General features: G+C 40.4%; 48 protein-coding genes, 1 tRNA gene and 1 pseudogene (2 of these 50 cut by a window edge). 5 read left to right on the top strand and 45 right to left on the bottom strand.

From position 1 onward, the window contains the following. The 10 genes from ACTQ1L_RS07645 to ACTQ1L_RS07600 form a co-directional block, all read right to left on the bottom strand. Positions 1-201 carry the start of a homoserine dehydrogenase gene (locus ACTQ1L_RS07645; protein ID WP_441366372.1) on the bottom strand. The gene continues 990 nt to the left of window position 1, outside the view, so only the first 201 of its 1,191 coding nucleotides appear in the window; it begins with the start codon at positions 199-201; its stop codon lies beyond the left edge, outside the window. A 7-nt stretch (positions 202-208) separates the two neighbouring features. Continuing rightward, positions 209-652 (bottom strand): ACT domain-containing protein, encoded by a 444-nt coding sequence (locus tag ACTQ1L_RS07640; RefSeq protein WP_441366370.1) that lies wholly within the window; start codon positions 650-652, stop codon positions 209-211. Positions 653-770: 118 nt separating this feature from the next. After that, positions 771-1,884 (bottom strand): peptide chain release factor 2 gene (gene prfB / locus ACTQ1L_RS07635; RefSeq protein WP_308657256.1). Its coding sequence is split into 2 segments (ribosomal slippage): positions 771-1,808 and positions 1,810-1,884, totalling 1,113 coding nucleotides; the frame shifts between segments, so codons are not numbered across the junction. 505 nt (positions 1,885-2,389) lie between these two features. Continuing rightward, positions 2,390-2,881 carry a VanZ family protein gene (locus ACTQ1L_RS07630; protein WP_441366368.1) on the bottom strand — a complete coding sequence of 164 codons (492 nt, stop codon included), beginning with the start codon at positions 2,879-2,881 and terminating at the stop codon, positions 2,390-2,392. Then, positions 2,865-4,292, bottom strand: a complete 1,428-nt coding sequence (locus ACTQ1L_RS07625; protein WP_441366366.1) for a S41 family peptidase — start codon at positions 4,290-4,292, stop codon at positions 2,865-2,867. The genes ACTQ1L_RS07630 and ACTQ1L_RS07625 overlap by 17 nt, the downstream gene beginning before the upstream one ends. A 79-nt stretch (positions 4,293-4,371) precedes the next feature. After that, positions 4,372-5,280, bottom strand: coding sequence for a permease-like cell division protein FtsX (gene ftsX / locus ACTQ1L_RS07620; protein WP_321111395.1), 909 nt, complete (start codon positions 5,278-5,280; stop codon positions 4,372-4,374). Beyond that, positions 5,270-5,953, bottom strand: a complete 684-nt coding sequence (gene ftsE / locus ACTQ1L_RS07615) for a cell division ATP-binding protein FtsE (RefSeq protein ID WP_441366365.1) — start codon at positions 5,951-5,953, stop codon at positions 5,270-5,272. The genes ftsX and ftsE overlap by 11 nt, the downstream gene beginning before the upstream one ends. Before the next feature lie 10 nt (positions 5,954-5,963). After that, positions 5,964-7,049: a PucR family transcriptional regulator gene (locus tag ACTQ1L_RS07610; RefSeq protein ID WP_441366364.1), complete on the bottom strand. Its 1,086-nt coding sequence runs from the start codon at positions 7,047-7,049 to the stop codon at positions 5,964-5,966. Positions 7,050-7,222: 173 nt separating this feature from the next. After that, complete coding sequence (locus tag ACTQ1L_RS07605) at positions 7,223-7,897, bottom strand: WecB/TagA/CpsF family glycosyltransferase (protein ID WP_441366363.1); 675 nt, start codon at positions 7,895-7,897, stop codon at positions 7,223-7,225. A 413-nt stretch (positions 7,898-8,310) separates the two neighbouring features. Then, positions 8,311-9,555, bottom strand: coding sequence for a C40 family peptidase (locus ACTQ1L_RS07600; RefSeq protein WP_441366362.1), 1,245 nt, complete (start codon positions 9,553-9,555; stop codon positions 8,311-8,313). Between the two features lie 194 nt (positions 9,556-9,749). Here ACTQ1L_RS07600 and ACTQ1L_RS07595 point away from each other — a divergent pair, with 194 nt between their 5' ends. Beyond that, positions 9,750-9,944: a YjfB family protein gene (locus ACTQ1L_RS07595; RefSeq protein WP_307769393.1), complete on the top strand. Its 195-nt coding sequence runs from the start codon at positions 9,750-9,752 to the stop codon at positions 9,942-9,944. A 161-nt stretch (positions 9,945-10,105) separates the two neighbouring features. On the opposite strand, the gene ACTQ1L_RS07590 is transcribed toward ACTQ1L_RS07595, so the two are convergent. From ACTQ1L_RS07590 to ACTQ1L_RS07565, 6 genes are all read right to left on the bottom strand, one after another. Continuing rightward, a complete protein-coding gene (locus tag ACTQ1L_RS07590; RefSeq protein WP_321111382.1) occupies positions 10,106-10,480 on the bottom strand; it encodes a RidA family protein in 375 nt (124 codons plus the stop codon). A 39-nt stretch (positions 10,481-10,519) separates the two neighbouring features. After that, entirely contained in the window at positions 10,520-11,356 is an 837-nt protein-coding gene (locus ACTQ1L_RS07585) for a CvfB family protein (RefSeq protein ID WP_441366361.1), read from the bottom strand. A 62-nt stretch (positions 11,357-11,418) separates the two neighbouring features. Continuing rightward, entirely contained in the window at positions 11,419-12,147 is a 729-nt protein-coding gene (locus ACTQ1L_RS07580; RefSeq protein WP_441366360.1) for an acyl-[acyl-carrier-protein] thioesterase, read from the bottom strand. A gap of 11 nt (positions 12,148-12,158) precedes the next feature. After that, the gene (locus ACTQ1L_RS07575; RefSeq protein WP_321111377.1) at positions 12,159-12,338 is read right to left on the bottom strand and encodes a hypothetical protein; all 180 of its coding nucleotides are present in this window, start codon (positions 12,336-12,338) and stop codon (positions 12,159-12,161) included. Positions 12,339-12,528: 190 nt separating this feature from the next. Then, positions 12,529-12,600: transfer RNA gene (locus ACTQ1L_RS07570), tRNA-Gln, on the bottom strand. 113 nt (positions 12,601-12,713) lie between these two features. Beyond that, positions 12,714-13,379: a YigZ family protein gene (locus tag ACTQ1L_RS07565; RefSeq protein ID WP_441366359.1), complete on the bottom strand. Its 666-nt coding sequence runs from the start codon at positions 13,377-13,379 to the stop codon at positions 12,714-12,716. 390 nt (positions 13,380-13,769) lie between these two features. On the opposite strand from ACTQ1L_RS07565, the gene ACTQ1L_RS07560 reads away from it, so the two are divergent. Further along, positions 13,770-16,529: a transglycosylase domain-containing protein gene (locus ACTQ1L_RS07560; RefSeq protein WP_441366358.1), complete on the top strand. Its 2,760-nt coding sequence runs from the start codon at positions 13,770-13,772 to the stop codon at positions 16,527-16,529. A gap of 137 nt (positions 16,530-16,666) precedes the next feature. Here the strand turns inward: ACTQ1L_RS07560 and ACTQ1L_RS07555 are convergent, their stop codons facing one another. Then, positions 16,667-18,424 (bottom strand): ammonium transporter, encoded by a 1,758-nt coding sequence (locus ACTQ1L_RS07555; RefSeq protein WP_441366356.1) that lies wholly within the window; start codon positions 18,422-18,424, stop codon positions 16,667-16,669. A gap of 201 nt (positions 18,425-18,625) precedes the next feature. Beyond that, positions 18,626-20,749 (bottom strand): glutamine synthetase III family protein, encoded by a 2,124-nt coding sequence (locus tag ACTQ1L_RS07550; protein WP_321111360.1) that lies wholly within the window; start codon positions 20,747-20,749, stop codon positions 18,626-18,628. Positions 20,750-21,077: 328 nt separating this feature from the next. Here ACTQ1L_RS07550 and ACTQ1L_RS07545 point away from each other — a divergent pair, with 328 nt between their 5' ends. Beyond that, positions 21,078-21,935, top strand: coding sequence for a tyrosine-type recombinase/integrase (locus ACTQ1L_RS07545; protein ID WP_441366354.1), 858 nt, complete (start codon positions 21,078-21,080; stop codon positions 21,933-21,935). Between the two features lie 11 nt (positions 21,936-21,946). Here the strand turns inward: ACTQ1L_RS07545 and ACTQ1L_RS07540 are convergent, their stop codons facing one another. Beyond that, entirely contained in the window at positions 21,947-23,647 is a 1,701-nt protein-coding gene (locus tag ACTQ1L_RS07540; protein ID WP_441366352.1) for an AAA family ATPase, read from the bottom strand. A gap of 83 nt (positions 23,648-23,730) precedes the next feature. Further along, positions 23,731-25,098 carry a phosphoglucosamine mutase gene (glmM, locus tag ACTQ1L_RS07535; protein ID WP_441366351.1) on the bottom strand — a complete coding sequence of 456 codons (1,368 nt, stop codon included), beginning with the start codon at positions 25,096-25,098 and terminating at the stop codon, positions 23,731-23,733. 271 nt (positions 25,099-25,369) lie between these two features. Here glmM and istA point away from each other — a divergent pair. Together istA and istB are read left to right on the top strand one after the other, a co-directional pair. Continuing rightward, positions 25,370-26,909, top strand: a pseudogene (istA, locus tag ACTQ1L_RS07530) (IS21 family transposase). A 6-nt stretch (positions 26,910-26,915) separates the two neighbouring features. Next, the gene (gene istB / locus ACTQ1L_RS07525; protein ID WP_321110154.1) at positions 26,916-27,692 is read left to right on the top strand and encodes an IS21-like element helper ATPase IstB; all 777 of its coding nucleotides are present in this window, start codon (positions 26,916-26,918) and stop codon (positions 27,690-27,692) included. Positions 27,693-27,856: 164 nt separating this feature from the next. Here the strand turns inward: istB and wecB are convergent, their stop codons facing one another. The 25 genes from wecB to ACTQ1L_RS07400 form a co-directional block, all read right to left on the bottom strand. After that, positions 27,857-28,978 (bottom strand): non-hydrolyzing UDP-N-acetylglucosamine 2-epimerase, encoded by a 1,122-nt coding sequence (gene wecB / locus ACTQ1L_RS07520; protein WP_441366349.1) that lies wholly within the window; start codon positions 28,976-28,978, stop codon positions 27,857-27,859. Positions 28,979-28,987: 9 nt separating this feature from the next. Then, positions 28,988-29,821 (bottom strand): glycosyltransferase family 2 protein, encoded by an 834-nt coding sequence (locus tag ACTQ1L_RS07515; RefSeq protein WP_441366347.1) that lies wholly within the window; start codon positions 29,819-29,821, stop codon positions 28,988-28,990. A gap of 7 nt (positions 29,822-29,828) precedes the next feature. Then, positions 29,829-31,376, bottom strand: a complete 1,548-nt coding sequence (locus tag ACTQ1L_RS07510) for a lipopolysaccharide biosynthesis protein (protein ID WP_441366345.1) — start codon at positions 31,374-31,376, stop codon at positions 29,829-29,831. Next, on the bottom strand, positions 31,373-32,257 hold the full coding sequence (locus tag ACTQ1L_RS07505) for a beta-1,6-N-acetylglucosaminyltransferase (RefSeq protein ID WP_441366343.1): 885 nt from the start codon (positions 32,255-32,257) through the stop codon (positions 31,373-31,375). The genes ACTQ1L_RS07510 and ACTQ1L_RS07505 overlap by 4 nt, the downstream gene beginning before the upstream one ends. A gap of 2 nt (positions 32,258-32,259) precedes the next feature. Then, on the bottom strand, positions 32,260-33,369 hold the full coding sequence (locus ACTQ1L_RS07500; protein WP_441366342.1) for a polysaccharide pyruvyl transferase family protein: 1,110 nt from the start codon (positions 33,367-33,369) through the stop codon (positions 32,260-32,262). Between the two features lies 1 nt (position 33,370). Next, positions 33,371-34,501 (bottom strand): hypothetical protein, encoded by a 1,131-nt coding sequence (locus ACTQ1L_RS07495; RefSeq protein WP_441366340.1) that lies wholly within the window; start codon positions 34,499-34,501, stop codon positions 33,371-33,373. A 172-nt stretch (positions 34,502-34,673) separates the two neighbouring features. Beyond that, positions 34,674-35,222, bottom strand: a complete 549-nt coding sequence (locus ACTQ1L_RS07490; protein ID WP_441366338.1) for an acyltransferase — start codon at positions 35,220-35,222, stop codon at positions 34,674-34,676. A gap of 29 nt (positions 35,223-35,251) precedes the next feature. Beyond that, on the bottom strand, positions 35,252-36,430 hold the full coding sequence (locus ACTQ1L_RS07485; protein ID WP_441366337.1) for a glycosyltransferase: 1,179 nt from the start codon (positions 36,428-36,430) through the stop codon (positions 35,252-35,254). Between the two features lie 13 nt (positions 36,431-36,443). Next, complete coding sequence (locus ACTQ1L_RS07480) at positions 36,444-37,466, bottom strand: capsular polysaccharide synthesis protein (protein WP_441366335.1); 1,023 nt, start codon at positions 37,464-37,466, stop codon at positions 36,444-36,446. 4 nt (positions 37,467-37,470) lie between these two features. Further along, positions 37,471-38,577, bottom strand: coding sequence for a glycosyltransferase family 1 protein (locus ACTQ1L_RS07475; RefSeq protein ID WP_441366334.1), 1,107 nt, complete (start codon positions 38,575-38,577; stop codon positions 37,471-37,473). Positions 38,578-38,587: 10 nt separating this feature from the next. Beyond that, a complete protein-coding gene (locus ACTQ1L_RS07470) occupies positions 38,588-39,724 on the bottom strand; it encodes a glycosyltransferase family 4 protein (RefSeq protein WP_441366333.1) in 1,137 nt (378 codons plus the stop codon). Further along, positions 39,708-41,156: a sugar transferase gene (locus ACTQ1L_RS07465; protein WP_441366331.1), complete on the bottom strand. Its 1,449-nt coding sequence runs from the start codon at positions 41,154-41,156 to the stop codon at positions 39,708-39,710. The genes ACTQ1L_RS07470 and ACTQ1L_RS07465 overlap by 17 nt, the downstream gene beginning before the upstream one ends. 28 nt (positions 41,157-41,184) lie before the next feature. Next, positions 41,185-43,314 (bottom strand): Helicase associated domain protein, encoded by a 2,130-nt coding sequence (locus tag ACTQ1L_RS07460; RefSeq protein ID WP_441366329.1) that lies wholly within the window; start codon positions 43,312-43,314, stop codon positions 41,185-41,187. A gap of 368 nt (positions 43,315-43,682) precedes the next feature. Next, complete coding sequence (locus ACTQ1L_RS07455; RefSeq protein ID WP_173840514.1) at positions 43,683-43,844, bottom strand: hypothetical protein; 162 nt, start codon at positions 43,842-43,844, stop codon at positions 43,683-43,685. A 508-nt stretch (positions 43,845-44,352) separates the two neighbouring features. Then, positions 44,353-45,219 (bottom strand): class II fructose-1,6-bisphosphate aldolase, encoded by an 867-nt coding sequence (gene fba / locus ACTQ1L_RS07450; RefSeq protein ID WP_321110620.1) that lies wholly within the window; start codon positions 45,217-45,219, stop codon positions 44,353-44,355. 131 nt (positions 45,220-45,350) lie between these two features. Then, positions 45,351-46,235: a diacylglycerol/lipid kinase family protein gene (locus ACTQ1L_RS07445; RefSeq protein ID WP_441366327.1), complete on the bottom strand. Its 885-nt coding sequence runs from the start codon at positions 46,233-46,235 to the stop codon at positions 45,351-45,353. Next, positions 46,236-47,105, bottom strand: coding sequence for a DNA-binding protein WhiA (gene whiA / locus ACTQ1L_RS07440; RefSeq protein ID WP_117993769.1), 870 nt, complete (start codon positions 47,103-47,105; stop codon positions 46,236-46,238). A 1-nt stretch (position 47,106) separates the two neighbouring features. After that, on the bottom strand, positions 47,107-47,982 hold the full coding sequence (gene rapZ, locus ACTQ1L_RS07435; protein ID WP_441366326.1) for an RNase adapter RapZ: 876 nt from the start codon (positions 47,980-47,982) through the stop codon (positions 47,107-47,109). Further along, entirely contained in the window at positions 47,982-48,941 is a 960-nt protein-coding gene (murB, locus tag ACTQ1L_RS07430; RefSeq protein WP_441366324.1) for a UDP-N-acetylmuramate dehydrogenase, read from the bottom strand. Before murB ends, rapZ begins: the two co-directional genes overlap by 1 nt. 16 nt (positions 48,942-48,957) lie before the next feature. Beyond that, on the bottom strand, positions 48,958-50,367 hold the full coding sequence (locus tag ACTQ1L_RS07425; RefSeq protein ID WP_441366322.1) for an aminopeptidase: 1,410 nt from the start codon (positions 50,365-50,367) through the stop codon (positions 48,958-48,960). A 6-nt stretch (positions 50,368-50,373) separates the two neighbouring features. Continuing rightward, positions 50,374-51,315, bottom strand: a complete 942-nt coding sequence (hprK, locus tag ACTQ1L_RS07420; RefSeq protein ID WP_441366321.1) for an HPr(Ser) kinase/phosphatase — start codon at positions 51,313-51,315, stop codon at positions 50,374-50,376. Between the two features lie 58 nt (positions 51,316-51,373). Beyond that, positions 51,374-53,248, bottom strand: a complete 1,875-nt coding sequence (gene uvrC, locus ACTQ1L_RS07415) for an excinuclease ABC subunit UvrC (RefSeq protein ID WP_441366319.1) — start codon at positions 53,246-53,248, stop codon at positions 51,374-51,376. A gap of 242 nt (positions 53,249-53,490) precedes the next feature. Next, positions 53,491-55,602: an ATP-dependent zinc metalloprotease FtsH gene (gene ftsH, locus ACTQ1L_RS07410; RefSeq protein ID WP_441366318.1), complete on the bottom strand. Its 2,112-nt coding sequence runs from the start codon at positions 55,600-55,602 to the stop codon at positions 53,491-53,493. A 246-nt stretch (positions 55,603-55,848) separates the two neighbouring features. After that, on the bottom strand, positions 55,849-57,453 hold the full coding sequence (locus ACTQ1L_RS07405) for a CTP synthase (RefSeq protein WP_321110608.1): 1,605 nt from the start codon (positions 57,451-57,453) through the stop codon (positions 55,849-55,851). Between the two features lie 135 nt (positions 57,454-57,588). Further along, a protein-coding gene (locus tag ACTQ1L_RS07400) for a DUF6472 family protein (RefSeq protein WP_012741592.1) crosses the window boundary here: on the bottom strand, positions 57,589-57,671 show its final stretch. It continues 94 nt past the right edge of the window; 83 of the gene's 177 nt are visible here — the last part of the coding sequence; its start codon lies off the right edge, out of view; it ends in the stop codon at positions 57,589-57,591.

Below are 57,671 nucleotides of genomic sequence, written 5' to 3'. Positions count from 1 at the left end.
GATCTCAGGGTCCTCTGCGATAATCTTATAATCATGTACTATCTTGTTCTCGATAGGTGTACCCGGGAACTCTCTTAAATCAAGCACATACTTGACCTCGATTGGCTCTCCTGCTCTCTTTGCGATTTTTTCCTTGTTGATTTCTAATACTTCTACGACACCTGATCCAATTGTGCCGTAACCCATAACTGCAATCTTCATCTTTTTGTTACTCCCTGGCTAAAATTTTTACGTAATGTATGCCCTTTAAGGACTCAATCTGCTTTGCCATATCATCCACATCATCCGACTCCGGAAATACATCCACAGATAACGTGAGTGACGCAATGCCATTTACCGGTACACTTTGGTGTATGGTAAGAATATTTGCTTTCGCATCGGCTACCGACTTAAGCACAACAGAAAGTATGCCCTGCTCGTCATCCATCTGAATGACAAGGTTCACTGTCTTTCCTTTGCGCCCCTCATAAAAAGGAAAAATATCATCCTTATATTTGTAAAAGGAGCTTCTGCTTATGCCAACAGCATCTGTTGCCTCCTGCACAGATTCAATCTTGCCCGAATCCAGCAGTCTCTTTGCCTCAACTACTTTAAGCAGCACCTCCGGTACAGCCTTTGCCCGTAAAACGAAGTAGTTTGATTTCTCCGCCATTTAGTTACCTCCAAAATGGCCGGTGTGTTTGTCACACACCGACATTTGTCCTTGACTCAAAGATTTTAACACAAAGATCGTAGTATTGCAACCTATTAGTTGATGTTCATTAAAAGACTTAGTCTGCCCCTGTAGCCATCCATTTCAGATAGCCGTTGATGAATATGTCTATACTGCCGTCAAGCACTGCATCCGCATTGCCAGTCTCCACACCTGTCCGGTGATCCTTGACCATAGTATACGGCTGAAGCACATATGAGCGAATCTGGCTTCCCCAGCCAATTTCCTTGACCTCGCCCCTGATACCTGCCTCCTTTGCAGCATTTTCTTCCTGCTTCAAAAGATACAGCTTTGCCTTTAACATCTGCATGGCTTTGTCCTTGTTCATATGCTGTGAACGCTCATTCTGACACTGTACCACAATTCCTGATGGAAAATGTGTGATACGGATAGCTGATGATGTTTTATTGATATGCTGTCCACCTGCTCCACTTGAACGGTAGGTATCAATTCTGATATCCTCATCCTTTACTTCAATGTCAAGATCCTCCTCTATATCCGGCATAACATCACAGGATACAAATGAGGTCTGTCTTTTTCCTGCTGCATTAAACGGTGAAATACGTACAAGCCTGTGTACGCCCTTTTCCGACTTCAGATATCCATATGCATTCTCTCCGTTTACCTGAAAAGTAATGGACTTGATACCTGCCTCATCGCCATCAAGTGAATCGAGCACCTCAAGGGTAAAGCCCTTTTTATCAGCCCATTTCGAATACATACGAAACAGCATGGCTGCCCAGTCACACGACTCCGTTCCACCGGCGCCTGCATTGAGCCTCAAAATAGCATTGCATTTATCATATTCACCCGACAAAAGAGTCTTCATTCTGATACCGTCATATGTACTCTCAAAATCATCAAGCATCTGCTGTATCTCAGGTATGAGTGACTCATCGTTCTCCTCATAGCCCATCTCAATCATCGTCTCTATATCTTCGTACTGTTCCTTGAGCTTTGCGTATGTAGCTACATCATCCTTCATACTCTTAAGCTCTTTCATCTTGCTCTGTGACTTCTCCGGGTCATCCCAGAAGTCAGGAGCCTCCATTTCTCGCTCTAATTCCTGGATTTTTTCTTCTTTATTAGCCAGGTCAAAGTGAATCCCTCACTTCCTGTAGTGGGGCTTTGTAGCCTTGGAGCGTGGACTTGAAATTATCCAACTCTACCACAGAATCACCTCTTTCTTTGCATTTTTTGTTGGCCGCTTTTAGTTTTACCGTATGCACCGCAGCCATCTTTTGGATGACGCTTCCCGCATTCATGCTGTGGGGTGCGGCCAGCACACAGTATATTCCTCTGAAAAATATGAAGTCAGCCACGGGATTTTTTTCGGATAGTGATTTTTTATCTTCACTTTGTTTCATTCATATAATTAATGGAACCCCGTGGCAGTTCATATTTTTCTTCGGAACATGCTATGTGCCGGCCGTAAACCTGGGTTTACGGGGCGGGAAGCTGGTTGTGACAGGAATTAAATATATATATTAAGTCAGCCATGCATCCTCTAACCAGCGTCATTATTTTTATTATACAGATTAAACTAAGAAACTGCAACTAAATTTGGCACTTATAATCATGCTTGCCATCACGCTTGTTATCATGACTGTTACTGTTCACACCTAACAGTGTGACCGACAACGATTACAGCCCACTTCTCTTCGTGTCTTCATGTTTTCATATTTTCGGTTTTGCAGTGCCTGCTGTATGCCTCTTACGCGCTACATGTGTAACAAGCGCAATAAATAGCAGCATAATTATACCGCCTGTGGTATCAATCAGTACGTCCGTGAATCTGCCGGCCCGGCCGGGCACGAACAGCTGATGGATTTCATCTGTGCAGGCATATAGGAATGTCATGGTTATCGGAATCAAAAATCTTCTTCTGCCATGCAAGAACGAAAATGTCACAAATCCAAGCAATGTGAGAATGGCATACTCACTCATGTGGGCACATTTTCTCACCGGATAATCTATAAGCTCTGCCTTATCGAGCAGCTCCTTCTCATCCCAGTGGCTTGCGGTAATGGTATTGATCACTGAAACTATGCGATAGCTGACACTGCCGCTGAGCTCAGATGACTCGGTGTCATGCTCCGCTGAAAACATGAATATGACAACCATCCAGCACAGCATTAGAAAAAATGCAATCTTATTTAAGCTTTTCATTCATTACCTCAATCGCTTTCTGAAGCTGCACATCATACTGCATGTCATAGTCTGCATTTGTGTCTCCTGTGTATTCATAATCAACCTCTACGTCAGGCTCGATACCCTTTTTGTGGATATTGTGGCCGTTTGGTGTGTAGTACTTCGATGTGGTAATCTTTACAGCATCGCCATCGGAAAGATTGTAGATAGTCTGTACAATTCCCTTTCCAAATGTCTTTTTGCCTACAAGTGTGGCATCAATATAACCATCCTCATTATAATCCTTCATGGCTCCCGCAAAAATTTCAGACGCACTTGCGCTGTTTTCATCGACTAACACTACGATAGGACAGTCAATCTGTTTACCATCGTCATCGCCAAAGGTCTTGACATTTCCGTTTTTATCCTTTGTATACACGACGGTTCCTGCCGGAAGCGTGCCAACCGATTCAGCCGGAAGCAGTCTGTCAACCATTTCTGTCACTGCGGTAAGTAGTCCTCCCGGATTAGCACGCAAATCCACTATAAGGCCCTTCATACCCTGATTTGTAAGTCCGTTAAGTGCATCCTCAAACTGACTTGCCGTGTTTGTCTGAAACTCGCTGACCTGGATATATCCCACTCCATTGTCAAGCAGCTTGCTGTCCACTGATGGCAGCTCAACATTTTTACGCTCCACCTCAACAGTAAATGGGTCAGTCTCCTCGCCACGCCTGATTTTAAGCGTAACTTTCGTGCCCTCCTTACCTCTGATTTTGGTAACAAGCTTTGTCAGATCCTCGGATATTGCCTCGACACCGTCAACAGATACTATCTCATCATCCTTTTTAAGCCCCGCTTCCTCCGAAGGTGTTCCGCTGTATACCTTTGAAACGGTCACCTGCTTTGTATCCGGATCCTGCTTTAACGCAGCTCCGATTCCATAATACGTGCCTGTCGTACTAATCTGCAGCTCCTTATATTCATCCGCAGTATAATAAACCGAATAAGGGTCATTTAATCCCTCCATCACACCATGCAGCAGACCGTTCTCCAAATCGTCCTTATCGTAATCCTTATAGTAGCACTCGTCTATGTAGTTCGCAAGCTCATCGATTTTCTGCACCGTCTTGTCGTCAAGCACATTCGCACTCTTTGCAACGGTATGCACGCTCCTGCCTGTAATCATTGTGTATGCAAAGAGCACTATAAACCCAAGCACAAGAGTCGTTGCAATACCGGTTGCAATTCCCACAACGAAGCCTTTTTTAACCGCCATTCTATGAGGCTTTTTACCACTCATATCTGAATTATTATCACATCCCAAGTCGTTGCAACCAACGCCTGCATAATTTTCCGTGTAATTTTCTCTTAAATCATCAGCTCCACCATCAGGTGCATTTACTCTCTGCACATAAGGATTGGCATCCCTGTTGTTTGAATTGTCCATTTCAGTCCTGTCCTCTCTATACTATATTTGAACTTAAAACAGCCTGTCTCCGATCGGAGCCAGACTGTCATAATTATTATTATACTCTTAAATGTTTCCGAATTGTGAATCGGCTTCCCAGGAAACCAATTCCAACACCTAATATAAGTGCTATCGGTACAAGTGTAGAGAAAATCTCCTTTGTCGGAATAAATGTCATCATATTTCCTATAAAACTGAACTTACTAGCAATATATGTACAAATCTTTCCATACATGACATTAAGCAGGCCAAGCGGAATAGCCGAGCCAATAAGTCCGATAAGAATACCCTCTACCACAAACGGAGACCTGACAAGAAAATCGGTTGCTCCGATAAGCTTCATGATGGCTATCTCCTCTCGCCTGACCGCAATACCTGTAGTCACTGTATTGCTTATAAGGAATATCGCAACACACAAAAGAATCAGAATGATACCTCCTGATACATAACTGATAAGCTTATTTAAATCAGTCAGTGTATTGGCCACATCCTGCGACTGGTTTACCTTTCTGACTCCCTCAAGTCCCTTGATATAGTTCACAAGAGTCTGCTGCATAGAGACATCGCTCAAATAAACCTGCAGATTTGCAGAATTGCTAAGAGGGTTGTCATCACCAAATGAAGCTGCTGCATCATCATAGCCCTCAAAGTATTCCTTCTGATAATTACTCCAGGCATCTTCTGCTGACTGATAATCCACCTTGCTGACCTCAGCTCTCTTCTCAATCTGAGCCTTGTCCGCATTGATTACATCCTCCGTGGTGCCTTCATTAAAGAATACTGTTACAGCAACTCCCTTTTCTGCAGTTTTGACCATGCTTGAAAAGTTAGTCACAACAATATAAAATAGTCCAAACATAAAAATACATGCTGCCATGGTAGCTATAGATGCCAGCGAGAACATTTTATTTCTAAAAATATTTTTAAAGCCCTGTTTAATTGAATAAGCTAATGTATTAATCCTCATCACTATCACCATCCTTGCTGTCTGCCACAACAAGTCCCTTCTTTATAGTGATGACACGCTTTTTCATAACCTTAACAATCTCAAGATTATGTGTGACAACGATAACAGTTGTGCCCTTCTCATTAATTTCCTCAAGCAGCTTCATAATCTCCCACGCATTATTGTTGTCGAGATTACCCGTAGGCTCATCTGCAAGAAGGAAATTCGGCTCATTTACCAAAGCCCTTGCAATCGCAACCCTCTGCTGCTCTCCTCCTGAAAGCTCCTTTGGTTTTGACTTATACTTTGCAGCCAGTCCAACCATTGAAAGCATTTTAGGGACCTTTTTCTTAATGGTGACTGTAGAAGCACCTATAACCTTAAGCGCAAAAGCCACATTCTCATAAACATTTCTATCCTTTAATAATCTAAAGTCCTGAAATACAACTCCGATATTTCTTCTGTATTTCGGAATCTGTCTACGCCTTATATGTGCCAGATTCCTTCCGTCAACAGTAATTGTTCCGTCTGTGGGTTCAAGCTCCTTCAAAAGCAGCTTAATCAGAGTGGATTTACCGGATCCACTGTCTCCGCATACAAAAACAAACTCTCCGTCATCAATCTCCAGATTGACATCGTTGAGAGCAGGTACACCTGCAGAATATGCCTTGCTGACATGTTCAAGTTTAATCATTACTTTCTCCTTAATAGTCCATTGATTCCATATACTTCATGTATTTGACTACCATAAGGGCAATCTTAAATGTGATGGCATCCTCAAACACTCTAAGGTCAAGCCCTGTGCTTTTCTGAAGCTTGTCCAATCTATATACAAGTGTGTTTCTGTGTATGTATAGCTGTCTTGAAGTCTCAGACACATTAAGGCTATTCTCAAAGAATTTATTTATAGTGGATAAAATCTCTTCATCAAAATCATCCGGTGATTTGCCATCAAAAATCTCTTTGATAAACATCTTACAAAGAGGAATCGGAAGCTGATATATCAGTCGTCCTATTCCAAGCTGTGAATATGCAATGATATTCCTCTCCTCAAAGAAGATTTTGCCAACATCGAGAGCCATTCTGGCCTCTTTGTATGATCGCGATACCTCTTTTAATTCATTAATAACAGTACCATATGCAATATGAACCCCGTCTGCTTCAGCCCTAAACAGATTTAATATGACCTCGGCTGTCTTTCTGAGATCATCATAAGTCTCATTTTCTGCCAGTTCCTTCACTACAATTATATTCTTTTCATCAACGGCTGTGACAAAATCCTTTGATTTGCCGCCAAAAAGACTTCTGATCTTTTCAAGCTCATTGCCGTCCTTCTCTCTGTTTGTCTCAACAATAAACACCACACGTCTCACTTCAATATCAATATGAAGCTTCTTTGCGCGGTTATATATATCAACCAAAAGAAGATTATCAAGCAAAAGATTTTTGATAAAGTTGTCCTTATCAAATCTTTCCTTGTATGCCACCAGAAGATTCTGGATCTGGAAGCTTGCAATCTTTCCTATCATATATACATCTTCGCTGTCACCATATGCCAATAAAACATATTCCAGCTGGTGATCATCAAAAACCTTAAAAAACTGACATCCGTTTATAACCTGACTGTCTGCCGGTGAAGTAACAAACGCCTGTGCCGGCTCTATGAACGCCTCCGCATTAGGAAAAGTCGCGGCAAGAATCTTACCCTCAACATCTATCACACAAAGATCCGTTCTGGTAATTCCTTTAAGGCCATCAATTGTATTCTGAAGTATCTGATTGGAAATCATAGTCGTTCTCCTTCTCCCCTTTTTGGTAACTGTGCATTACCCTCACAGCTACTTTTTACTAATTGCATAAATACTTTCTATTATTTTAATACATTCGCACAAAAAAATAAAGAGGAAATGTACAATTTTTACACATTTTCTCTTATTTTTTCTTTCAATGTTATACGAATTAACTATACATCACGTTTTTCATAGCTGTCAATAATGCGTGTCAGTCGTCTCACATCAAGCATTTTTCTTATTTTTCCAATAATTCCGGTTCTTTTTGCCAAAAACTTGCCACTTCCAATTCCATACCACAGAATGGTGGATATTTTATCTTTATTCCTAAAAAAGAACTTTTCCTGTACAGGTGACGGTAAAAAAGAAAGTACAACCTCAGGAGTTGCAATATTTATCTCGTTGACAACCCCCTCGTCAGTCCCATTGGTCTCGTCAAAAACACCCTTTCCAACAATCTCAAGCCGGTCAAACAGCGCCTTAAGAAATTCTTCTGCCTCATCAACAGCAGCCTGAGAATCCCCAAGTACAAAAACTGTTTTGTGATTTCTATCAAGCCTCTTGAAAAGCTCATAGAAAAAATCATGCTCCTCTATCTCATGCCTTCGCTGAAGAGTATCCGCCGAAGCAGCCTTAAGGATCCCCTCATCGGCAATCACCGTATAATCAAACAGCTCCAAAGCCTGCTTCACTTCCTCGTCAGATGCAACCAGCTCAAGTGTCTTCATATTCACTTCCTCAATAGTAGTAAAGCTCTTCTCCGCAATACATCTGTCTATCCGTATGAGCATTTCACGAGTTGTATAATTATCAAGTTGTATTCCTGCTATATCTATTTTCTTAACCATACCAAAAGTATAACAAAGACACTTCGTTTAATCAACACCTTTAAAAGTTATCCGACAATTCCACACATATTCACATTTGTTTTTCACAATTAAAATGTCAATATTTTTTATGATTTTTTTCTTTTTTCGTGTAACTTTATCACAACTTTACAAAACAATTGTTCTTTTTTTCACATTAAATAATGTTTAAAAATGTGGATAATGTTTATAAGTCCGTGCATAACTCATTTTTAAGGCACTTTAAAACCTGCTAATGTGGATAGTTATCAACATTTATCCCCAATTCAGGTTTGAGGCTGCTAACAGGCACCATATTTTTGTGCATGTTGCTAAATCATCAAAAATTCATTCATGAAAAAAACTCCCATCTCTGTGAGATGGGAGCTGTAATTGACCATATTTAATTCTTCCGACTAGAAAATTCTTCTTACTGTAATGATAGACTTGTAATTAGCCGGTGATGTATATTTGATACCATCTGATGGATTACTTGCATGTACAATAGTGTTTCCACCACAGTAAATAGCAACATGTCCACTATAGCAAATGATATCGCCAGGCTGCATATCGCTTGTGCTTACGCCATAGCCTACGCTTCTCATAGCTGATGAGCTGTGTGGAAGACTTATTCCAAACTTTGCATATACTGACATTACAAAACCTGAACAATCTGTTCCGTTTGTAAGGCTTGATCCACCATAAACATAAGGATTGCCAACGAACTGTGATGCATAATTTACAACAGCCTGTCCGTTCGAACCGCTTGGTGCACTGTAGCTCTTCTCAGATGAGCTATTGCTTGATGAACTGCTTGATGAGCTCTCTGAAGACTTAGCGGCTTTCTTTGCTGCCTTAGCTGCGGCCTTGGCTTCCTCAGCCTTTTTAGCCTCTTCTGCCTTCTTTGCTGCCTCTGCAGCCGCCTGACGCTCAGCCTCTTCCTTGGCAAGTCTTGCTGCTTCCTCTTCCTTTGACTCAGCATATGTGAACTCAGTGTTGAGTGTCACATAATCTGATGATACATAACCTGTACCATCTGCGGTAGATACTCCTACCCATCCTTCTGTAGCCTCATCTACAACTGTAAGGTCATCCTCTCCTGAAACAAGTCCAAGAACCGCTGAATCTGTTGAAGTTGAAGTTCTAACCTTTAATGTTTCTGTATTAACCTTTGCCACGCGACGTCCTACGCTCTGAACAAGTGCATCATCACCGACAACCACATATTCACTTTTCACATATCCTGTAACAGATCCTGACTGAATCTTGTACCAGCCATTGTCTGTTGTCTCAAGGACTGTACCAACTCCATTGTTATAGAGCTTTCCAAGTACATCACTGTTCTCATCTGCGTTTGCACGGATATTGACACTGTCATTAACCTGTGCAACTGCTGTATCAGCATATGCTGACTTAACAGGCTCAGCCTCTGTTGCCGCAACATCTGTTGCAGTCTCTGATGTCTGATCTCCTTTTAACATGATGTCTGTTAACATTGATGTAACACCGGCTGTAAGAGTGTTGGATGAACCAACGATATCTGATGTATAACTAGCTACTCCTGCAGTAGGTCCAGCCGCATATACTGCGTATGGCACTGATGAGAGAGCCATAAAGCCTGTAAGTACTCCGGCTGTGAGTTTCACATAATTTACTTTCATTTTACCCTCCGCTGTGTGAACCTGTAACAATTATTACGAATTTGTTACAAATATTACTTTGTCATTATAACAAAGCAACATATATATGTCAACATTTTCTTATTGTTTTCTTAAGAAAATCGTGATATTATAACAGTACATAGGACATTAGTTCCATAAAACACTTATGTAACATTTTCACAGGAGGGATTACTATGCAGTCAAGTACAGTAAATTCCGCATTATCAGCAGTCTCTCAATCTGTTTCCGGCACTTACGTGCAGGATGTCAGCATCAAGATGCTCGACAATGCAATCGACCTTAACAACACAATGGCACAGGGTACTATAAAGATGATGGAAAATTCTGTTACACCTTATCTCGGTGGCAATATCGACATATCAGTATAATATATCAATATGCCCATCATCACAGCACATATATGTAACTGCTATTACTGTTGTGCGGTTCACAAAAGCAGGAGCCGTCATGAAACATTTCATGACGGCTCCTGCTTTATTTATACCGCTTGAGCGCTACTTCACACAGCTAAATGTAAATAACGCAGCTATTATTTTGTGGCAATAGCCTCAACCTCAAGCATTACATCCTTTGGAAGTCTTGCAACCTCAACACAGCTTCTTGCAGGGTATGCTCCGTTAAAAAATGTGGCATATACCTCATTGATTGCACCAAAATCATTCATTTCCTTGATGAAAACTGTAGTCTTTACCACATTATCCATGCTTGTTCCAGCTGCTTCAAGCAGATGTGACAGGTTAGTAAACGCCTGCTTTGCCTGTGCCTGTGAACCCTCAGGAATTTCACCTGTCTCCGGCACTACCGGAATCACTCCAGAAGTATATACTATACCATTTACCTCGATAGCCTGTGAGTATGGTCCGATTGCTGCCGGTGCCTTGTCTGTACTGATAACGTTTTTCATGTCATTTTCCTTCTTTCCTGTTAATAAATTATTAAAAGACTATTTCTTCAGCCGGATTTTACCGTCTGTGAGATCAATCTTTCTTTCTTTATATAAATGTCCGACGGCACGCTTAAATGCGTTTTTGCTGAGTCCTGTTTCTCTCTTAATTACCTCCGGGCTTGCCTTCTCTGAAAACGGAAGCACACCTGCGTATGAATCAAGCAGCTCGAGAATCTTTTCAGAGTCGGAATCCATCTGGATATATGCCTTTTCCCTCATTGTCAGATCCAGCTTGCCATCCGCCTTGACATCAGTAACCTTTGCCTCTATCACATCTCCAAGCTTCAGATAAGCGGCATTCTCAAAAACCGGTATCTTTGCTGAGTATTTGTCATCAACAGCGATAAATGTACCGAAATTGTCGCTGAAATCATACACACGACCCGAAACCATATCATCCTTTTTGTATGGTGAATCTGTGCTCAGCTTATGGTAAATGCCCTTTGTGGTAGCACAGAGTCTCTGGCTTTTGTCTATGTATAATGTGACAAGTATCTCATCACCGGCGCTCACCTTTCTGACCATCTCCTTATATGGAAGGAATAAGTCCTTTTCGAGTCCCCAGTCAAGGAAAGCTCCGATTTTGGTCACTTCCTTGACCGTAAGCACTGCAAGCCCTCCGATTGTCAGCTTCGGCTCATTCGTCGTGGCAATAAGCCTGTCCTTCGAATCCTTGTATACAAAAACTCTCAGCTCATCCCCGGGCTTTGCACCCTCCGGGATTTGTTTCGCAGGGAGCAGAACTCTCTCCTCTGAACTCATGGATGGGGATAAATATATGCCAAAATCCACCTTTTTTGCATATATAAGCTCCTGATATTCTCCTAATTTCATGTTTTTCCGTCCTTTCTGTATTGATTTTTTCGCTCTAAATATCACTAAATATAACGAAATTATTACTTTTTATCCGGCACCGGCTTTCTCAAAAACTTCACCACCGCATATGGTCTTTTATCCTCATCCGCCAGCACCACCGTCACCTGCTCATCGGCAGCTTTGACAAACGATATAATAGTATCTCCAAGCTTTGCCTCTTTCCTGTACTCCACACGAAGCTCTGATATTTCAAAGCCGGCAGGTAACTGCTGCTGTGCCAGCATAATGTATTTTTCATTATTCATATGCTGATTGCTGTCTATAAAAAACTGTGGAACTACTATCTCACCATTTTGCTTCATATCATCAGGAATTTGAATCTTACGCTTAGCGCAATCCATCTCAAGCTGTGGCTCAAGTCCATATGTATCCGCAAACTCCTGCGGCACCTTTACCGGTCTTCCGGTCTGCGTATTTACAAGCACCCACACGGAGTTAGCGTAAGCAAGTAAATTGCCGTCTGCATCCTCCATTTTAAAATTCCTATATCCATAAAAAGCCTTCATGCCGTATGCCCATGTGGATATCCTCACCTGCTCATTGAGTAAAGGCAGCTTGTTTATGCATATCTGCCAGGATGAAAGCACCCACGCTATATGATTGTCTGCCAAAAACCTGATTCCCACATCATGAGACTGCGAATGAAATACACTGCAGTCCTGAAAATAGTTTGTAAGTCCGGTAAGACTCAGCCTGCACGCTGCATCCACCTCGCTGTAACGTATTCTGCTGTCAAATGAATAAGCCATAACATATTCCTCTAGTCAATAAAATTAAAATAGCTTCTGATGTATCTAAATGCCTCATCTACCCCATTGGACATCCAAAGATTTGAGCTTTTGTTTATGATATCCTGATATTCCTGTATAGTAATTGGTGTCTTTTTTTTAGAGCCAAGCTCTTCTATTAAATTGAGTATTCTTATAAAATTCTTGTCCATGTCACACCATCCTTTCTATACCTATGTAGACCATATACGTTTTTATTTTATATCAAATCTCGTTATTTCACAACTTATATTTTATTTTTGCGTGACTATCCAAAACCGATGTTACTGTTCTCAAGATGATTCAAACAGCTATCTTTATAATGCAAAAAGAGAACTTCTCATGAAGTTCTCTTTAATCTAGCTGGCCCACAAGGATTCGAACCTTGAAATGACGGAGTCAGAGTCCGTTGCCTTACCATTTGGCGATGGGCCAATATGTTGTCTCAACAAATGATATTATACACATATGACCACATGGTGTCAAGCATTTTTTTAATTATTTCAACACCATTTTTTTAATTATTTCAACACCTATTCAGAACCTGTTTATTCTTCGAACAACAATACCTCACCATCATGTTCAGCAAATGTCACCTCATCGCCCCATTCCTGCTTTGCTGTGCCATTGGTCTGCTCTGTTATTATTTTTTCGATACGCTCCCTGTCAGCTTCCGGGATAACGGCTTTTACGAGTACATCTGCAGCATACTCAGTATCTATCACTGTGATTTTTTCCCGGGCAAACAGATACTGAAGCTTACCTATTCCGGTATAGTCTGTCCGGATAAGCAGAATGCTGCCGTCCTGTTTCTCTATTATATCACTGGCCAAAAGCCCCTGTTTAGTGGCCTGCTGGTACGCACGCACCAGTCCACCTGTACCAAGCAGCACTCCGCCAAAATACCGGGTCACAACAACTGCTGCATCGTGGATGTCTTCCTTAAGGAGAACATCGAGCATAGGACGTCCTGCTGTGCCTGCCGGCTCGCCATCATCCGAGCATCGTGTCAGCTCCTGTCTCTTACCTATCACAAATGCGCTGCAGTTGTGTCTGGCATCCCAGTATTTCTTTTTTGTTTCATTGATAAAGCTTACGGCCTCTTCCTCAGATTTAACCGGCTTCACCGTTGCTATGAATCTTGATTTTTTCTCTATTATTTCACCCTGGCCTCCCCTGTATACATAAAGGCGGCCATCACTGTTCTTAGACATATGCAATTCCTACTGTATCTTGATACTGTGTAATCTGTTTGTTTTACCGGATTGTAACTATTCATAACCACCCCACGCACATTCGCAAAACCGCACGATACTCGTGCTTTCTCGCTGCTACGCAGCTAATTTTGCTCATATGTGTGGGGGGGGGTGGCTCTATTCGAGCCACCTTGAGAACAAGAAAACCTGCTGCTTACATGCAAGCATGACGCATCAGCTTTTCTTGTCCTCAATGTTTCTGAATAGTTACTGAATTTTATTATATACTACCAAAGTAAATATGTAAATTGCATTTGGCATATAAGTTTGGTATAATTATTTTAAGTGTGTCTTATACACTTCAACAAATAAGATTTCAAATCTTTATAATGATAAGGAGGCCTATATATGAATTACGGCAAAAATGCTACAATGCTCCACCTCCGGAAATACGACTCAAAAAAGACAAAGCTATTAAATAAAACAAAAATTATTGTCCTCAAAGTATTTCTGATTGTTGTCATTGTCGCAGGCGCAGCCGGCATAAGCTCGGGTATCGGCATCATGAACGGAATTATCAGCTCCGCGCCTGATATTTCAAAGATTGACGTCACTCCCACCGGCTACTCTACCACCGTTTTGGCAGCAAATGGGGAAGAAACCGCCACTCTTGTAGGTCAGGGGGCAAACAGACAGTATGTTACTATTGATGAGATTCCATTGGACTTGCAGCATGCATTTGTTGCCATTGAGGACGAACGGTTCTACAAGCATAATGGCATCGACCTGCATGGTATCGGAAGGGCATTTCTTTCAGGATTGTCCAAAGGCAGCTTCACTGAGGGCGCCAGTACCATAACCCAGCAGCTCATCAAAAACAACGTGCTGACAAGCTGGACAAGCGAGACATCTTTTGTCGAAAAGCTACAGCGTAAGATTCAGGAACAGTATCTTGCGCTTGAGCTTGAGAAGAAGGTCAATGACAAGAACTGGATTCTTGAGAACTACATGAATTCGGTTAATCTGGGAGCTAACACTCTCGGTGTTGAGGCCGCATCAAAGAGATATTTTAACAAGGATGTTTCTGAGCTTACATTGTCTGAATCGGCTGTAATTGCCGGAATCACGCAGAATCCTTCCGGCTACAATCCTATTACGCACCCTGACAAAAATGCCAAAAGGCGTGAAAAGGTGCTGAATAACATGAAGGACCAGGGATACATCTCTAAAGCCGAGTATGATGAGGCCATGGCAGATAATGTCTACACAAGGATTGCCGAGTACAACACAAACAGCTCCGGTTCTGTCAACTCTTACTTTATTGATGCTCTCATTGAAAACGTGCATGATGACCTTAAGGAGGCCGGCTACACCGATACAGAAGCCTACAAGCTCATTTATCAGGGTGGACTGACCATCAAATCGACACAGGACCTTGCTATGCAGACCATATGTGATGAGGAGGCAAATAATCCGTCCAACTATCCATCCGATGCAAAGTATTCGTTCCAGCTTTCCTTCGAGGTCAAAAAGTCAGACGGTTCATTCAAGACCTACACGAACCAGACCATGCTCTCTTTTTATAAGAAGAAAACCAACAATGATGATTTCAGCATCAACTACTCAAGCCCTGATGAATGTAATGCAGCTATTGCACAGTACGAGCAGGATGTACTTGAGGCGGGCGATTCCATTGTGGAGGGCTCAGAAGCTGTCAATATCACACTGGAGCCACAGGTTGCCATGACAGTCATAGACCAGAGCACCGGCGAGGTAAAGGCTCTGGTAGGAGGACGAGGTGACAAATCCGGCAACAGGACATGGAACAGGGCTACAGATACATGTAGACAGCCCGGCTCTACATTCAAGATAATCGGCTGCTATGCTGCCGCTCTTGATGCAGGTGGCAAAACCCTTGCATCCGTGCAGGATGATGCACCATTTACTGTAGGTTCAAAAACCTTCAACAACTATGACAAATCCTTCGGAGGTTTTACCTCCATCCGATGGGCAATAACAAAGTCCATCAATATTGTAACAGTCAAAACCTTACAGGATATCGGGGTTGAGCTCGGTTACAAATATGCAGAGGATTTCGGTATTTCAACTCTCACCGATTCCGACAAAAACCTGTCACTGGCGCTAGGCGGTCTAACAAAGGGTGTCACAAACCTTGAGCTCACAGGTGCATATGCTACTATAGCCAACGGCGGAGTATATTTAGAGCCAAAGTTCTACACTCAGGTTCTTGACCACGATGGCAATGTATTACTTGACAAAACTGATACACAGGACTCACGTACTGTAATCAAAGATACTACAGCATGGCTTCTTACAGATGCCATGAAGGATGTTCTGACAAACGGAACCGGAAAGCTGGCGCGCTTTGACAGCCAGATAGCCCAGGCAGGTAAATCCGGTACCACAACAAGCAACCGCGACTGCCTGTGGGCAGGATACACACCATACTACACATGTGTCGTATGGGGCGGCTATGATGACAACTCAAAACAGTCCGGCAAGCTCACATCCTACCCTAAGAATATATGGAAGAATGCCATGAGCAGAATCCATGACGGACTTGAAGCCAAAGACTTTGTACAGCCGGATGGCATAACAAATGCCACGGTATGCAGCAAAACAGGACTTCTTCCTTTAGTAGGAATATGTGACAATGATCCACGAGGATCAATGCTGACAACAGAATATTTCGATAAGGACACTGTACCGACAGACAACTGCGACCACCATATTTCACTTGAAATTTGTGCAGATTCGGGAGCTATTGCCAGTCCATATTGTCCGAATAAAACATCAAAGGTATTTATAACAGGCGCTGTATCAGGCAGCCCTGAGTATGAATTCATGGCAGATGATACGTTCATGAATACTGTATGTACATTACATGATGCAACATCGCTGATTAACAGCTCACCAACCACCACGGATCCTACCAATTCCGGTGCGACACCGGGCAGTACTGACGGCACTGCGGCTGGAGCACAGACAGGTGGAGCCGAAACTGGTACCGGTGCTGGCTCAGGTGCTAGTTCTGGTGGTTCCGGTTCTGGTACTGGCGGCTCCGGTACTGGCACTGGCGGTTCTGTAGCCGGTAGTTCCGGTTCTGGTATTGGCACTGGCGGTTCCAATTCCGGTGCTACTCATTAATCATAAATGAGGAGCAAAATACCTTTTGACCCTCATATCATATAATACAACTTCACAAAAGCAAAACCCCCAAGGATCATATCCTCGGGGGTTTTTGTTGATGTATATATGCTAAGGGGATTAGATAATAATTTGCATTACTCTACATCCTGTAATGCCTCAATTCCTTCCTCGCCTGTACGAACCTTGACAACCTGTGCCACGTCGTAAACGAAGATCTTGCCATCTCCGATATGTCCGGTGTAGAGAGTCTTCTTAGCAGTCTCAATAACCTTTTCTACCGGAATCTTGCCAACGATTACCTCAACCTTAACCTTTGGAAGTAATGTCGCATCAAGCTCAGCTCCACGGTATTTCTCGCCGGCACCCTTCTGGATACCACAGCCCATAACCTGTGTCACTGTCATTCCTGTTACACCTAAGTCATTCATAGCCTTACGAAGCTTGTCGTACTTTGTAAGCTTTGAAATAATAACAACCTTGTGGATACCGCTTGCTGAAGCCGGTGTTGTTGCATTTACAACAGGCACTGCTGCATCCTTCTTTGCCTGAGAAGCTGTTGCATACTCTGAAGAACCAAGGTCTGTATTTTCATTGACATCCATAACATCACCTGATACATCCATGATAGCAAATCCTGCATATGCTGATGGAAGACCATGCTCTGTTGGGTCAAGTCCTACGATTTCCTCTTCCTCTGACACTCTAAGTCCCAATGTAGCCTTGATAACAAGGAATACGATTGTAATAGTAACTACTGTCCATGCTGCAACAGAAACAAATCCTGTGAGCTGGAGTCCTAAAAGCTTAAATCCACCGCCGTAGAAAAGTCCTACGAGCTCGTCACCCTTTGAATCAGCAATTGAATATCCAGGAGCACTGTTTGTGGCAAAAAGACCAACAGCGATTGTTCCCCAGATACCATTCATCATATGTACTGCGACAGCACCTACAGGATCGTCGATATGAAGCACATAGTCAAGTAACCATACACCGAAGCAGACAAGAAGTCCTGCTACAGAACCGATAATGATAGCACCGAGTGCATCTGTTACATCACAGCCTGCTGTGATAGCTACAAGTCCTGCAAGTGAAGCATTCAGACACATTGACACATCAGGCTTGCCATATTTGAGCCATGTGAAAATCATACAAACTAATGTTGCAAATGCAGGTGCGATTGTTGTTGTTACAAAGATAGAACCAAGCTGCTCTACTGATTTTGCTGCTGCACCGTTGAATCCATACCAGCCAAGCCAGAGAATGAATACACCGAGTGCACCGATTGTAATGTTATGACCCGGAATAGCGTTAACCTTTGTAATATTTCCGTTTTTATCCTTTGTAAACTTTCCGATACGAGGTCCAAGAATTGCAGCTCCTACAAGAGCACTGATACCACCAACCATGTGGATGGCACATGAACCTGCGAAATCATGGAAGCCAATCTGTGAAAGCCAGCCACCGCCCCAGATCCAGTGAGCCTCGATCGGGTAAATAAGTGCTGAAATAACTCCTGAATAAATACAGTAGGAAATAAATTTTGTTCTCTCAGCCATAGCTCCTGATACGATAGTTGCTGTTGTCGCACAGAAAACCAGGTTGAATACAAAGTTTGACCAGTCAAAATCTTTGTAAGATGTAAAGATGTCAAATCCCGGCTTACCGATGAAACCAAGAACATCTTCACCTAATAAAAGTGAAAAACCAATCAGTATGAATACAACTGTACCAATACAGAAATCCATGAGGTTTTTCATAAGGATGTTACCGGTATTCTTTGCTCTGGTAAAACCTGCTTCTACCATAGCAAAACCTGCCTGCATCCAGAAAACCAATGCTGCTCCAATAAGGAACCAGACTCCGAAAATTACTCCACTAATCTCTTCTGTCATAGTTATGTCCTCTCTTTCCTGTTTTTTCTTTCATTTTCTCATTTTATCGAAAGTAAAATTTATAAAAAAATAGAGACACTTCACCAATTTCCACAGCTTCGTGGTTCAGCAAAATGTCTCCATTTTATTATTATGTTAAATTAAATCATATATGCCGCTCTAAACAGCTTTCCGTAAACTTTGGGCCTTAAACCACAAGGATTAAACCTCGAAGATTAAATCGCCGTATGATGGCATTGGCCACATCTCTTTGTCGACAATCATCTCAAGCTCATCAACCGGAGCACGAAGAGCATCCATAGCAGTCTTTACAACATCTCTGTAGTAAACAGCCTGCTCTCTGCCCTCTTCCATAGCACCGGCCTTTGCTGTCTCATCCTTAAGCTTTGCAAGTGCAACCTGTGCATCTGAGAGAAGAGCTGAGCTCTCTGTAAGAAGCTCTGACTGAACAGATACGTCTGCATCAGCAACTGCACTCTTAACTGAGTTAACTGACTGTGCAAGTGATGTAACATACTTGATAACTGCAGGAATAATCTGCTTTCCGGCAATATCAATCATAGCCTTTGCTTCTATATTAATAGTCTTTGCATATGTCTCATACTCAATCTCGGCACGGCTCTCAAGCTCTGTCTTTGTAAATACACCGAACTTCTCGAATGCTGCAACTGACTCAGGAGCAACGTATGCAGGAATTGCATCTACCATAGACTTGATGTTTGGAAGTCCACGTCTCTCTGCCTCAGCTACCCACTCATCTGAGTATCCGTTTCCGTTGAATACGATTCTCTGGTGCTCTACTGCGTAATCCTTGATGAGATCATGTACAGCGAGTTCAAAGTTGTCTGCCTTCTCAAGTATATCACAAGCGTCTGAGAATGCCTCAGCAACGATTGTATTGAGCACGATGTTGGCCTGTGCAACAGAATCCTGTGAACCAACCATACGGAACTCGAACTTGTTTCCTGTGAATGCGAATGGTGATGTACGGTTACGGTCTGTAGCATCCTTCATGAAATCAGGAATTGTCTTAACACCTGTCTCAAGCTTCTCACCCTTTAAGCTGTGTGTAGCTGTACCTGTTGAGATAAGCTGGTTCAATACGTCTCCGAGCTGGTCTCCAAGGTAGATAGAAAGGATTGCAGGTGGTGCCTCGTTGGCTCCAAGTCTGTGATCGTTTCCTACATCTGCTGCTGCCGCACGAAGAAGTGCTGCATGCTCGTCGATTGCCTTTAATATACATGTGAGTACAAGTAAGAACTGTACATTGTCATGAGGTGTCTTGCCAGGCTCAAGTAAGTTGATACCATCATCTGTTGTGATTGACCAGTTGTCATGCTTTCCTGAACCGTTAACTCCTGCGAATGGCTTCTCATGAAGTAAGCACTGGAGTCCGTGACGGCCTGCCACTTTCTTGAGTGTCTCCATGATGAGCTGGTTGTGGTCAACAGCTACGTTGCACTCAGCATAGATAGGTGCAAGCTCGTGCTGTGCAGGTGCTACCTCGTTGTGCTGTGTCTTAGCTGAAACACCAAGCTTCCAGAGTTCCTTGTTTACATCTCTCATGTAAGCTGCGATTCTCTCACGGATAGCTCCGAAATAATGATCATCCATCTCCTGTCCCTTTGGAGGCATAGCTCCGAAAAGTGTACGTCCTGTGAAGATGAGATCCTTTCTCTGTAAATACTTCTCACGGTCTACGATGAAGTACTCCTGCTCAGGTCCGACAGAAGGTGTAACCTTCTTTGATGTTGTATTTCCGAATAATCTAAGAAGTCTCAGTGCCTGATCGTTAATTGCTTCCATTGATCTAAGAAGAGGTGTCTTCTGATCAAGAGCCTCGCCTGTGTATGAACAGAAGGCTGTTGGAATGCAAAGTGTTGCGCCTGCTGCGTCCTGTCTGACAAATGCAGGTGATGTACAATCCCAGGCTGTATATCCTCTCGCCTCAAATGTAGCACGAAGACCACCTGATGGGAAAGATGAAGCATCCGGCTCACCCTTTATTAACTCTTTTCCTGAAAAGCTCATAAGTACTTTTCCGTTTGGCATTGGAGAAGTGATAAATGAATCATGCTTCTCAGCAGTAACGCCTGTAAGTGGCTGGAACCAATGTGTATAGTGTGTTGCACCCTTCTCAATGGCCCATTCCTTCATCTCGTGTGCGATAACATCAGCAGTCTCGAGATCTAGCTCCTTTCCTTCGTCCATAACCTCATGGAGCTTCTTGTAAACCTTCTTTGGAAGACGCTCCTGCATAACTGCATCGTTAAATACGTTCTCTCCAAAGATGTCTGCTACGTTGAAATATTCCTGTTCGCTCATATCTTACATCCTTTCTGTTCATCAATCCCCTTGAGTGAATTGTTATTTTCAAATAATGTTTAAACAGCTGCACAACATATAAACTCGAATATTCTTGTTTTATGCCGGACTTCTTAGTTTATTAAAAAAGAGGGCACTCCATCTATGGTGGAACGCCCTCGTTCATTTCGCTTAACATTATTTCTGAAATTAAGATACTCCTTTGAGCATCAAAAATCAAGTGTTTATATTAAAAAAATTAAGTTTTATAAAATTTTACTACAAGATATAAATATTTTGTAAAGTAGTATGTGCAAAAATACCAAACATTTTAGAAAGGGAACACCACATGACAGCAAAAGAACAACTCATAATAACCGATAACAGTCTGGAGGACTACCGTAAAATACTGCAAAATGAGGAAAAGAAGTCATCAACAATAGAAAAATATATACGCGATGTAAAAAAGCTGCGCGACTTTGCAAAAGGACAGCCTATCACACAGGAGCTTCTGATAAACTACAAGCAGCATCTGCAGTCCTCAAACCTATATACCACATCAAGCATCAACTCATACATAGCCGCCGCCAACAATTTCTGCAGAACGATGGACGCACACCTGCTGCATATAAAAATGCTCCGCACACAGCACTGCGCATTCACCTCCATACAAAATGAGCTGAGCATGCAGGACTACACTACCTTGATAAAAACAGCCCTCACACAGAACCGTACCCAGCTTGCCATGATAATAGAAACACTCGGAAGCACAGGCATCCGAATAAGCGAACTCAAATATGTGACAGTCGAATCACTGCACACCGGAATGACCTCCATATCCAATAAGGGAAAAATACGTCAGATACTATATCCACAAAAGCTGATATATACGCTGCTTAATTACTGTAAAAGCAAGGACATTCTCTCCGGCTGTGTATTCAAAACAGCAGGCGGAAAGCCACTCGACCGCAGCAACATCTGGCACTCCATGAAAAAGCTCTGTGACTCCGCCGGCATAGATTCCGCAAAGGTCTATCCTCATAATATACGTCATCTGTTTGCCCGCTGCTTCTATGAGCAGACCAACGATATAGCCAAGCTTGCAGATGTGCTGGGACACAGCAATATAGAAACCACACGTATTTATATCAAGACCTCCGGCAATGAGCACAGAAGGCTGCTGGATGGAATGGGGATGGTGGTGTAGGAGAGATGAGCTTACAGCTTCTCTCCCACCACCCTGCACCGCTTCCTGCAAAAAGCAATGCCATAGGCTAAAATATCACATCTGTCCTCATCACGCAGAGCCTCATCATATCTCTTGTCCTTAATCTGCGCCATAGCAGCATCACACGCTGCGTCAAGCCCCTTAATCTCCTTCGCATACTTCACCTCAATGATGATACCTGCATCAGGATCCTCCGGCTTGATTAAAATATCACTGAAGCCATCACCCGACTCACGATTAGACTTGATAAGCCAGCCCGGATTGCTGCCCCGCAGCAGCCCAAGAAGCAGTCCATGATAAAAATTCTCCTTCATATCATCAGGTGCCTTGGTGTCCAGTATGCTAATCATGCGTCCCATCACGATATTGAGCTGCCTTGCAATCTGCTGCTCATCCTTATCAAGGATAGCTCTGGATAAAAGCTTCATCGTGTCATTTTCATTAGCTACAACAGCCTTGAACCATTCCTGAATCTGGAGTACAAATACCTCTCGTACCTCCTTATTTGGAATGACAAGCTTATACGCATAGCTCTCACTGTCAGGCAGCTTCACCTCACCGATTTTTGTGAGGTAACCTGTTGTAAAAAGTACACTCCAAATATTATCGATACTGTTATCAATCTCATCGTAGGTCAGGTCCAATCGGATGACTTTCTCAATCGCCTCACCGGCAATGAGACGCTCAATCTCGTCCTTCGTAGACGAATCAGCCCTGTTGATAAGACGTCTCACCAGACTGTTTCCGCTGCTGTTAATCCAATATGTCTGTGGCTTTGCGTCGCTGTCATCACGCAGATGGTCGACATGATTTATTACATCCCACGGACAGTAAACATCAGCCCTGCCGAAATGATATCCGTCATACCACTCCTTTATCTCATCAAAATGCGAATCCATTCCATAGTCAGACAGCAGCTTTCTTACATCCCCATCAGTAAAACCAAACTGCTCATCAAATCTTGAATCAGTAATTGACATGACCTTGAAATTATTAAGCCCTGTAAATATACTCTCCTTTGAAATACGAAGACAGCCTGTGAGCACGGCAAACTGTAAAAACTCATTGGTCTTAAGCGCCTGACCGAAAAGACCTCTGATGAGAGAAACCATCTCCTTGTAATAACCATTCTGAAAAGCCTTGTCCAGAGGGACATCGTACTCATCTATAAGGATAACTGCCTTCTGTCCAAAATGCTTAAACAACAGCTTTGAAAGCATACGTATACTGTCCTCAATATTATCATAACTGCCCTGAAGCATCTTTATAAACAGCGTTCTGTCCTCATCAGTCAATGCATCACTGGTCTTCAAATAATAATGTCTGTCAAACTCATTTTTTAAAATAGCACACAGCATACGTCTTGCAGTAGTAAAATCTAAACCATCCACACCCTTGAGCGACAGAAAAATGACAGGATACTTCCCCATATACTCGTCACAAAGCTCTTTGTTGCCTGAAATATATAAACCGTCAAATAAAGACTTATCCGTGCCTATCTCAAAGAAGCTTTTTAACATGCTCATATTAAGAGTTTTTCCAAAGCGGCGTGGACGAGTAAAAAGAGTCACCTTTCCCCAACCCTGTAAGAGCTGCTCAATAAGCCTTGTCTTGTCAATATAATAGAAACCCAGTTGTCGGATTTCCTCAAAATTTTCAATTCCAACCGGTAAATTCAAAGTATTCGCCATAAAAGCCTCCAAAAAATAATCCGCTATACCATATGAATAGTATAGCGGATTTGCCCCTCAAATACAATTTAATTTGTTCAGCTCTACTTCAGCTTATGTACCACCATATCAACATACTTTCTGCAGATATCCTCGCTCTCAGCCTCAACCATCACGCGGATAACAGGCTCTGTACCTGATTCACGCACCAAAATACGGCCTGTGTCACCAAGCTCTGCTGTCACCTGCTCAATCGCTGCCTGCACATCAGGATTTGCAAGAGCCACTGCCTTGTCGGCTACGCGCACGTTCTCAAGCACCTGTGGATAGATTGTGAGTCCATCACAGAGTTCACTCAGCTTCTGCTTTCTGGCAAGCATGACCTCCATCATCTTAAGACTGGTAAGAATACCATCGCCTGTGGATGCATACTTTGAAAAAATGATGTGTCCGGACTGCTCACCGCCGATACGGCAACCGTTCTGCTGCATATATTCGTACACATACTTGTCTCCAACAGCAGTCTTGGCATAGCCTATTCCAAGCTCATCGAATGCCTTGTACAGACCAAAATTGGACATAATTGTGGTCACAACAGTATTTGTAAGAAGCTTGCCCCTATCCTTCATGTAGCGACCGTATATGTAGAGAATATGATCACCTGTAATGACATTTCCCAACTCATCCACACAGAGACAGCGGTCCGCATCACCATCATATGCAAAGCCAACATCAAGGCCGTTATCTACCACAAACTTCTGCAATCCCTCAATATGAGTAGACCCGGCATCGTTATTGATATTGAAACCATTTGGCTGAGCATTGATCACATAACACTTGGCACCGAGCGCCTCAAAAATGGACTTGGCCATATTCCATGAGCTTCCGTTGGCACAGTCGAGACCGACCTTCATACCCTTGAAGGAATACACTCCGAGCGAAATAAGATAACCCATATAGCGGTTGCGGCCAGCCACATAATCAACAGTGCAGCCGATGGCATCCTTGTGAGCAAAAGGAATATCCTCCCACTCCTGCCCGAAAAGACGAAGCTTTCCATCAAGATAATCCTCCACAAGGAGAATAGTCTCCTCATCCATCTTCTCACCATTGCTATTGATAAGCTTAATGCCGTTGTCATAATACGGATTGTGGCTCGCAGAAATCATGATACCGCAGTCAAAATCATCTGTCCTGGCAACATAAGCCACAGAAGGTGTGGTGGTAACATGCAATAGATACGCGTCTGCTCCCGAAGCTGTCAGACCGGAAACCAGTGAATACTCGAACATATAGCTGGAGCGCCTGGTGTCCTTTCCTATAACAATCTTGGCCGGCTCATCAAGCTGCTTCTGTTTCTTGAGTTCACCGTAATACCAGCCTAAAAATCTGCCGATCTTATAGGCATGTTCTGCTGTTAAATTTACGTTGGCTTCGCCACGGAAGCCGTCTGTACCGAAGTATTTTCCCATTTGTATGGTCTCCTTATATATAATTCTATATATTTAATAGCTCAAATTTATTTGTACTTAAAAAGCTCTGTAAACTATAAAATTTAACCCGTTTATTGTTAATATTCATTATAAATGAATAATCTGCGCCCAAATGAGCCGCCTGTCCGGCGCAAGTGAGCCGCGATTCCGTTTTGCCATGAGCCATCATTCCGGTCACAATGAGCCACTTGTTTTATAATAGAATAATACACAATTGTTGTGTAAATCTATTATGAAGGAGGTCACCATTATGACCAGATACCGTGAAATCCTAAGATTATCCAGCTTGGGATTTAGTAACCGGAACATAGCATTGAGTGTTCCTTGTTCAAGAAATACCGTAGCAAAGGTCTTAAAACGAGCACAAGAACTAGATATCTCTTGGCCATTGGAAGACAATCAAACGGATGAAGTTCTTGAAGGAAGGCTTGTTTTATCCAAAACAAAGCGACCGCTCTCAAAAGCGTATGCCAGACTACGACTACATCCACAAAGAACTACTCCGCAACGGAGTAAGTAAAAAACTCCTGTGGACTGAATACATGGAGGATTGCCGTGCCAACGGCGATGAGCCGCTTATGTATTCTCAATTCTGCTATCACATCCAGCAGGATGAGCAGAAACGACGTGCTACCATGCACATCAATCGAAAACCCGGTGAGCAGGTTGAGGTTGACTGGGCAGGTGATCCTGCAACAATCATTGACCCGGATACCGGTGAAATCCTAAAGGCTTACATATTCGTTGGTGTAATGACATACAGCCAGTATGCATATGTGGAAGCCTTTCTGGATATGAAGCAGAAATCATGGATCACAGCCCATGTCCATATGTACGAGTTTTTTGGCGGTGTTGCCAGAATTCTCGTACCGGATAACTGCAAGACAGCAGTTGTTCACAATGGTGGTTGGAAAGACCAGCAGATCAATGAAACTTATCAGGAAATGGCTGAGCACTATGGCACAGCTATCATCCCTGCCCGTGTCAGGACACCAAAGGATAAGCCGAATGCTGAAGGAACAGTAGGAAATATTTCTACCTGGATAACAGCAGCACTCCGGAATGAACAGTTCTTTTCTCTTGCTGAATTAAACCGTGCAATCAGAGAAAAACTGGAACAATTCAACCGAAGGCTCTTTCAAAAGAAAGAGGGCAGCCGGCTGGACTTATTCCTTGAAGATGAAAAGCCGTTACTTTCGCCATTACCTGCTACCCGCTTTGAACTGAGTGACTGGAAGACAGCCACCGTCCAGTTCAATTATCACATATCTGTGGATGGAATGCTATACTCAGTTCCATATGAATACATCAAAAAGAAAGTTGATGTAAAGGTAACAGATACCACCATTGAAATTTTCTACAACCATAACCGCATTGCTTCCCACCGCCGTCTGAAAGGACGCCCCGGGCAGTACAGCACCATTACGGAACATATGCCGGAAGATCATCAGAAGTATCTGGAGTGGAATGGCGACCGCTTCCGCAAATGGGCTGAGCGGATTGGCATAAATACGTACACTGTGGTCAATGCAATACTGACCTCCAAACGTGTGGAACAACAAACTTATCGGAGCTGCATGGGACTTTTGAAGCTTACTGATAAATACTCAGAAGCTTCGCTTGAAGCCGCTTGTAAAAAGGCATTATCCTATACAGCTTCGCCCAGTTACAAGAGTATCAAAAACATCCTTGTAACTGGTTCTGTAAAAACGGAACCAGAATCATCCGGATCAAAGACCACACATAAAGCACACGGCATTACTAGAGGTGCCGACTACTATCGGAGGTAATCACATATGACAAATCAGAGTACAATAGATAAACTTATTGAAATGCGTCTTACCACAATGGCAGATGCATTCCGTAACCAGCTTGACGATCCTAAATTCAAGGAAGTTCCTTTTGAAGACCGCTTTGGAATGCTGGTAGACATCGAATACAGTAATCGCAAGAATAACCGCCAGAAGCGTCTTATCCGCAATGCCGGATTCGACCAGCCAGAAGCAAGTATCATGGATATCAACTATACTTCCGGACGCAAACTGAACAAGGATCTTATAAACAGACTTGCCACCTGCGAATATATATCTGAACACCGGAATCTTTTTATTACCGGTGCAACAGGCTGTGGTAAAACATACATGGCATGTGCCTTCGGTATGGAAGCATGTAAGCAGTATTACAATACCAAGTATGTCCGTATGCCGGACTTACTTATGGATCTGGACATTGCCCGTTCTGAGGGCACTTATCGTAAGGTAATGGCTAAGTATGCCAACCCGGTGCTTCTCATTCTAGATGAATGGATGCTTCTCAAACCAACTGATACAGAACAGAAAGATATCTTTGAATTACTTCATCGGAGACGTAAGAAATCATCAACTATCTTTTGTTCTCAGTATGTATTCGAAGAATGGTACGATCAGCTTGGAGGTGAAGCAAGTCCTCTTGCTGATGCCATCATTGACCGTATTGCCCATGACAGCTATCAGATTAACATCACAAGCATTGATGCTGAGCATGACAAGTCCATGCGTGAGGTATACGGCCTGAATAAATCACTACGAGAGTAATATCCTCATTAAAGTGGCTCATTCCGTCTGGACAGGTGGCTCACGCCACCCCGGACGGGCGGCTCTGCCGCACAAGAATATTCAATAAACTTCTATATGTAATCAATCTGATAATTTATATTTTTGTATACTATATATAATAATTGTCCGTTGATACACCAACACTATTTACATACATTCCAGGCTACATACTCTTTTCCTTCTAAAATATCAGCAATTCTCTCACATGCATGACCATCTCCATAAGGATTACAAGCATGTGCCATCTTATTATATGCATCCTGATTTTCTAATAATTCTTTAAAATTATTATAAATAGTCTCTTCTTTAGTTCCAACAAGTCTAAGCGTTCCAGCCTCTACCCCTTCTGGTCTTTCAGTTGTGTCTCGCATAACTAGAACTGGTTTACCATAAGAAGGACATTCTTCTTGAATACCGCCTGAATCAGTTAAACATAAATGACACCTAGCCTCAAAATTGTGACAATCAAACACTCCTATTGGTTCTATAATATGAATTTGATTACATCCACTTAATTCATCTTTAGCTGCTTTTCTAATAACAGGATTCATATGAATCGGATATATTGCCTTGTATTCTGGATACTCTTCAAGAACTCTTCTTATAGCACGAAACATGTTATGCATAGGTTCCCCAATATTTTCTCTCCTATGTGCTGTGATAAAAATAAACTTAGCATCTCCAATCCATTCTAATTCCGGATGTGTATAATCAGCCTTTACTGTATGTTTCATAGCGTCAATTACAGTATTTCCTGTAATATAAATATTATTTATATTTTTACCTTCTCTAATAAGATTATCTGCAGCTCTCTGTGTCGGTGCAAAATTATACTGTGAGATAATTCCAACCGCTTGCCTATTAAATTCCTCTGGAAATGGTGAATAAATATTTTTAGTACGTAATCCCGCCTCAACATGTCCAACTGGAATCTGCAAATAAAAGCAGGCCAATGCTGTTGAAAATGTCGTAGATGTATCGCCATGTACAAGTACGATATCTGGTTTTTCCTTTTCAAGTACAGCTTTAATATCATTAAGAATATTAGTTGTAATATCAAAAAGATTTTGTCCTTGTTTCATTATAGAAAGATCATAATCTGGAACAACATTAAAAGTTTCAAGTACTTGATCTAACATTTGTCTATGCTGACCCGTAACACAAACAAGTGTTTGAATTTTTTTTCTTTTCTTTAATTCATTAACTAGTGGGCACATTTTAATTGCTTCTGGTCTGGTTCCAAAAACCAACATTACTTTTTTCATATTTGATTTCTACCTCTTTCTAATAAGCTTTTTGATATTATCCTTAATTCTCTTTTTTAAAATATCTTTTTTTTCTTTTTCTTTATTTATTTTTAAATAATATGCATTTGATATTTCAAAATACGAATTACTTATTTCTTTATTGATCTTATCCTCAATGTCTTTATCAGAAATATAATTTAAATTTTCTTTAAGTAACATGATATTTCTAAGTTTCACATCTTCTAAACGTTTAAAGCCTAAATTATTTCCATGATATCGTATTTTATAAAGCACCTCTGGAATATATGCAAATTTAAAACTTCTATATGCTCTAAGCCAAAAATCATAATCTTCGACTAAAAACTTATTTGTATCATAGCCATTTAGTTTTTCATGTATTTCTTTTTTATATAAAAAACTTGCTAACACAATATTTTTATAATAGATATCATCCAAGTCCCTCCATATCGGCGTTTTTCCAGTAACTTTTCCTTTAGAGTCAATAGTATCGCATCTCGAAAAAACCAAATCAACATCTTTATTTTTTAGCGTTGAAATCATAATTTCCAATGCATTAGATAACATTATATTATCATCGGAAGTCCATGTATAATAATCTCCTTTACAATTTGAAAATCCAATATTTAACGAATTAGGTAGTTTTTGATTTTTATCGTTATTTATTAATTTGATTCTTGAATCTTTTTTCATATATTCATTAACTATTTTCACTGAATCATCAGTAGAACAATCATTTACAATAACCAACTCAAAATCTCTATATGTTTGTGTCAAGATACTTTCAATTGATTCTCTTAAAAATTTTTCTCCATTATATACAGGTAACACTATTGATATCATAATTTTATCATTCCTTCCTTTTATAAAAAATCTTAGGTAAAATATTGTGAAAAACAAATTGTTTACTTTCTTTATATTCAGTCAACTGATTATAAAAAATAAAAAATAAAAAATTTGGTAAAATTAAACATATTATTGCATTCACAATCAATACAATATATTTATTCCCCTCTATAAAACTTGTACAAAAATATGTTAAACAAGAAACTACTATTACAACAAAGAAATAATATAGTTGCTTTTTATAATATATTATTTTATCAAATTTTATAAAATAATATCTAAAAATAATTGAAGAACCCCACATAAAATTTATAAAGAAAATAGAAATCCATGTTGCAAGAATTATACCATGCACACCATATAACTTTCCCAAAATAAAATTCAAAATAATATTGGTAACCGCTTCAGTTAACACATAATATCTATTTTGCCAAAATAACCCGGTTGCAGCACTATATTGACTCCTTACATCTCCCATTGTTAAAGAATAAAAATATAAACAAATCAAACAAACATCTAACATTGGAAATAATAAATCCTCTCCCATCCATATTTTCATAAATGGTTGATATAAACAAAATAAACATACTGTACACCATCCTGCTATCCATGAATACATAAACGTAAATTTTGTAAAATCCTTATAGTTTTTCTTAATGGACTCTGTGGCAACACTATTACCTATTCCAGCCCCAATAGATGACATTAAAATAACTAATACACCACTGATTGCATTCATTATATAATAATAATTTCCATAAATTGTAACAACATTTAATCCTAAAAACATTGATAAAAAAATATTATCAAAGGAATTTCGACTCACCATACACAGTTTTCCTACCATTAACCCTTGAATATTTTTGCTTATTAACTTTTTGTTTTCTGCTTTTAACTTTCCTTTAGGTTGAAATTGAGGATAATATTTTTCTGAATAATATGCTGTAATTATATTGGTTAAAACAGTATTTATTATCATACAAACAACATATCCATAATAATTTTTTAAAACAATTAATGTAATTGTCTGCATCAAATACATAATTATTTTTAAAACAATATTAATCTTACTAATAATATCTTCTCTCTGATAGGCTGTCAAAATACAGTTTTTATACGCATACATAAAATAACTTATTGCCGTATTGAATAAAAAGAAAATATACAATAGTTGCAAGTTTATATCAGATGGATATTTTCCATTAATAAGGAACTTGAGAAATGGGAGTAATAATATGCCTACAACAGAAACAAAAATGCCTATTTTATGATATATTTTTTTATAATAATTCATCAAAGCACATATTGTATCGGTGTCATTTTTTGCAATTGGATTATACATGTTATATACAATAGCACTTGAAAATCCAAGTTCTGCTAAATTTAAAACTGTTAAAATTGAAGTAAACAAACTATTTAGTCCCAAATAATTTGCTCCTAATGAATATATGAAAACAGTCCTAAGAAAAAAAGGAAATAAAATTCCTACGATTTTATTCAATACTCCCCATATTAAATTTCTTATACTATTTTTTGTTCTTTCTAACTTCATTTTATATTCCTTTTTTTCTTTATAAAATTGATTACCTCTATTCCTTCTGGAGATTCAAATTTCATTGCAAAAAGATTATGACTTTTTAATAAAAAGTCCACATCCTTTTTACCAAAATTCCAACCAGGATGTTCCCCTGAAACATTAGATGGCCATGCCAATTCTCTTAAACATCCATCCCATTCATTATCTAATCTATATATTCTATTTTTATAATCAGAATTAAAAGCTATTGTTTGAACAAATACCTCATCACAACAAATTGTATGTTTCAATAAATTTCTCATTTCTTCTTCTCTCTGAAGAATTGTTTTTAATAATCCTTCAGTAACAGAAAAATATGCACAACCTTTTTTTATATCATAAATAGTTTTCTTTCTATTATCTATGCCAAGTATATCTTGAATGATTCTAAATACATAACGAATACCATTAATCATCTTTCCTGAAATACCTATTAATTTCCCGTGCTCAGCAAAAGGAACATAATATTTGACTCTTAAACTAAAATCTGCTCCATTATCAAATCCTATAAATTCACTTCCTTTATGAATTTCAAAAAATTTATGTATATAGTTTTGATTCCATAATGGAAAATTAACACCTGTTAAAAAGTGATAATACAAATGTTTACCTACTGATAATGCTTTTTTCATCAATATGTATTCACATTCCACCTGTGTATATCCACCCCAATTTACAGATATTCTATCTGTAAAAAACAATCTACTATATTTGACAGAAAATTGTTCCGAATGCATATTGCTTTTTTTATCAATATGAATGATAATGTCATTTCTCTCATCATCTATTGCCGTAATCAATAATTGTAATAGATCTGGTCTATGATGTGCCATTATCATGTATGCATGTCTATCCATATCTAATTAGTAACTGCCTCCTTCAAGAATCTCATTGATTCATCAATAAGCTCATCCAATTCATTACTTTTATATGTTAATTCACTATTAACTATTTTATGTATATCTGAATATTGATGAATTGCTCTTTCTTCTTCATGAAATATTTCTAAGAGATTCTTTGTTCTAAAATCAACATTTTCATTCTCATTAAGGAAGAAAAAATTTTTTTCAAATATATTAGCAAATACAGTTCCATGAAACGATTGAACAAACACGTATTCTGCATACTTCATTAAATTCAGAAAAACTAAAGGACCACTTTCTTCACATAAAATAAAATCATATTTATCTGGTCTGTACTTGTACCATTTCGACGAATTTATAACATATACATTTAATTTCTTTTTTTTAGCAAATTCCTGTACGATTCTATTCATTTCTTCATTAGGATACGACCAAGAATAATAAAATATGTATTTTCCATCAATTAAAGGCTCTTTAATCATTTCTCCCCATTCTTTCTTAGAAAGTAATAATGTAGGGTCTGCGGTTATAAAAATCTCTTTATCTGTTAATTTTTCAATAGTTTTTTTTCCAGATTTTTCTCTTACAGATATATACGTAAAATCAGATAACCATCTTGTTAATTCTCTTGATTTGTCTTTATCTATTTCTACCGTGGCTCCTAAGCTTGTTGCATATGCCACTTTACTTGCTCGTGTATTCCACGGTAAATAAAATGCGTCACTATAATCAGACATATATACATTCCATACTTGGTCACTTCCAGTTATAATAACGTCATAAGAATCAACAATATCTTGTATATCATCGGCTGAACTATATACCTTATCCGTTAATTTTAAATAATCATCTCTAAATGATTGATAACCTTGTTTTTGTTTTATTATCGATTTTATATTTTTTAATGTAAAAAACGTTTTTTTGGGATGTTTATAAAAATCTTTTGAAAATAAACTATATACTTTCTTGGATTGCTCTGTTACCAAATTAATAATTTCAACTTCACAATTACAAATTTTTATCAATACTTGCTGTAATGCAAAAGTCTGCAATAACGACCCACAATTATCAGAAGCGGATAATGTTAAAATACCTATTCTTTTCATTTTATTTTTTCTCCATATCATTTTTTTTATTATTAAAAACATATAATATTGGTATGGCAAAATACCATCTAAGGGGTGATGCTTCAACAATTAACGTTAACATTATAATAATATCCCATATTACAACAGCAACTTCTTTTGCTTTTAAATTTATTACTAGAGATTTATACAATAATAAAATATAAATAATAGTATTTATTATTCCAAAACTTAGCAATATTTGTAAGTAACCACTGTCTAAATATCTTAATCCCCAATTGTCATTACCAAGTATCCACGTTGGAACATTCGGATTCCCGAATAATGTAATATTATATTTATGTAAAAACAAATTATTATTTTCTAAACGAGAACTTAATAATGTATTCAATTCACTATATTTATTAAAATTGTCACTTAAATATACTAACCCTACAACCAACACCAAAAATAAACTTACAATAAATATTTGAATTATCTTTTTTTTAAATAGCTTTTTAAAAAAATCTAAACCTATTATTTTAACTATCATAATTATAATAATTGCTATAATTGAAAAAAAGGCGGTTCGACAATTAAATATAAAATATGTTTCAAGCCCTAATAATATCATCACAAGTAATTTATTAAGTCTTCGTTTTTCATAATCTTGTACAAACAAACATCCTGCAATTATAAGAGAAAAAAATCCTCCTGAATTAGGATGATTAAATCCTAATGTTAATCTTGACTCGCTCCCCCTATAAAAAGCAGGTGCCGTTGGTAATATATGCACGGCATTTAATAAAATTGTTCCAATGAAAAAAAACACCGTTACTGTTTTGATTTTTTTATTTATTAATCGAAAATCAACATTTGAATAAAAACTAACATATGTGAATAAATCTAATACTTCTCTTCTTTTACAATATCTATAAAGAAAAAATAAAAGTACATATATCATAAGCCAATAAAATGTTTGTTTTCGATTTTTATTAAAAATAATATACAAAATAGCATGAAAAACGCTTAAAAAAAGAGTTGAAATTGCAATAATTTGTTCAAATAATTGATTTGATAAATTCAAATACCAAGATGCACAAAAATTAACTAATAACGTTATTGTTAATAATTTCAATTTAAATTCACTTGTGTTTGATATTTTAAACTTCATATTTTCTATCCTTCTAAAATCGTTATTATATCATTTTACTCATTATGTTTTTATAACATCTTTTTAAATAGTATAATATCAAAGAAAATTATACATATAGTAATTAATCAAAATAATATTTTCAGAATTTATAATTAATTACTAATTTGAACTTATAGTAGTGTTATGATTACTAAACTATAAATCCAATGCCATTCTTACTAAGTATCTTTTTCATACTTTCTTTTTTTTCATCTGAAATATTTCCTATTATATATGTCTCATCAAAAAAAACGTTATTCTTTTTTAGATTATTTATTTTATCTAGATACTCATCTATTGTTGATATTTTTTTTGCTGGTACCCCCCCATATACATTTCCAGATTCTAAACTCTTTGTAACAACGCTCCCAGCACCTATTATTACATTATTTCCAATTGTAACTCCCGGTAAAACTATACTTCCAGCCCCAATAAAGACATTATTTCCAATCTTCACTGGCGCTATCTTCGTATATCCTAAAAACTTTTTCATAGACGCATCATGAGCTAAAATATGAACTCTAGGAGCTAAAGTAACATTGTCTCCAATTTCTATTAACCAACAGTGTCCAGGATCAATAATAACTCCATATTGAATATCAAAATTTCTACCATACCTAAATCCATCTTTTTCTAATTGTTTTAAATTAATGGTTCCTCTTATTTTTGCTTTAATTATATCTATTATCGTATATTTCATTCTTCTTCCTTATCTAATAATCTATAATTTTATGTGTCAAATAAACTATAATATTTTGTTATTTCGTTTTGATTTCCATATTCATGTTTTTTTAAATAATTAATATATTTATCACGATTTGGTATCATCTCCATAATGCCTTTAGCCAAGTCGCTTGCATCTATATTGACTATAATTCCCTCTCTTTCATTTATTTGATCAAACACTGTATCATATTTTGTTACAACAATAGGTTTACACAATATTTTAGCTTCATCTAATACCATAGATTTTCCCTCATAGCGAGATGGTTGTACAATAATATCAGCTCCTTTTATGTAAGGATATGGGTTTTCACGAACTCCAAGAAACTCGAAATTGTTTTCAAGTTGATATTTTTTTCTTTTTGTTTCTAAATCATCTTTAAGAATCCCATCACCTATCACATACCATTTAAATTTAATATTATTTTCTTTTAAAATTCTAGCTGCTTCTAATGCAATATCAAATCCCTTTAACTCTATCAAACGACCTATAGAAAGAATCCGCAAATTTTCATCATTTAAAAATTCACATGGTATAAATTGATCTGACATAATTTTAATTGTCTTTGAACTTGTAAGATTAGCTAAACATACAAATCTATCTGCTATATCGACAAAATAATTTTTTAAAACATTAACACAAACATCAGATATACTAACTATATTATCTATTTTCTTGAAATATTCTAAATCAAAATCCATATCAGCATTAATTTTAGAATAATCTGTATGCACCCAAGCAATTTTTTTCTTTGCTGTCACCTTGTCTACTAAATAAAATGTTGTCTCTCCTTCAAGATAAGAAATTGCAGTGTCATAATTTTTATTCAATCTCGGAATTATTTTTTTATAAAAATGTTTCCATCTGTACTGTCCTTTATGAAATCCTGACTTAGATAATGCTTTAGAAACAATTGTTCCAATAATATGAACTATACTCAATCTTAAATTTTTAATGCTGAAAGACTCTTTTATAGTATCTTTATACATAAATTGCAATATGTCTACATCATCTAAAATATTTACTGTTTCAGGTACTTGTTTCAAAAAGAAGCCCTTTTTTTTGAAAAGTACCAGATCAACATCATATTTACTATAGTCTATTAATTGCAATAGATTAATAAGACTTCGTTCACCACCTCCATTTTCTAAGCTCCCCATTATAAACAATAACTGTTTTCTCATGTCCGCTCCAATCCTACATTAAATCTCCATTTATTAACTTTCCATAGAATGTTATTTGTCCGTTTTTCTTTTCTGGAAAAGATTGCTTCCATGTAAGCTTAAATAACCTAGTATCTCTTTTCATATTTTCCCATTTCTTCTTATCAAAAGGTTCACCTAAAATCTTAAAAAGTTCATCACACTGTGGATTATTTGGTTCAATAATTTTAAATACATCTGCAACATTTTTATAATTATTTTGAACTAAAATAATCAAATAGTCTAAGAAAAGATAATCAACCATAATATCATTTTTTTCCCAATAAAACAAAACATAGTCTAAAATTATTTGATATACCCATCTATATTGTTCATTACATGAAAGCGAATAATTAGCAAATTCTCCACAGGCAACCGACACATGTCCATACCCCGGTCTCCTTATAGACCAAACTGGAAATCTGAAATATTCATTTGGAATCTTTTGTGAACAAAAAAAAGTAGAATCTAACCAAACTCCACCGTATCTCGCCAAAAGAGTAAGTCGAAGAATATCCGAATAATGTGTTCTGCTAATTATACCCTTATTTTTCTTTTCTTCCACCCATGTAGGCATATCTACATATTTTTTATAATTTTCTTCCGTTAAAAGAATAACCGTATGTTCTCCAGCATTTTTTTTAATAGAATCTATACAAACCTTTACAATATCAGGCGCATTATCAATTCCCTGCCACCAACATACCCAAATACAATTAGTATATATATTTTCATATTCATTTGTTTTTCTAGTACCCTCAACATCATATTCATTCATAAATCTCCCAAATGATTTTTTGTAATACTTTAACATAATTTCATGTTTCTTCATTAATGTTTTTATTTGTTTTTCATTTTCTTTAAAGCCGTTATGATTCATAACTTGAATATCAACCTTTGCTCCTAGCGTAATAAATGCTTCTCCCCAAGATGTTTCTTTAGCAATTACACAAGTTGCCTTAATCTCTTCTAATATGCGCCGTATGACTCGTCTTATATTTAAATATGTTTCTAGCATTCTTCTATCCTAATTGCGCCCTTTCATATAATTCACTATATTGATTCTCTAATATTTTGTATGCTTTATGAATATCATAATTTGAATTTAAAAATGATATTCTCTCTTTCTTACGGTCTGATATATTAATTTTTAAAATTTCTGATGCCCATTTCTGTGGAGAACTATGCAAGTTTATAAAATATGTTTTATTACTAAATGCCACTTCAGATGGTACCATATCTGAAAAAAAACAAGGAAGTCCTGCAAATTGTGCTTCTATTCCAACCAATGGTACACCTTCAAATAAAGAAGGTAATACAAACACATCAAATGCCTGATATAATCTATCAGTATCATCCCTATTCCCTAAAAAAATAATAGAATCCCTTACGCCACTTTTATTTGCATAATTAATTATTTCTTCTTCCAATTCTCCAGTACCAACAATCAACAATACTGAATTATGATTTAGCCCATGGAACTCTTTAAATATATCAATTAAAAACTTATGATTTTTTGGATAAGATATTCGTCCAACATGTCCAACAACAAAAGTTTCTCTTGGTATCTCCAATTCCTTTCTAACATCTAATCTAATAGAATCATTATAATAAAATTTATCTGCCTCTATAGCATTAGGAATTATTATGAAATTATCATTTTTAAATAAAAATTCACCCGCATTTTTTCCACATGCAAACTCATCTGTCAGTACATTCTGCAATCTATTACGATAAATTTGCTTTAACGGATATTTAAAATCTCGATCTATTGAAGTGCTATGACTATGTGCTATCCTAATTGGAACTCCTGCAATTTTAGCAGCCTTTAATGGTAAATAGCTCATAGCATCAATATGTGAATGTATAATTTTATATTCTTGATGATTTTCAAAAAAAATTTTCATCCATTTAAAATATTTAATATAATTTTGTGGGTAAAGACGTGGTGCATAATATACTTTTCCTCCCAATTTTACTATCTCATCATCATAATCACTTTTACATGGCCTATGTGTTAAAAAATCAAATTGTATTTTTGTTCTATCTAAATTCCTATAATAATTCATTAACATAGTTTCTAATCCCGCTCTATGCATATCATTAACACACTGTAATACTCTTATCATAATATTCCTCTTAGTAAATTATTAATGTTTCCTCTACAACATTATTCCAATTGTATTTTTTGCAAATAAACTCTGATGAATTTTTTTTTATTTTCATCACTTTTCCTGTATGACAACAGACATCTTGAAGCTTATTTTTCAAATCATTAATATCCGACCTTTTAAAAACAAAAGCTTTATCTTCCACAACATCCGTACACTCATTAATGTCCGATACTAAGCAACAATTTCCATAGCTCATTGCCTCCAACAAACTTAAAGGCATTCCCTCTAAGTCAGATGGGAGTACATACACATATGCATTGCTATACAGTTCTTCTAACGCTTGTCCTTGAACAAATCCAGTAAATAAAATTCGTTTATCCGCTTTAGCAAGTTCTTTCATTTTATTTTCAAATTCACTTGTATCCGAACTGCCACCAGCAATAACCAATTTTTTTTCTGTATCAACCTGTTTAAATGCTTCTATTAAATATTTGATTCCTTTTTCCGGAACTAAACGTCCCAGAAACAAAATATATTCATCTTTATCTAATCCAAATTTATTTTTAATAATCTGTGGTTTTCTTTCTATATGATTACTCACGCCATTTGGAATAAACACAGTTTTTCTGCCATATGTTTTTTCAAAATAATCTTGAACACCTTTACTCAGTACAATAATTTCATCAGCATAATTTACAGCATTTTTTTCACCCTGATGAATGAACTTTGAACCAAATCCACTTTTCCATTTTTCACGTTGCCAGTCTAATCCATGTATTGTGACAATTACTTTTTTACCAAATAACTTTGGCAACCACGCAAAAAATGCAGGTCCCTCAGCATGAATATGCACAACATCATACTTACCAAAAGCACAACATAATGCTGCAAAAAAAGAGGATGAAACAGCCGCAAGACCTTTCTTCTCTATTGTAGGTACTGTTTTGAGCTTTATTCCTTTATATTCCTTAAGTCGTTTTGAATCATACTCAGAACCACTTACATGATGGCCACCTCTGTTATAGCAAGTTACATTATGCCCTTGTGCAACCATCCTTGTGCAAAGTTCCTCAACAACTATCTCAACTCCGCCTTCTCTTGAAGGAATCCTTTTTTGTCCAAACATTGCAATATTAAGTTTTTCCTTACATTGCTCCATCATTTCTTAATACTCCTAGCATCGTCTGAAATATTATCTTTATATCCCCCTTAACACTCCACTCACTAATATATTTAGTATCTAGCTTCACCACTTCCTCAAAGTCCGTGATATTACTTCTGCCACTCACCTGCCATAGGCCGGTCAATCCCGGTCTGAATGACATTCTGGCTCTGTGGTGTGGTTCATACTTCTCCCACTCGTCGAGTGTCGGTGGTCTGGTGCCTACCAGGCTCATATCCCCTCTAAAAATATTCCAAAATTGTGGAAATTCATCCAGGCTTGTTTTCCTGATAAACTGTCCAATTCCAGTTTTCTTCTTTCCGTTTGGCAACACTTTGTTTCCGATGATTCTCGGATCAAAGTCCATCTTGAACATCATTCCGTCACCTATTTTGTTTTCTGCCATGAGTTCTTTCTTTCTCTCCTCGGCATCCATATACATGCTGCGGAATTTATACATCTTGAATTTTCTGCCGTTCCTACCCACTCTTTCCTGTGCGAAGAATATTGGACCCGGCGATGCTATGTATATCATTGGTCCGACAAATATCATGATAATAAGTGTAAACAGACAACCTACCAGACCTCCGACTATATCCATGCCCCTCTTGACCAGAAGAGCGCTGGTGTTTGCATAGTTGACACTAGATGTAACCACTGTGTAGTCGCCTATCTTTTCTATCTGCTTATAACCACCCTGGTCTGTTCCATTTTTGGCAATTCCTGTGTGTACAGCAATTCCCATTTCCAAGAACATAGCCGCCAGCTTGTCCGGATATTCTTTCTCGCTGCAAGGCGGTATGAGCACCTCATCCACCCACTCATCACATGCGTAGTCTGCTATGCCATCATGATTTGCTACGACAGAAATATTGCATATTGTTTTACCCTTCAGGTCTGAATCCAGCGAAGCTGCCACTATCTGTGTGTAACCCATACAGCTTTTCTCCACTGTGCGCAATGTATCCCGAAGCATTGCCTCAGGTGCTATAACAAGCAGTGACTTCTTCGATGCTGTAAAATCTTTCTTTTTAAGAAAGCTCTTTAGTGCCAGCCTGCAGATATATGTGATGGTCACATATATCGGAAACATGATGTAAAACGATAATCTGGAATATATATCAGCCATCTGTGTGGTGAACAGAAATAGCGCTGTGACCAGAAACACCAGCATTGCATGCTTGCAGACTGATATAAACTCATCGAGATATCCTCTTTTTAAGACATTTTTGAAGGAGTCTGCCATTATCTCTACAAAGAAATCTATCAGAAGGAAGGCAACTCCAAGTGTACGGTAATCCTTATCCACGTATGGATTATCGAACCCAAAACGTATCACATATGAAACAAAAAATGCTATTAATATGCATACGATGTCCAAAAGCATGAAATCAACATGCTTGGTCCACCCTCTTCCTTTCTTCCTGTACATTATTTCTATAGCTCCTTAGCTTGTATTCTTACTTCCAATCCATCCCTATACTGTCGAGCATCGCTATTCTGCTCTCGTCCAGCATCATCCCTGATGACTTTGGATTTTTTCTTTTACTTCGTATATTTGATATCCACCTGCCCAGCTTCACTCCATCCACACAATATGCCACCGGAATGTTGAGATTGCCGTGCTCGGTGTAGTATTCCTTTGCCAGCTCATACTTGCTGTTCCACACCGTATTATTGGTGTTTTCCAGATTGATACCCAGCTTTTTGAGCTGTGCTTTCTGCTCATCGGTCAGTGTTTCCGCTCTCATTTTCCTGCCGTTCTTTCCATTCTTGATGGATGAAAGCCAATTGCCGAGTGCCACACCGTCCTCGGTGACATACCTTACCGGTATGTGCAAATCACCTGTTTCTTCATAATATTTCTTTGCAGCATTGATATAGACATCCCATATCTCGCTGTTTTTGTCCCAGATCATGCCAAGTGCTTCGAGCTTTTTGAGCTGTTCTTTGTTGAGTACTGCTTCCTTGCCCTTTTTCTTGGCTGACACACGGATGTTGTTAATCCATTTACCCAGCGGATATCCGCTTTCTGTGACGTATCTTGACTTGATATCCAGATTTCCATGCTGTTCATGATACTTTTCCAGCTCTTCATAGGCCGTATCAAAGCTGTTTTTCCTGACATTCCATATCATGCCTATCAGGTTCAGCTTTTCTATCTTGTCTGCTGTGAGTCCTCCGGCTATCTTGCCTGAGTACACCTTGCGCTGGGTCTGTATCCAGCTTCCAAGTGTCAGACCATCGTCTGTCACATAGTCCTTTGACACCTTGAGGTTGCCGTGGTCTCTGTAGTATGCGCAGGCTGCCAGATAGTAGTTGTCCCAGGTTGATGATAGACTGCTCTGCAACTGTCCGAATAGCTGACGGCATTCCTTCACTTCGTCGTATATTCGGAATCTATCCTTGAACCTTTCTTTCTCCACCTGTGTACATGGCATGAGTGAGAATGCCTGGTCTATCTCTTCTGTCAGACAGTCGATGCTGTAGAGGCTCTCGAAGTTGTCCACTAGATCAAATATGATTGGTGTCTTATTAGTACCTGCCGAGAGGCATCTGCCTATCTGCTGCATATAGATGATTGGTGATACCGTCGGTCGAAGCAGTATGACTCCGTCCACGTCATCAACATGTACGCCCTCGTTCAGCATGTCTATGCAGTACAAGAGCTTTAGATGATCACTCTTATCTGCTTTAAATTCTGCAAATGCCTTTGAGGTCTCCGGGTTGCTGTAGTATGCCACATATACGTGCGGGCTCATATCCACATTGTCAAACCACTCGTGCATATGTTCTTTCATCTCATCCATGTGCTCACGGCTGGAGCAGAATACGATGTACTTACCATGCATTTTTCCTTCCATGCGCATATGCTTTTCAAAGATTTTGTCAGGTCCGTCCGCTTTTTCCAGTGCACGGCGCAGTTGTTCGAGCAGCTCCATATTCTGTCTGACGCTGCTTCTGCTTTCCATCGCCTGTATTCGCTGCTTTAGCTTCTTGAGCTCCTCACCATAGGAGTACATCGCCATGACGTACTTTGGTGTGGAGAGTATGCCCTTCGCCATCGCCTCTCCCAGTGTCATCTCTGATGCTATGCAGCCGTCGAATATTTCCTCTGCCATATCTCTCTGATTGTCGAGATAGCGTATGTTGGTGGCTGACAGTCCCAGTATTTTTGCTGTTTTATGAGCATCCAACAGCTTTTTGACGCTCTTTCCCCATTCTGACGCGCCGCATCTGTGAAACTCATCGAGTATGATGTAGTCCGGCTGTATTTTATCTATAAGTTCCTCATTGTGCATGAGTTTGCTGTATGAGATAAATGTGATATTGTCCGGGGATTGTATTTGTTTATCTGATGAATCAGGCTTCATAAGCTTCTGCAGATTCTCAAGCTGCGTATGATATATATAGCTGCTTGGCGCCAGCCAGTACACACTCGCGTCTGGATGCTCCATCGCCAGCTTAAACGCTATGAGCGACTTGCCTGTTCCGGTAGGATGTATAATAGCTGCCTTTCCGGTCTCAGCCATCATAGAAATGGCTGCTTCATATGCCTTTTGATTGTGCTCAAAGAGTTCTAATTTCATGGCATCATGACCCTCCTGCGGGTACCACATAATAAACATTATGTGGTAAATTTCTAATTCATCTATATTATTCTACCACTTTACGGTTAAAAAACAAGAAATTTAGTCATATAAAATTCTTTTTTGTCAAATCATGACAAGAAAAATGTATCCATTTGATTATAATTATACAATTTAGCATTGCTTTAGAGACCTTATAAGACCAATAAAACCTCGTTTCTTTACCACATAATGTTTATTATGTGGTCTTTTTTATACTTAAATACGTAAAAAGGCAGATGTAGGAATGTCCCACATCTGCCTTTTGGACTATTTGTCGCTATAATGACCCTGGCACGAATATGCATCTCCACTCCGTGGACTGCAGATTACTCACTTGCCAGCTTCTCTAACTCTTCCATTGATTTTGAAATTACCTTTCCATCTTTAGCTTGCTGAATCGAAGAATTAAGTTTATACATATATTCTTCATTCTTCGACAATATTCCAGATACTGATTTTATCGAATCTTCTGTCACATTAATTGACATATCACCACACCCTTTCTTTCATAATTATATTGTTGTTCGCCATCATTTAAATATTGTATCGAACAAAATACTACCTGCTAGCTCATTGTAAAAAGCTAAATTTGATTTTTTAGTTGAATTTTCACTTAATACGTGTTATATTGATTATACAAAAAGGGTGCCACCGATAGACGGTTGCCCCGATAATTGTTAAGCTTTAGAAAAGCCGCTCAGTTTTCTCAGGACATGGGCGGCTATTTCTGTGTGTTGTTGTTATCTTTGCCAAGGGAATACCCTATTCCAAAGCAGGTTAAGCCAAAGCTTACCACTGCGATAAAATCTCCAAAATTTATCATAGCTTAATAAGATTTTCAATGTAAATTGTATTTTTATCACAAAAAAGCCCGGCACGAATGCCAGGGCTTTTTTAATATACAATTCTTACAGCCACTTGTGTGCACAATTATGAGACGAGACGGGAGCATATCCGCGAGCTTGTCGCACCACCACACACTAAATTATGGCAATATTATTCAGCCTTTCCAACTGATCCGAAAAGCTCCATCTTCTCCTTAACTGTTGCCTTGATAGCCTCAGCACCAGGAGCAAGAAGCTTACGAGGGTCAAATCCCTTGCCCTCAAGATCCTTTCCGGCCTCGATGTATTTACGTGTTGCATCTGCGAATGAAAGCTGGCACTCTGTGTTAACGTTGATCTTAGATACTCCAAGGTCGATTGCTTTCTTAATCATATCAGCTGGGATTCCTGTACCACCGTGAAGTACTAATGGCATAACACCTGTCTTCTGCTGGATAGCGTCAAGAGTCTCAAAGCTGAGTCCCTTCCAGTTTGCTGGATATTTTCCGTGGATGTTTCCGATTCCTGCTGCAAGCATATCTACACCAAGATCAGCAACTCTCTTGCACTCATCTGGATCTGCGCACTCGCCCATTCCAACAACTCCGTCTTCCTCGCCACCGATTGAACCAACTTCAGCCTCGATAGACATGCCCATTGCATGAGCAACTGCTACTAACTCTTTTGTCTTTTCAACGTTCTCATCGATTGGATAATGAGATCCGTCGAACATGATTGATGTGAAGCCGGCCTTGATGCACTTGTAGCATCCTTCGTATGTGCCGTGATCAAGATGAAGTGCTACAGGTACTGTGATACCGAGCTCGTCATGCATAGCCTTAACCATTGCTGCTACTGTACCGAAGCCTGTCATGTACTTTCCGGCACCCTCAGATACACCAAGGATTACAGGGCTCTTAAGCTCCTCTGCTGTTAAAAGTACTGATTTTGTCCACTCAAGGTTGTTGATGTTGAACTGACCTACTGCGTAATGTCCTTCTTTTGCTTTCTTAAGCATTTCTGTTGCAGATACTAACATATTTTTTCCTCCTGTTAATTAAAAGCTAATGTTATTATATTACATAACCTTATAAAAATAAAGTTAAATTTTTAACACAATCAGACAAAAAATTGTGTACTATTACTATTTTATGTCCGATTTTGTATTTATCAACACATAATGGTAATCTGTTTGTTCAGATTAGTGATAGTCAGATCGGTGTGGCTGCCGCCAAACTCTCCGTCGAGTGTCCACGGTACCTCCTCCTCACTCTCCACATGCAGCTCACTGGTCTTGAAGGAGTAGATGAGCTCATTGTCATTTTCACGGTTTGCCAGTCCCGCAAGTATCTTGTTGAGCTCGATTGGGTTTTTTGGATTCTTGATGAGCGTCACCTCAAAAAGGCCGTCATCAAGCAGTACGTCAGGACCTGATATGCCCTTGAAGCCTCCTACCGAAAGGGAGTTGGTCACCATTCCATATATAAACTCATCCTCTATTATCTCACCGTCATGGCTCACCTTCATCGTGTACGAAGTGATATCCATCAGGTGCTTTGCACCCTCTAAAATATATGCGGCATGTCCCAGTATATTTTTCATCTGCTGCGAGGTCTGGTAGGATACCTCTGTAAAAAGGCCAAAGGCTGCGACATATACGAAGGTATCTCCGTTGAAGCCTCCCACATCACACGGGAATGGAGTACCGTTTACGGCAACTCTTGCGGCCTCCTCCATATTTTTTGGTATGCCGAGAGAGTTTGCAAAGTCATTGGTGCTGCCCGCAGGGATGTATCCTATCGGTACATTTACCTCGCTTTGCTCCATGCCGGTCACTACCTCGTCGAGTGTGCCGTCTCCACCGCTGCACACTACAAGGTCATACTTCTTAGCATTTTTCCTGACCTTTTTTATGGCATCCCCCTGACACTGTGTGGGATAAATGGTGATTTTGTATCCGGCCTTTGTCATGATGTCCACGATATTTACCAGGTGCTCCTTTATGAGTCCCTTGCCTGATTTAGGGTTAAATACAAATAAAAGCTTTTTCTTCATCTATCTCAGTTCCTCCGCAATCGCCGATAATTTTCTAAGCCTGTGGTTGACTCCCGATTTGCCCATTGGCGGATCCAGATATCCTCCGAGCTCCTTTAGCGGTGCATCCGGATATTCAAGCCGAAGCAGCGCCATCTCCCGAAGCTGCGCCGGTAAATCATCGAGTCCTCTCATTTTCTGTATCAGTCTGATATCCTCTATCTGCTTTACTGCCGCATTCACAGTCTTGCTGATGTTTGCGGTTTCGCAGTTTACTTTACGGTTTACACTGTTGCGCATTTCCTTTAATATGCGCACATTTTCCAGCTTCATGAGTGACACATACGCCTCCATGATGTTGAGACTGTCCACGATGTGGGCGCCCTCCTTTATGTACACTACATAGTGCCCCTTGCGCTCTACTATCTTGGCATCCGTATCAAAGCCGCACAAGAGCTCCTGAAGCTGCTTTGCCTGCTCTTTCGTATGACACACTATCTCAAAATGATACGCTTTGTTGGGGTCGCTTATCGAGCCTGCTGCCATGAAGGCTCCCCTGATAAAGGCTCTCTTGCAGCATGTCTGCATAAGAAGCAGTCCGTCTGCGGTCTGTCTGTTGACAGGCTGTGCCGTGATTTTAAGCGCTGCAAGTATCTTTCCGGTATCCTGCTCATCCAGCGCCTTTGTGGTATCTGTGCCAAAGGCACGCTTCATAAGTGTGGCATATTTATTTAAAAGCAGCAGGTTTTCGGTGTCGAGCTCAAGTCCCTTTGTTTTTTCATTGATACGGCCCGAAAGCTCTATGATGCCTGCAAGCTCAGCGAGCTGACAGTGCCTGCTCTTTGATATCTGCTTTGCCAGCTCTTCCTTTACATCACTGGAAAATGACATGTTATTTACCTCTCAATGCATCCTTTCCTATGTCGCGATGCTCTATCTTAAGTCCATAGTCATTACAGCCGCTAAGCCTCTTGTACAGCTCGTTTGCAAGCGTTACCGAGCGGTGCTTGCCTCCGGTGCAGCCTATAGATATAACAAGCTGGTTCTTGCCCTCAGAGATATAGTTTGGAATGAGAAACTTTATCATATCATCAAGCTTGTCGATAAACTCATTTGCCTCCGGAAACTGCATGACATAGTCCTGTATCTCCTTATCATTGCCGGTTTTCGCGCGTAGTCCGTCCACATAGTAGGGATTTGGCAGAAACCTCACATCCATGACTATATCAGAGTCTGACGGTATGCCATACTTGAAGCCGAAGGACAGTATCGTGATAAACAGATTTTTGTAATCCTCATTCTGCACAAATATCTTTTCCAGCTCAATTTTAAGCTCCCTTGTGAGAAGCTGGCTTGTGTCTATGATATAGTCAGCATTGTCCTTTAAATACTGCAGCTTTTCCCTCTCAAGCACGATGCCCTTATTGATGCGCTCACTTCCTGCGAGAGGGTGATTACGCCTCGTCTCCTTGTATCTCTTGACGAGCACCTCATCCTCAGCATCGAGGAAAAGTATCTCATACGGAAAGTTTTTCTGCCTTAGCTGCTTGAGCGTCTGTGGAATCGCATCAATTCCTGAGCCGTTTCGCACATCTATGCCGACTGCCACCTTGGACACATCACTGTGGAAGGTGTTTGAAAAGTCTATGAGCTTATCTAATAGCTGTATAGGCAGATTGTCTATACAGAAATATCCCATATCCTCCATCATTTTCATTGCTGTGCTTTTTCCGGCACCTGACATGCCCGTCACTATTACAAATTTCACTAGAATTCTCCAATCATCTTAACTTCCGGTTCGAGCTTCACTCCAAACTGCTTTAAAACTGTTTCCTGCACATCCTTTATGAGTGTCAGGACATCCGCTGCAGTGGCTTCGCCCTTATTGACTACAAAGCCGCAGTGCTTCTCCGACACCTGCGCATCTCCCACGCTGTAGCCTCGAAGGCCTGCATCCATGATAAGCTTCCCTGCAAAATAGCCCTCCGGTCTCTTAAAGGTGCTGCCTGCACTTGGGTACTCAAGCGGCTGCTTCTCCACTCTCTTTGCGCGAAGCTCTGCCATATATGACTTTATCTCATCCTTAGGCTTTGGTGTGAGCCTGAATCTGGCTGACAGCACTATATAGCCCTTTTCCGGGACTATACTGTGCCTGTAGGATAAGTCAAGCTCATCCCTTGTGACAGTCTTTAGTTCGCCCTCTGCTGTAAGCACTGTGGCATCGATTAGGACATCCTTTATCTCTCCGCCGTAGGCTCCTGCGTTCATGACTACCGCACCGCCAACACTTCCCGGGATGCCCGATGCAAACTCAAGACCTGAAAGCGATGCCTCCGCTGCCTTTGCCGCCACTGCTGCAAGGATAGCCCCGGCACCCGCTGTGATGATATGACCGTTGTCTTGTGCTGTGAGGTCCTGCGCTGTGCTTTGCTGCGCCACAGCTTCTGTCACCTCGATTTCGGACAGGCCTTTTCCAATACCAATTACAAGGCCTCTGATGCCCTTATCTCCTACCAGCAGATTGCTTCCGTTTCCTATCACTGTAACCGGCATATCACATGCCTTAGCCATCTCTATAAGCCTTGAAATCTGGCTCATATCAGGCTCTGCATAGTAATCTGCCAGGCCTCCTATACGGAAGGTCGTGTGTTTTTTCATCGGCTCATCCTGCAGGAGACCAAGCTGCGGCAATTGTTCTGTTACACTTTTTACAAATGTCTGATTCATCTTATATTCCTTTAGCCTATGCTTCCTTCAAAAATGCAATGTAGCCTCTGAATGCCTCATATAAATCGACCTTGCTGATGATTTCCCATGGCGCATGCATGTTGAGCACTGGCACACCGCTGTCAATAACATTCATGTCATAGTTTGCGAGGATATATGCGATTGTTCCGCCGCCTCCCTCGTCTACCTTTCCAAGCTCTGCTGTCTGGAATGAAACATCTGCTGTATCCATGATATTTCTAAGCCTTGCAACATACTCTGCGTTGGCATCGTTTGAGCCTGATTTGCCTCTGGCGCCTGTATATTTGTTGAATACAAGGCCCTTTCCGAAGTATGCCGAGTTCTTCTTTTCCATAACCGATGGATAGTTCGGGTCAAAGGCTGCTGATACGTCTGATGAGAGTACCTTTGAGTTTTTCAGTGCACGTCTGACTGCAAGCTCGCTATAGTCTCCTGCCAGGTTCATCACCTCTGCCACACAGTTTTCGAAAAAGCGTGACTGCATGCCGCTGGCTCCCACTGAGCCGATTTCCTCTTTGTCCACGAGCAGGCATACACTTGTATATTCCGGTGCGCCCTCTATTTCAAGCATAGCTCTGTATGAAGGATATGCGCACACTCTGTCGTCGTGGCCGTAACCCATGATCATACTTCTGTCAAGTCCGTAGTCTCTTGCCTCTCCGGCAGGTACCACCTCTATCTCTGCTGAAAGAAAATCATCCTCGTCCACACCGTACTCCTGTGAAAGTATTGTGAGGATATTGGCCTTTACTCTCTCCTTGATATCCTTGTCGTCCTCGTCCTTTTCCGGTCCCGGTATGCTTCCGATCAGCACATCAAGGCTCTCGCCCTTTATGACCTCTGAAGCCTTCTTGCCCATCTGCTCGCCTGACAGGTGAATAAGCAGATCGCTCACGCCCACTACTGGATCATTTGGCTTGTCTCCGATATTGACTGTCACTGTGCTGCCATCCTTTTTACAGATGACTCCGTGAAGTGAAAGCGGCAGTGTGACCCACTGGTATTTCTTGATGCCGCCATAATAATGTGTGTCTAAAAGTGCCATGTCTGTGTCCTCGTATAAAGGCACCTGCTTTAAGTCCATTCTAGGTGAATCAATATGTGCTCCGAGGATATTCATACCCTTCTCAAGAGGCTTACTGCCCACGATAAACAGTGCCAGTCCCTTTCCCATATTGTTTGCTATGATTTTATCTCCTGCCTTTACGCTCTTTCCTGTCTCGATGAGCTCATCAAGGTCCACAAAGCCGTGTCCTGTGGCGTCAGCATAAACTGCTGCCGTGCACTCGCGCTCTGTCTTGCAGCCGGATATGAACCTTCTGTAATCCTCAGCAAATGCAAATAATTTTTCTCTTTCAGGTCCCTGGGGATATTTCTCCCAGGCGTTTTTCCTTTCTATTGCCATGATTTATTATACCTCCGAATTTTTTGTAAGATTTGCCTGGACGCGGCGATACAGCTCCTGAGCTGCATTGTAGCCCATCTTCTTTTGTCTGTGATTGACTGCTGCTGTCTCTACGATGACCGCCAGATTACGTCCCGGTCTGATTGGCAGTGAATGACACACTACCTTGTTGCCGAGATACTCAGCATATTCTTCCTCGAGGCCGAGTCTGTCGTACTCTGCCTCCTTCTTCCAGTCCTCGAGCTTGATTACGAGGTCTATCTGCTGTTTTTCCTTTACACACTCTACTCCGTAAAGTGTCTTGACATCGATGATTCCGATGCCACGAAGCTCTATAAAGTGTCTGGTAATCTCAGGCGAAGTGCCCATGAGCGTATGCTCGTTGATCTTTCTGATTTCCACCACATCATCCGTCACGAGACGATGGCCTCGTCTGATGAGCTCGAGTGCAGCCTCACTCTTTCCGATACCGCTCTCACCTGTGATCATTACTCCCTCACCGTATACATCTACCAGCACGCCATGCACTGTGATGCATGGTGCGAGCTGTTCGCCAAGACAATAGATGAGCTCAGCCATAAAGCTTGATGTGGAACGACCTGTTGACAGCACCGGTATGCTGTGTTCTCTGGCCTCTTCCATAAATATCTCATCCGGCTGTAAATCTCTGCAGAAGATGATACATGGTATATCAAACTCCATGAAGCGGCTATAGCGCTCTTTTTTCTCGCTGTCGCTCATCTTCTCTATATAAGTATACTCTACATTTCCGATAATCTGTATTCGTCTCTCCTCAAAATGATCAAAATATCCTGAGAGCTGAAGCGCCGGTCTGTTGACGTCCGAGCACTCTATCGCCCTCTCCTTTAGGCTCATCTCTTTTGTGAGATTGTTGAGATCGAGCAATTCTGCTACCTTTGCAACTGATACTGAGTGTAATGCATTCATTCGCGGTCCCCCTTGATGTATATTTGTTTTTTAGTATACCACAGATTAGCTTCAAAATCTACGTGGCAGAGTGGAAAAATGCATACACTGCCTGTGCTGCTTTCTCGTTCATGGTCTCTGTCTGCATAAGGTCTTCGACATCTGCTTCCTTTATCTTCTCCAGCGACTGGTAGCGGCGCATGAGCGCCTTTCTGCGCGCCGGCCCTATGCCTTCAATATCATCAAGCACCGAATGTACCTGACTTTTTGAGCGCAGTGACCTATGAAACTCTATTGCAAAGCGGTGTGCCTCATCCTGTATTCTCGTGATGAGCTTGAAGCCTTCGCCGTGGCGGTCGATAGGTATCTCCACATTGTTGAAATAAAGACCTCTTGTGCGGTGGAAATCATCCTTCACCATGCCACACACAGGTATGTCGAGTCCCAGCTCGGAAAGCACCTGAAGGCATATATTTACCTGACCTCTTCCACCATCCATCATTATAATATCAGGAAAACGGTTGAAGCTGCCTATTTCCTGTGGAGAGCCATCTTTTTCAAGCTGCTTCTGTTCTTCCATGCCATGTGTAAAGCGGCGTGTGAGCACCTCGTGCATTGACGCATAATCATCAGGTCCCGTAACTGTGCGAAGCTTAAACTTTCTGTAATCGCTCTTTTTAGGCTTGCCCTTCTCATACACTATCATGGAGCCGACTGTCTCAAAGCCGTTGATATTGGAAATATCATAGGCCTCCATACGGTTTAAGCCGTGTAAGCCCAAAAGACCCTCGATTTCCTTTACAGCTCCTATTGTGCGCCCCTCTTCTCTCTTTATCCGCTCCTTATCCTGGCTGAGCACTAAGAGTGCGTTCTTGTAGGCAAGCTCAACAAGCTTTTCCTTCATGCCCTTCTGCGGCACCTTTATATTCACCCGCCTGCCTCGCTTTTCGCTGAGCCACTGCTCCAAAACAGCCATATCCTCTATCTCACTCTGCAGCATGACCTCGCGCGGTATAAAAGGTGTTCCGGAATAAAACTGCTTCACAAAGTTATTTAACACATCATCCGCAGCCTCCTCGCTTCCGACCCTCACATGGAAATGGTCTCTGCCTATCAGCTTTCCGTTTCTTATGAAAAATACCTGCACCACTGCATCAGTATCGTCATTTGCCAGTGCTATGATATCCTTATCCTCGCCGTCGGCATTTGTTATCTTCTGCTTCTGTGCTACCTGTTTCACACTGTTTATCAGATCCCTGTATTCAGCCGCCTTCTCAAACTCCATGCTCTCTGAGGCCTTTAGCATTTTATCGCTAAGAGCCTTTATTGTCTGCTCATAGTCGCCGTTTAAGAAATCTATCGCGCCCTTTACAGATATGGCATACTCTTCCTTCGTCACATACCCCTGGCATGGTGCATTGCACTGGTGTATATGATAGTTGAGGCACGGCCGGTCTGCTCCTATATCACGCGGCAGCCTGCGGTTGCAGGTGCGAAGCTTATAGATTTTGTTTATCAGATCTATCGAGCTTTTCACCGCAGAGGCACTCGTATACGGACCAAAGTAACGGGATTTGTCCTTTTTCATCTGACGCGAAAACAGCACCCTCGGATAGTCCTCTCCCAGTGTCACCTTGATGTACGGATATGTCTTGTCATCACGAAGCATAGTATTGTACTTTGGTGTATGCTCCTTTATCAGGTTGCACTCCAAAACAAGGGCCTCAAGCTCAGAGTCGGTGACTATATACTCAAAATGATCTATATGCTCTACCATCTGTTTTTTCTTGATGCCCTCATTGTGGCTCGCCTGAAAGTACTGATGTACTCGCTTCGTCAGGCTTTTGGCTTTGCCAATATATATGATTACATCATCCTTGTCATGCATAATATAAACTCCCGGGACATCCGGGAGTTTTTTTAATTCTTCTTTGATATCAAATGTTTTTTCCATATTCGCTCTTTGGGTTGGTTGTGGTGGAGTTTCGCACTTTTAGGTTGTGTGGTTGCCGGCATGGCACACAGTGTATTCATATTTTCTTTCTGAACACACTATGTGCCCTCCGGCTTTTTTCAGTTTATGTGTGCGAAACTCTTTTCTACTGCGCTTTTTTTGTGCGAAATTCTTTTTTCGCTCTTTCGCTACGCGAAAATTGCTTGGTTGCTCGTTGTGTTCGAAAATTGACCTATAAGGTACTAGTTATTCAATGTATTATCATCCGGCGCTGTATATTCGGAAGATTCATTTGTATCTGCAGGCTTGTCTGTGGCGTTACGAAGGAGCGGATCTGCTGCTGATGTCTCATCATTCTGTGCATTTTCCTGCTCTTTGCTCTCTTCACCATCTTTTTCCTCGTCCGGGTCAGGGAGTCCCTTCATATCGCGGAACATCTTCATGAATTCCTTACCTGTGATTGTTTCCTTCTCGTAGAGATAATCTGATATACTGTCGAGGATTTCTCTGTTTTCATCGAGGAGTTTCATTGCCTCTGCGTAGCTGCTGTTGATGATTGAGAGTACCTCATCATCTATCTGCGATGCTGTATTCTCTCCGCAGATTAATCCTGCTCCGCCCTCTAAGTACTGGTTTTGTACTGTTGCAAGGCACATCATGCCGAATTTATCTGACATTCCGTACATAGTTACCATGGCACGGGCTATCTTTGTGGCATTTTCTATATCATTTGCGGCTCCGCTTGTGACTGAGTTAAATACCAGCACCTCTGCGGCACGACCTGCCATATATGTTGTGATTTTGGCGAGAAGTTCGTCCTTTGTCTCAAGGTATTTCTCCTCCTCAGGTGTCTGGAGTGTATATCCGAGTGCTCCCATGGTACGTGGTACAATTGTGATTTTCTGTACAGGCTCTGTATTTTTCTGCAGAGCTGATACAAGTGCGTGTCCAACCTCATGGTATGAGACGATTTTTCTCTCTTTATCGCTCATGACACGGTCCTTCTTTTCCTTGCCGCCGACTGCTACAAGCTCGAAGGCTTCAAAGAGGTCAGCCTGGTTTACAAGCTGTCTGCCGTTTTTGACTGCATTGATGGCAGCCTCATTAATCATATTGGCAAGATCTGAGCCCACAAGTCCTGCTGTTGCAAGTGCCAATGCATCGAGGTCTACCGACTCATCCATCTTGACATCCTTTGAGTGTACCTTTAAGGTCTCCAGACGTCCCTTTAAGTCAGGCTTATCAACTATGATTCTTCTGTCAAAACGTCCCGGACGAAGAAGCGCCTTATCAAGCACCTCAGGGCGGTTAGTTGCTGCTAATATAAGTAAGCCCTTTGATGTATCAAAGCCATCCATCTCTGCAAGGAGCTGGTTTAGTGTCTGCTCACGCTCGTCATTGCCACCGCCGTATCTGCTGTCACGGCTCTTTCCTATTGCATCTATCTCATCGATAAAGATAATACATGGTGCCATCTTTTGTGCTTCCTTGAACAAATCACGCACTCTCGAAGCTCCGACTCCGACAAACATCTCCACAAAGTCTGAACCTGCAAGTGAGAAAAACGGTACTCCTGCCTCTCCTGCTACTGCCTTGGCAAGGAGTGTCTTACCTGTTCCCGGAGGTCCCACGAGAAGCGCTCCCTTAGGAAGCTTGGCTCCGATATCTGTATATCTCTTCGGATTGTGAAGGAAATCAACAACCTCCTGGAGAGATTCCTTTGCTTCATCCTGTCCCGCAACATCCTTGAAGTTGACGCCTGTGGACTTCTCCACATATACCTTGGCAGTCGATTTGCCGACTCCCATCCCCATGCTGCCACCCATCTTCTTTGAAACAAATGCTAAAAGCACCCACAGCAGAATAAGCGGAACTATAAAGCTTAATATATTAAAAATCCATGTAGATGTATTATCAGGTATCGCTGCCTTTATCTCAATAGACTTGCCCTCTGAGGTCTTTGCTTTTTTGAGTGTCGGCACAAGCTCATCATCAGCCACACGGCCTGTGTAATATGTGATGTCATAATCCTTGTGTCCGTCATCCACAAGCTTGTAGTCTATCTCGTAGGAATCAAACTCCACGCTCTTGACATTACCCTTGTCGAGCTGTTTTATGAAATCACTGTATGACTTTTCCTGTGTGCTGGCATGCGATATGCTGTTTGATATAAGTGCATACACAAACAATGCCACGAGTGTCAGCAGGATAAATGCCATGATACCCTGTCCGCCACGGTTGTTTCTGCCACCGTTTCCACCAGGTCTGTTACCACCGTTATTTCCGTTTCCACCGGACCCATTATTGCCCGGGCCATTGTTGTAATTATAGTTATTAGGTCCCTGATTATCCATATTTTCTCCGTTCTTTTCTTATTTATTACAAGCTTCAAGACAATTTTGACCTGTAATTTTTATAGTCATTCCCATGAAACCCTATCCCCGAAAAATATCATTACAGACTTCTTATTTTCCGAGGAATATATTGTATATGAAACCGTCTCCTCACCATATAAAGTGTGAAGCTTCACTTTATTATAAGAAAAAGTGCGGTCAAAATCAACCGCACTTTCTAAATATTGTATTAAATATAACGAAAAATTATCTGTTCACCTTGTTTGCCGCCTCTATGAAGCCATGGAAAAGCGGATGTGGACGGTTCGGACGTGACTTAAGCTCCGGATGTGCCTGTGTGGCTATAAACCACGGATGCTCCGGAATCTCAATCATCTCCACGATTCTGCCATCAGGTGATGTACCGCAAAGCTTCATGCCATGCTCTGTGAGAGCTGTTCTGTAGTCATTGTTGACCTCATAACGATGACGATGACGCTCACTTATATTCTCTGTACCATATACCTGGTATGCCTTTGATGTCTTGTCGAGTACACATGGATAAGAGCCAAGTCTAAGTGTACCTCCGATATCCTCTATTCCGTTCTGGTCAGGCATAAGTGCGATAACCGGATGAGTAGTGTTTGGATCAAGCTCTATACTGTGTGCATCATTGAACATACACACGTGGCGCGCATACTCGATGATTGCCACCTGCATTCCAAGGCAGAGTCCCAGATATGGGATATTGTTTTCTCTGGCATACTTAGCTGCTGCAATCATGCCCTCAACACCACGGTCTCCAAAGCCTCCCGGAACGATAATTCCCTGAATGCCCTTGAATACCTCTGCTGCATTGTCATCGTTAAGCTCCTCTGAGTCAACCCACTTTATATCAACTGTAGTATGCTCAGGAATACCGCCATGCTTCAGTGCCTCAACAACTGAAATGTATGCATCGTGAAGTGCTGTATATTTTCCCACAAGTGCAATCTTGACCTCTTTATCAGGATGATGGAGATCCTCAACCATCTGCTTCCAGTCTGCAAGATCCGGCTCAGGACAGTCAAGATTCAAGCACTCGCATGCAACCTTTGCAAGATTCTCCTGCTCCATGGCAAGTGGTGCCTCATAGAGATACTCCACATCAAGGTTCTGTAATACGTGTGAATTAGGTACATTACAAAACAGCGCAATCTTGTCCTTAAGCTTCTGATCAAGCTCATGCTCTGAACGGCATACAATGATATCCGGCTGGATTCCCATACCCTGAAGCTCCTTTACGCTGGCCTGTGTAGGCTTTGTCTTGAGCTCTCCTGACGCCTTGATGTATGGAATCAGTGTCACATGACACAGGATGGCATTGTCGTGTCCCACCTCATGCTGGAACTGTCTGATTGCCTCGAGGAACGGCTGACTCTCGATATCGCCGACTGTACCACCCACCTCGATGATTGCGATTGTGGTATCCTCAGATGTGAAATTCCTGTAGAATCTGCTCTTTATCTCATTGGTGATATGAGGGATAACCTGTACTGTTCCTCCGCCGTAGTCACCACGACGTTCCTTCTGTAATACTGACCAGTATACCTTTCCTGTGGTGACGTTTGAGTTCTTTGTCAGGCTCTCATCAATAAAACGCTCATAGTGTCCTAAATCAAGATCTGTCTCAGCTCCATCGTCTGTTACAAACACCTCTCCGTGCTGAATAGGGTTCATAGTACCCGGATCAATATTAATGTATGGATCGAACTTCTGCATTGTCACCTTGTATCCACGAGCTTTTAAAAGACGTCCAAGAGACGCTGCGGTAATTCCTTTTCCAAGACCGGAAACAACTCCACCGGTGACGAACACGTATTTTACAGGCATAATTTTCCTCCTTATCAATATGCTTTGTATATTTGTAAATTCTTAATTTTTAAAATAACCAACTTATTATACAGCCTTAAATTGATTAATGCAATTTATTTTTTAATTATATTTATTATATTTTGTTATAATGCTTCACATCTGGTGACGGACAACCCTGTATTCATCGCCTGAGCGGTAAAACGGACAGCGCTTATAGCTGCTCTGGACAAATCTCG

This window comes from Agathobacter sp. LCP21S3_B2, assembly GCF_052118705.1.
GTDB lineage: Bacteria > Bacillota > Clostridia > Lachnospirales > Lachnospiraceae > Roseburia.
Note: the sequence above shows the minus strand (reverse complement) of the source record. Positions and strands in the feature narration are given on the sequence as shown.

Excerpts from the sequence above, each read along its gene's own strand:
- ACTQ1L_RS07640 (WP_441366370.1), bottom strand. The coding sequence starts at position 652 with ATGGCGGAGAAATCAAACTACTTCGTTTTACGGGCAAAGGCTGTACCG.
- ACTQ1L_RS07630 (WP_441366368.1), bottom strand. The coding sequence starts at position 2,881 with ATGAAAAGCTTAAATAAGATTGCATTTTTTCTAATGCTGTGCTGGATG.
- ACTQ1L_RS07625 (WP_441366366.1), bottom strand. The coding sequence starts at position 4,292 with ATGGACAATTCAAACAACAGGGATGCCAATCCTTATGTGCAGAGAGTA.
- ftsX (WP_321111395.1), bottom strand. The coding sequence starts at position 5,280 with ATGAGGATTAATACATTAGCTTATTCAATTAAACAGGGCTTTAAAAAT.
- ftsE (WP_441366365.1), bottom strand. The coding sequence starts at position 5,953 with ATGATTAAACTTGAACATGTCAGCAAGGCATATTCTGCAGGTGTACCT.
- ACTQ1L_RS07610 (WP_441366364.1), bottom strand. The coding sequence starts at position 7,049 with ATGATTTCCAATCAGATACTTCAGAATACAATTGATGGCCTTAAAGGA.
- ACTQ1L_RS07605 (WP_441366363.1), bottom strand. The coding sequence starts at position 7,897 with ATGGTTAAGAAAATAGATATAGCAGGAATACAACTTGATAATTATACA.
- ACTQ1L_RS07600 (WP_441366362.1), bottom strand. The coding sequence starts at position 9,555 with ATGAAAGTAAATTATGTGAAACTCACAGCCGGAGTACTTACAGGCTTT.
- ACTQ1L_RS07595 (WP_307769393.1), top strand. The coding sequence starts at position 9,750 with ATGCAGTCAAGTACAGTAAATTCCGCATTATCAGCAGTCTCTCAATCT.
- ACTQ1L_RS07590 (WP_321111382.1), bottom strand. The coding sequence starts at position 10,480 with ATGAAAAACGTTATCAGTACAGACAAGGCACCGGCAGCAATCGGACCA.
- ACTQ1L_RS07585 (WP_441366361.1), bottom strand. The coding sequence starts at position 11,356 with ATGAAATTAGGAGAATATCAGGAGCTTATATATGCAAAAAAGGTGGAT.
- ACTQ1L_RS07580 (WP_441366360.1), bottom strand. The coding sequence starts at position 12,147 with ATGGCTTATTCATTTGACAGCAGAATACGTTACAGCGAGGTGGATGCA.
- ACTQ1L_RS07575 (WP_321111377.1), bottom strand. The coding sequence starts at position 12,338 with ATGGACAAGAATTTTATAAGAATACTCAATTTAATAGAAGAGCTTGGC.
- ACTQ1L_RS07565 (WP_441366359.1), bottom strand. The coding sequence starts at position 13,379 with ATGTCTAAGAACAGTGATGGCCGCCTTTATGTATACAGGGGAGGCCAG.
- ACTQ1L_RS07560 (WP_441366358.1), top strand. The coding sequence starts at position 13,770 with ATGAATTACGGCAAAAATGCTACAATGCTCCACCTCCGGAAATACGAC.
- ACTQ1L_RS07555 (WP_441366356.1), bottom strand. The coding sequence starts at position 18,424 with ATGACAGAAGAGATTAGTGGAGTAATTTTCGGAGTCTGGTTCCTTATT.
- ACTQ1L_RS07550 (WP_321111360.1), bottom strand. The coding sequence starts at position 20,749 with ATGAGCGAACAGGAATATTTCAACGTAGCAGACATCTTTGGAGAGAAC.
- ACTQ1L_RS07545 (WP_441366354.1), top strand. The coding sequence starts at position 21,078 with ATGACAGCAAAAGAACAACTCATAATAACCGATAACAGTCTGGAGGAC.
- ACTQ1L_RS07540 (WP_441366352.1), bottom strand. The coding sequence starts at position 23,647 with ATGGCGAATACTTTGAATTTACCGGTTGGAATTGAAAATTTTGAGGAA.
- glmM (WP_441366351.1), bottom strand. The coding sequence starts at position 25,098 with ATGGGAAAATACTTCGGTACAGACGGCTTCCGTGGCGAAGCCAACGTA.
- istB (WP_321110154.1), top strand. The coding sequence starts at position 26,916 with ATGACAAATCAGAGTACAATAGATAAACTTATTGAAATGCGTCTTACC.
- wecB (WP_441366349.1), bottom strand. The coding sequence starts at position 28,978 with ATGAAAAAAGTAATGTTGGTTTTTGGAACCAGACCAGAAGCAATTAAA.
- ACTQ1L_RS07515 (WP_441366347.1), bottom strand. The coding sequence starts at position 29,821 with ATGATATCAATAGTGTTACCTGTATATAATGGAGAAAAATTTTTAAGA.
- ACTQ1L_RS07510 (WP_441366345.1), bottom strand. The coding sequence starts at position 31,376 with ATGAAGTTAGAAAGAACAAAAAATAGTATAAGAAATTTAATATGGGGA.
- ACTQ1L_RS07505 (WP_441366343.1), bottom strand. The coding sequence starts at position 32,257 with ATGGATAGACATGCATACATGATAATGGCACATCATAGACCAGATCTA.
- ACTQ1L_RS07500 (WP_441366342.1), bottom strand. The coding sequence starts at position 33,369 with ATGAAAAGAATAGGTATTTTAACATTATCCGCTTCTGATAATTGTGGG.
- ACTQ1L_RS07495 (WP_441366340.1), bottom strand. The coding sequence starts at position 34,501 with ATGAAGTTTAAAATATCAAACACAAGTGAATTTAAATTGAAATTATTA.
- ACTQ1L_RS07490 (WP_441366338.1), bottom strand. The coding sequence starts at position 35,222 with ATGAAATATACGATAATAGATATAATTAAAGCAAAAATAAGAGGAACC.
- ACTQ1L_RS07485 (WP_441366337.1), bottom strand. The coding sequence starts at position 36,430 with ATGAGAAAACAGTTATTGTTTATAATGGGGAGCTTAGAAAATGGAGGT.
- ACTQ1L_RS07480 (WP_441366335.1), bottom strand. The coding sequence starts at position 37,466 with ATGCTAGAAACATATTTAAATATAAGACGAGTCATACGGCGCATATTA.
- ACTQ1L_RS07475 (WP_441366334.1), bottom strand. The coding sequence starts at position 38,577 with ATGATAAGAGTATTACAGTGTGTTAATGATATGCATAGAGCGGGATTA.
- ACTQ1L_RS07470 (WP_441366333.1), bottom strand. The coding sequence starts at position 39,724 with ATGATGGAGCAATGTAAGGAAAAACTTAATATTGCAATGTTTGGACAA.
- ACTQ1L_RS07465 (WP_441366331.1), bottom strand. The coding sequence starts at position 41,156 with ATGTACAGGAAGAAAGGAAGAGGGTGGACCAAGCATGTTGATTTCATG.
- ACTQ1L_RS07460 (WP_441366329.1), bottom strand. The coding sequence starts at position 43,314 with ATGAAATTAGAACTCTTTGAGCACAATCAAAAGGCATATGAAGCAGCC.
- ACTQ1L_RS07455 (WP_173840514.1), bottom strand. The coding sequence starts at position 43,844 with ATGTCAATTAATGTGACAGAAGATTCGATAAAATCAGTATCTGGAATA.
- fba (WP_321110620.1), bottom strand. The coding sequence starts at position 45,219 with ATGTTAGTATCTGCAACAGAAATGCTTAAGAAAGCAAAAGAAGGACAT.
- ACTQ1L_RS07445 (WP_441366327.1), bottom strand. The coding sequence starts at position 46,235 with ATGAAGAAAAAGCTTTTATTTGTATTTAACCCTAAATCAGGCAAGGGA.
- whiA (WP_117993769.1), bottom strand. The coding sequence starts at position 47,105 with ATGTCATTTTCCAGTGATGTAAAGGAAGAGCTGGCAAAGCAGATATCA.
- murB (WP_441366324.1), bottom strand. The coding sequence starts at position 48,941 with ATGAATCAGACATTTGTAAAAAGTGTAACAGAACAATTGCCGCAGCTT.
- ACTQ1L_RS07425 (WP_441366322.1), bottom strand. The coding sequence starts at position 50,367 with ATGGCAATAGAAAGGAAAAACGCCTGGGAGAAATATCCCCAGGGACCT.
- hprK (WP_441366321.1), bottom strand. The coding sequence starts at position 51,315 with ATGAATGCATTACACTCAGTATCAGTTGCAAAGGTAGCAGAATTGCTC.
- uvrC (WP_441366319.1), bottom strand. The coding sequence starts at position 53,248 with ATGGAAAAAACATTTGATATCAAAGAAGAATTAAAAAAACTCCCGGAT.
- ftsH (WP_441366318.1), bottom strand. The coding sequence starts at position 55,602 with ATGGATAATCAGGGACCTAATAACTATAATTACAACAATGGCCCGGGC.
- ACTQ1L_RS07405 (WP_321110608.1), bottom strand. The coding sequence starts at position 57,453 with ATGCCTGTAAAATACGTGTTCGTCACCGGTGGAGTTGTTTCCGGTCTT.